Here is a 54,537-nt window from a genome sequence, read left to right as displayed (position 1 = left end):
CGCCGCGTGGGTGATGCCGTGGGCCTGTCCGGTGCGGTGGTGCCAGGCGGCCACGAGACCGTTCAGCTCGCGGCGCAGGGTCGCGAGGTGCTCGTGGGTGGACACCTCGGCGACCGAGTCGCCGGCACGGTCGTGGTCGGGGGCGGCCGCCTTCTGCTTGCGGGCGCGCTCGCTCTGCCGGGTCTGGAGCAGCTCGCGGACCTGGTGCGGCTCGAGCAGGCCGGGGATGCCGAGGAAGTCCATCTCCTCCTCCGACCCGACGTGCACCTCGCCGGAGTGCCCGAACTCACCGCCGTCGTACAGCACCCGGTCGAAGCGGGCCTCCGAGCCGAGCGCCTCCCAGGACGCCTCGAGCTCGGCCGACGCCGCCTCCCCCGCGTTCGCCTGGGCGAGCAGGTCGTTCTCGGCCGCGAAGATGTCGGCCTCGTCGGTGATCCGGCGGCCCAGCACATGGTCGCGCTCGACCTCCAGCTCGGAGGCGAAGCCCAGCAGGCTCGGCACGGACGGCAGGAACACCGAGGCGGTCTCGCCCCGGGTCCGGGCCCGGACGAAGCGCCCGACGGCCTGGGCGAAGAACAGCGGCGTCGACGTGGTCGTCGCGTAGACCCCCACCGCCAGACGGGGCACGTCGACGCCCTCGGACACCATCCGGACCGCGACCATCCAGCGCCGGTCGCTGTCGGTGAACTCGGAGATCCTCTTGGAGGCCAGCTTCTCGTCGGAGAGCACCACGGTCGCGGGCTCACCGCTGATCTGCTTGAGGGCCTTCGCGTAGGCGCGGGCCGAGTCCTGGTCGGTGGCGATCACCAGCCCGCCGGCGTCGGGTACGTGGCGGCGCACCTCGGAGAGCCGCATGTCGGCCGCCGCCAGCACGGACGGGATCCAGGACCCGCCCGGGTCGAGCGCGGTGCGCAGCGCCTGGGCGGTGAGGTCCTTGGTCAGCGGCTCACCGAGCCGGGCGGCGATCTCGTCGCCGGCACGGGTGCGCCACTGCATCTCCCCGGAGTAGGCCAGGAAGAGCACCGGGCGCACCACGTGGTCGGCGAGCGCGTGGGCATAGCCGTAGGTGAAGTCCGCGACCGAGCGCGGGACGCCGTCCGGGCCGGGCGCGTAGGTGACGAACGGGATCGGGTTCACGTCGGAGCGGAACGGCGTACCGGTCAGCGCGAGCCGCCGGGTGGCCGGTTCGAACGCCTCGCGGATGCCCTCGCCCCAGCTCAGCGCGTCGCCCGCGTGGTGGACCTCGTCGAGGATCACCAGCGTCTTGAAGCGCTCCGTGCGGATCCGCATGGCGAGCGGGTTCACGGCGACGCCGGCGTAGGTGACGACGATGCCCACGTAGTCGCGGGACGTCTTGCCCTTGCCGGCGGCGTACGTCGGGTCGATCGGGATGCCCGCCCGCGCGGCCGCCTCGGCCCACTGGAGCTTGAGGTGCTCGGTCGGCGCGACGATCGTGACCCGGTCGACGAGCCGGCGGCCGAGCAGCTCGGCCGCGACCGACAGCGCGAACGTGGTCTTGCCGGCACCCGGCGTCGCGACCGCGAGGAAGTCGCGCGGCAGCTCCTCGACGTACTGCCGCATCGCCGCCGACTGCCACGCGCGCAGCGACGGCGCCGTCCCCCAGGCAGCGCGCTCCGGCCAGGCCGGTGTCAGCGCGGTGGGTCGGGGGTCGGCCTCCGGCCGACCCGTCACTCGCCGCTACCCGACTTGCCGGCGCCCGACTCGTCCCGCAGGGACTCCCAGACCTCCTTGCACTCCGGGCACACCGGGAACTGCTCGGGCGCCCGGCTGGGCACCCACACCTTGCCGCACAGGGCGACGACGGGGGTCCCCATCACCATCGCCTCGGTCAGCTTGTCCTTGTCCACGTAGTGCGAGAACCGCTCGTGGTCTCCCTCATCGGTCGGGACGGTACGCCGGTCCTCGCGGACGTCGGTGTCTGTCGAAAAGCCGATGGTCGTCACGGCCCCCACTGTAATCGAGCCATCCGCCACCGGGACGAGTCGGCGCATCATGCCCACCCCCTCCACAAGCGAGCGGGCAAGACGCGCCGACTCGCGCCCTCTCAGCGGGCAAGACGCGCCGACTCGCGCTTCCTCAGCGGGCAAGACGCGCCGACTCAGCTCAGTTCAGGCCGGGGTCGAAGGGGCGGGTGGAGTGCCAGGCGAGCTCGCCGGGCTGGCGGCGCAGCACGTCGCGCCACAGGTCGGAGGCGTCGGAGCCGAACACGTCGCCGGCCTCGCCGGGGACGACGTACCAGCTGCCCTCCTCGATCTCGCCACGCAGCTGGTCCGCCCCCCAGCCGGCGTAGCCGGCGAAGACCCGCAGCCCCTCGAGCCCGCCGCGGACCAGCTCGAGCGGGGTGTCCAGGTCGACCAGACCGAGCCGGCCGTCGACGACCCGGAAGCCGACCGGCACGTCGTCGGGGCGCGCCAGCAGGGCGACCGCGAGGGCGCCCTGGAGGCCCACCGGGCCGCCCTGGTAGAGCACCTCGGGCTCGGCCGCGACCTCGCCCCATCCGTCGAGCACGTCGTCGACGGGGATGGCCGAGGGCCGGTTGAGGACCACGCCGAGGGCGCCCTGCTCGTCGACGTCGAGCAGCAGCACGACGGTGTCGGCGAAGTTGGGGTCCAGGAGCGCAGGGGTCGCCACGAGCAGCATCCCGGCCCGCGCCTCGGTCATGCCCCCATCATCGCCCACGGCTCCAGGCGCCGGGGGTGGGATGACGACAGCCCCGCCCGACGCACCGGGGTTCGCGGGCGGGAGGTCCGCTGGGAGGGAGGGCGTCGGGTCGGGGCTGTCGGGTCGGGTTGCCGGCCTCGCAGGCTAGGCCGCGAGGGCGGCCTTGAGGCGGGCCAGGAGCCGCGGGTGGGCGGCACGCCGCGAGGTCGGCGCCGGCCGGACCGGGCGGTACGTCGCTCGCGCGCGCGCCTCGATCGCGGCACCGACGCGGACCGCGGCCCGGTCGGGGGCACTGACCCGGCCGGCCATCATGGCCAGCAGGACGTGCTCCTTGTCGCCCGACTTGGCCATCGCCTCGGCCATGGCGTCGTCGAGCGGCTCGGTCCGGTAGTGATCGACGATCGCGAGCACGCCGGGCAGCTCGTCGGCGGTGGCGTGCCAGGCGGCGACGACCGACCCCTCGAGATCCATCGGCTGGCGCATCAGCTCGCGCTCGATCCGGCCGGCCAGGCGGGTGTGCCAGCGCAGTTGGAGCGCGCCGAGCAGGGTCAGCTGGTCGCCGAAGGTCTCGGCGACGCCGTCGACGTCCATCGGGAGGATGCCGTCGCGGCGGGTGTTGGCGGTGGTGATGACGTCGCGGAGGATCTCACCGCGAGAGTGGAAGGACTTCCAGGTCATGGTCTGCTCCTTCGACGGGGCACGGCCTACATACCGTAAGTACGTACCCACGGTACGCAGCCGTACCGACGGTATGCAATCCGGTCCGCGGTGATGGTGGTCACCCATACCGACCGTCGGTATTAGGCTGCCGGGACTATGAGCAAGTCCTCGGTCTCCAAGCTCGTGCCGCGGGTGCCCGGCGTCCCGGTCCCCGGCGCCAGCCGTCGGCAGCAGTACTCCGCCTCCACGAAGCGGGCGCTGGTCGACGTCGCGGAGGAGCTGTTCACCGAGAACGGGTACGCCGCGACCTCGCTGGACGCGATCGTGGCCGGCGCCCGAGTCACCAAGGGAGCGCTCTACCACCACTACAGCGGCAAGCAGGCACTCTTCGAGGCCGCCTTCGAGCGGGTCGAGCAGGACGCCGCCCGCGCGATCCAGAAGGCCCTCAAGGGCCACCGCGACCCGTGGGAGAAGGCGCAGGCCGGGCTGCGCGCCTTCCTGGCCGTGGTGCAGGAGGCGCGCTACCGCCGGATCGTGATCCAGGAGGGCCCCTCGGTCCTCGGCTACGAGCGCTACCGCGAGCAGGAGGAGCGCTCCACGTTCGCGAACGTCCTCGAGATCGTCCAGTCCGTGCTGGCCGCGGGCAGGTGGGACCTCGACGACGCGCTGCAGCAGACGTTCGCGCGGATCTTCTTCGGCGCGATGTCCTCGGCCGGGGAGTCCGTGTCGAGCGCACCCGACCCGATCCAGGCGGCCGCGAACGTCGAGACCGCCATCGGCTTCATCCTGGCCGGCTTCCAGGCCCTCGCCGAGAACGGCGTCGAGCTGCCGTCCGGCGAGGTCGTCGACACCATCCCTGAGCCCTGAGCCCTGAGCCCTGAGTCCTGAGCCCTGGGCCCTGGGCCCTGGCCTACTTGGCGAAGGTGACGTTCCCGTTGGCCGCGGGGACCAGCTCGATCCAGGTGTGGCCGGCCGGGACGTCGAGCCTGCCGGCCTTGGTCGAGAGGGTGATCGAGGCGTCCAGCCCGGTCTTCTTCCAGGTGCCGCGCACCAGCCGGCCCCCGTGGAAGATCATCGCCTCGCCCTTGCCCTCGAGCTTGGTCTCGGGCACCGGGTTGCCGGCGGGGTCGAGGTAGCCGGCGTCGCCCACGGTGACCCGGAGCACCAGGACCGTGTCGGCCGGGAACTCGTCGCCGTCCGCGGCGTAGGTGTTCTCGTTGACGTAGCCGTTGCCGTCGTAGGTCCAGTTGGTCGTGTGCCCGCCGCCGAACACCGCGGCGATCCGCTTGGCCGGCTGGCCCTTCGGGAAGTCGTCCTCGGAGCCCCACGGCAGGTAGTCGTCGGGCCGCGTCGCGTCGATCGCGGACTCCGCCGAGACGTCGGCGAGGTTCGCGAAGAGGTTGTACGGCGCGCTGCGCGAGCTGTCCCGCGCGAAGCCCTTGGAGCCCTCGGCGAAGAACGGGATCCCGGCGCCCCGGATCCGCGCGATCGTCTGCCCCGCGGCGCCGCTGGTGACCATGGTGCCGTCGACCGGCGAGACGATGCCGATGTCGCTGGCCCGCATCGACCGGACCGGGCCGACCAGGTCGGGGATCTCGGAGTAGTAGAACGCCGCGAGACGGGTCAGGCCACCCTCGACCAGCTCCTCGACCACGAGGTCCGCCGAGCCCAGACCGACCTGCGGGGCGCTGGCGTAGGTGTTGTCCATCTTCGTCACGAGGACGGGGTGCTCCTGCGCGACCTCGTCGTCGCCGCTGACCGGGAGCCCGGTCAGCGGCCAGGTCGCCGCGACCGGCTCGGCGCCCGCGACCTTCTGCGAGGCGGGCGCCTCGTCGTCGCTGGGTTCCGAGCCGCCCCCGCAGCCGGCGAGCACCAGGCTCGCGACGACGGCGAGAGCCGCCAGGGTCGAGGTGGAGGTGAGGCGGGCACGGCGCACGGGATCGCTCCGATTCATCAAACTCGTGTGTTCTGGTCGACTTCAAGTGTGCAGCGGCGCGCGTCCGAGGTGGGGAGGCGCGCCCGTGTGATTCGGCCCTCAGCCGAGCTTGGCGCCGCCGTCGACGTACAGCGTCTGGCCGGTGATGTACGACGCCTCGTCGCTGCACAGGAAGGCCGCGGCGGCCGCGATGTCCTCGGGGTAGCCGACCCGCCGCACCGGGTTGGCCTCGGCGTTGAGCCTGCGGAACTCCTCCACGTCCATCTTGAGCCGCGCGGCCGTGGCGTCGGTCATCTCGGTGGCGATGAAGCCCGGCGCGATCGCGTTGGCGTTGATGCCGAACGGGCCGAGCTCGATGCCGAGGGTGCGGGTGAGGCCCTGGATGCCCATCTTGGCCGCGGAGTAGTTCGCCTGGCCGCGGTTGCCGAGGGCGGAGACGCTGGAGAGGTTGAGGATCTTGCCGTACTTCTGCGCGACGAAGTGCTTCTGAGCCGCCCGGGTCATGAGGAACGCACCGCGCAGGTGCACGTTGACGACCAGGTCCCAGTCGTCGTCGGTCATCTTGAACAGCAGGTTGTCGCGGGTGATGCCGGCGTTGTTGACCAGCACGTGGATGCCGCCCAGCTCGGTGACGACCCGCTCGACGGCGGCCTCCGCGGCGGCGCTGTCGCTGACGTCGCAGCCGATGCCGACGGCCTTGGCTCCGCCGCTGACGGGCAGCTTCCCGGCGGCCTCGGCGGCCGAGGCCTCGTCCAGGTCGAGGACGGCGACCGAGGCGCCCTCCTCGGCGAAGCGGGTGGCGGTCCCGAACCCGATGCCGCGTGCGGCTCCGGTGACGACGACGACGCGTCCGTCAAAACGGCCCATGGGTGCTGCTCCTTCAGTGGTCGAGTTCAGTGGTCGAGTTCAGCGGTCGAGCTGGCGTGGTGGAAGACCGGCCCCACACTAGGACAGGTCCGGGAGCCCAACTACCCGCGGGTAGCGAGCGCGGCGCGCAGCCGGTCCGCGTACTGCGCGGCCTCGCCGTCGGCGTACGTCGTCCGGGGCCAGAAGAACCCGCGCAGGCCGTCGCCCCTGGTGCGCGGGACGACGTGGAGGTGCAGGTGGGCGACGGACTGGCTGACGACGTTGTTCATCGCGACGAAGCTGCCCTGGGCGCCGAGCCCCTCGACCATGGCGGTCGCGAGCCGCTGCGAGGCGGCGAGGAACGGGTCGCGCAGGCGGGCCGGCAGGTCCGGCAGGGTGACCACGTGCTCGCGCGGCACCAGCAGCGTGTGGCCCTTGAAGAGCGGCCGGCGGTCGAGGAACGCGACGGTCTCGGCGTCCTCGAGCACCAGCTCGGCCGGGACCTCGCCCGCGACGATCCCGCAGAACACGCAGCCGTCGGTCACGGCCGCGTGCGTCCCACGCCGCCCTCGAGCAGGCCGAGGAGCACGAACGACAGCAGGCAGGCGGCGGTGAAGCTCCAGGCGCCGAGGCTCGCGAGCGGGTCGCCGAGCACGGCGTTCATCCCGGCCCCGCCGACGACCGCCCCCACGACTCCGAGGACGAGGGTGATCGGCACACCGGGGTCGTCCGGGTCGTGGTGCAGCACCCGGGCGAGCACCCCGAGGATCACGCCGGCGACGAGGAAGGCGACCATGCCGGCACGATAGTGGGGGCCGGCCCGCGATCTCCCGGGTGCTAGTCGCAGTACCGGTCGCACGCCCGCGGCCGGATCGCCGCGCGAGCCCTGTTACCGACGTGGTCGAAGTGTTGGGTGTCGCCGGTCGTCAGCGTGCGGGCCTTCTTCCAGGGACCGCCGGCCAGCGAGCGGTAGAGCTCGACGGTGGCCGCGACCGGCATGTCGTCGGCAGCGGTCCACCGGACCCGCACCACGACCGAGCGCCCGTCGACGACCTTCCCCGGGCCGCCGACGACGACCCGGCTGCCGCGCCGCTTCAGCTCGACGCGGGTCTGCCGGGTGGCGGGCTCGTGCGCCTCGTCGCCCGCGAAGGTCGCCCGGAACACGTTGTCGCCGGCGGCCCGGCCGAGGGTGACCACCTGGCCGGCCCGCCCGTTGGCGTCGGTCGTCACGGTGCCGATCGGTGCCCAGGCCTGCGACGTACGGCGCTCCAGCGTGACCTGAGCGCCCGCGAGGGGCTGCCCACCGTCACTGGTGAGCTGGATGCGCAGCGTGGTGTCGTTGTCGGCGTAGGCGGGGTCGGCCCCGAGCGAGAGCTCCGTGGTGGCGGCCCGAGCCGCGACCGCGGCATCGGCTGCGGGGACGACACCCAGGGCGACGAGGAGCGGGAGCAGGGCGGCGGCCGCCGCGTGTCCGAGACGCATGCGCGCCAGCATGCCCAGGCTCGCGGCTGCTAGTCCCCCGCCTCGAGGCGCTCCCGGACCGCGGCTACGGCACCTACTACGGCACCTCGACCAGGCTGCTGAGCGTGCTGGTGTTGCCGCCGAAGTCGTAGAGCGTGAGGTCCGCCTGGATGACGGTGCCCCGGTCGAGGGGCACGAACTCGTACGTCAGGTTCGCGACGTCCGCGTACAGCCCGACGTCGGTGGTGGGCTCCCAGGTCTGCTCGCCGTCCGCGCCGATGGTCAGCACGTCGGGCACGATGATGCCCTCGGGGTCGGGCGCGAGCTCGCCGTACCCGCCCGACTGCTCGTCGTAGAGGTAGATGGTCTCGCTGACGAAGGCGCCGGACTCGATGTCGAGCACCAGTGAGAGCAGGGCGTCCTGCGGGTCGGTGCCCTCCGGGTCGGTCGAGGCGTAGTAGGTCAGCGGTACGTCGAAGAAGGCGGTGCCGAGGTCGTCGCTGAGATCGAGCTCGACGTAGGCGTACGCGGAGTCCTCGCCGTCGTCGAGCTGCAGCACGGTGAGGTCGTAGTTGCCGGATGCCTCGGGGGTGGACCCGCTGTCGTCGAAGTCGGCGATCTCCTCACCGAGGTAGGTGATCGAGTCGTCGTCGTTGACCAGGGCGTAGCTGATGGTGGCCTCGGTGATGTTGTCCAGCGCGGCGGGGTCGAAGGTGCCGGTGAGCGTGATGCTGCCGTCGTGGTCGAAGCTGACGTCGGGGCCGTCGGCGGGATCGGTGAACTCGGGCTGCTCGGCCGCCGGGATCGCGGCGCCGGCGCTGTAGTAGGCGTCCAGGAAGTCCGCCCAGTCCGCGGAGCTCGCGACGTCGAGGTACGCCGGATCCGCGAGGTCGGCCACCGGCGGCAGGTAGATCGACAGCCCGGTGGCGCCGGCGGTACCGACCCCGTCGACGGTCTCGAGCACGGCCTCGTCGAGCGCGGTGACCACGGCGTCCGCCTGGTCGGCCACCTCCGGTGCGGCCTCGCCGATCGCGGCCGCGAGCTGGCCGAGGTCGCTCAGGTGCTTGTCCTGGGTCTCGTCGGGGCTCTTGCCGAAGGCCAGCGTGCTCGCCTCGGACTGGCCCACGGCGGGCGCGACATCGGTCGACTCCTCGGTGAGGGCGGCGGCGAACCCGGCGACCGCCTCGTCGACGGCCGCCATCCGGGTCAGGTCGATGAGCGCGAGGGTGATCTGGTCCGCAGTGCCCTCCGCAGCGGCCTGGTCGGCGAACCCGGCGAGGATCTCCTCACCCAGGTCGTCCGCGGTGGCGTCGGGGTCCTCGGCGAGCAGCTGGAGGGCGCCGTAGTCCCAGCCGTGGCCGGGCTCCAGCTCCTGGGAGGCGACCAGCCGGTCGGCGAGTGGCGCGACGGCGCTGGCGACCTCGAAGTTGGCCATCAGGCAGGCGTCGAACCCGAGCAGGTCGAGCTTGTCGACTCCAGCCCGCTCCAGGCCGGTCGCGATCGCGTCGGTGATCTCGGCGAGGTCGAGCACGTCCCAGTCACTGCCCTCGTCGGGGCCGATGCCGGGCCAGGAGGAGCCGTGGTCGGAGATCACCAGCGCGTAGTGGCCGGCCCGGTGCGCCTCGATCCCGTCGGCGATGAAGGTCGCGAGCACCTCCGGGTCGGCCGAGTCCACGTCGCCGAGGTCCTCGACGACCTCGGTGCTGCCGTCCGCGCCGAGGTCGAGCACCCGCGCGCCCACCCAGCTGCCCTGGTCGAGCAGCTCGTCCTCGCCGTACCCCGCGGAGCGGTCCATGAACTCGCGGACCTGGAGGTTGTCGTTGGAGCCGACGGCGCCGAGCTCGTTCACGTCGGTCACCATGAACGGCTCGAGGTTGGTGTCGGCCATCGAGTAGTGCAGGACGGTCCAGCCGTCGCCCTCGCGTCCGGTGTGGTCGGCGCTCGCGGCCGGCTCGTCGTCGCCTCCGCCGGAGCCGCCGGTGCAGGCGGCGGTCCCGAGGGCCGTCAGCAGGAGCATGGCGAGGGCAGCGGCGAGCGAGCGCGGCGACCGCGCGGTCAGAGGGGGCACGACCGTGAGAGTAGGTTCCCCGCCGCTCGCCGTCCGCCGAACGCCGATCTCGACCGGTGCCATCTAGACGCACCATGTCTCGGGCCGGACGGTCCTCTGGGCCCGGGACCTTGGTCCCTGTTGCCTACGTCACATCCGCCCGGACACTCGAGGCCTGACCCTGCACCGGGGGGTGACATGGACCAGGCGCAGCTCCAGGGGGACGGCCTCCTGGCGAGGATCGCGCGCGGCGTGCCGACGGGAGACCCGGAGGCCGACGCGGCGTACCGCGCCCTGCTCGGGATCGGGATGACCCCGGCCGCGATCGTGGCCGTGCTGCGCGAGCTGGCCGGCGCCCGGCGGCTGGCCCGCACCGCCTGACGCGCTGACCTCACTGGAGGTGCGAGCGCAGCGAGCCTCGACGGCGCGCGGATGCACGTAGGCTCCGCGCATGTCTCGGAGCCGAGGGTGGGCAGCCGGCGCGCTCGCGGTCGCCGCGGCGGCGGCACTCGTCGTCGCCGGCGCGCTCGGCGGGTGGCCGTGGTCCGGCGACGACGCCTACGGCCACTCGCTGGTGCGGTACGGCGACGAGCACGGCGAGCCGAACCGCTACGTGAACCTCGAGGACGGTGCCGCGCAGCTCTCCGTCGGGTCGCCGGACGGGCACCGGATCGTGGTGCAGTGGCGCGACCCCGACGGGCACGGTTGGACCGAGCCGTTGACCGTATGGACCGACGATCGGAACCTCGCGATCGATAACACCGTGCGGTACGGCGGTGGCACGGTCGCGATCCAGCAGGTGTACACGACCGACGTCCACAGCGAGGACGACACCGACACGGTCACGGCGGCGATCGTGTGCCGCGACCGGACCTGCACGGCGGTCGGCTCTCCCGGGTACGGCAGCGAGGCCCAGGTGACACCGGACGGGCAGACGGTGCTGCTCGACCAGGACCGCCGGGGCGTGCACCTCTGGACCCCCGGCGACGGCTTCCGCCGCGCGCGCTGGTCGGGGCACCCCGGCTTCGAGTACGGCGAGGTCTCGCCGTCCCGGCCGGTGCTGGCGCCCGACGGGTCGCTGCGCGTGGTCAGCTCCCGCCCATCCCGCGGCAGCTGCACGTTCGAGCTGCTGGTCTCCGAGCCGGGGGCGGCCGACCTGTCCACGGTGGCGCGGAGCACCCAGCCGCTGCGCGGGCGCGCCCTGTCGGACTGCGCGTCCTACCTGGACACCCACAGCGCCGACTGGGTGACGGTGCACCCGTCCGACCACCGCGCCTCCGACTTCTGGTTCGTCCGTCGCGCGGACGGAGCGTGGAAGACGACGCGGGACGACCCGAGCGGTCTGGAGATCGTCGACGTCCGCCGGGGCTGCTGCGACACCGCGGTCGTCGGCTTCGTGCACTGGAACGACGTCGCCTACGGCTCACCGGACGGCCGCCGGATCCAGGTGCAGACGCACCTGCTCGGCGAGGAGACCTGGAGCGATCCGCTGCTCCTGCACGGCGCGCCCCGCGGCTTCGCCTGCACCTGGCTCGAGGGCTACGAGGTCGGCGACGGGTTCGCCGTGCTGATGACCTGCCACTCGGGCGCCGTGCGCGACGACTTCCGTGGCGACGCGTACGCCGTCGCCACCACCCCGGACCTGGCGCACTGGGAGTCGGCCTGGGTGACCGGCGTCGACTCCGAGCCGGTGGTCGAGGGCGACCGGGTGGTGGTCGGCGACCTGGTGTGGACGACGGACGGCGGCTTCGACCGGGGCTGATCCGCTGCCAGCCCCACACGGCAAGGCCTCGGCCAGCGCCGCTGCGTAAGGGCGCTCCCGAGGCCTGCCGACTACGTACTCCCCTTGAATACTCCGAACCCGGGAGAAATGGAACCCCTGCAGGCGTCGAGCGGACGAAATCTGGGCGTATGTCCCGCTACGCCATCACGCACGGGCTCGACGAGGCCTAGCCCGAACTCAGCCTTCGTCGCCGCAGGACCCGCCGGAGCTCGGCCGGGGGCCACTCCCGCTCGGCGCGGACCACCTCGTCCCACTCCCCTGCGGCGTACCGCCGGGCGACCCGGGTGGTGCCCGGCTTCCACAGCAGGAGGTCCTGGCTGCGGTCGAGGCGCTCGCGGACCCGGCGGAACGTGTGGACGTAGACCACGAGGTCGGCGCCGGTCTGCTGGCAGGAGTAGTCGACCCACCTCGTCTCGCCGGAGATCGCTCGCCACGTGTCGACCCGCGCGCCCGGCAGCCGCACCGTCACGCTCACGCCGCCACGCTAGCCAGGTGACCCGCAGCGCCTCCCTCGCGGCCGCCGGGACGAACCGCCATCATGGGCGCGTGAAGCCCGCGGTGGTCCTGCTCGTCCTGCTCCTCCTACTCCTTCCGGGCTGCTCCTCCGACACGACTGCGTCGCCCACGCCCACGCCCGCCCCCACGTCAGCACCCGCGCAGGCCCAGGACTCGTGGCTCGCGATGGCGCCCGAGGACGTCCGCGCGTTCGAGGGTCCCGGTGGGCAGCTGCTGCTGATCTTCGTCGACGAGACCTACGACATCGACGGCACCTACGCCTCGGCGCTCACCTGGCGGTTGGGCGACGACTACACCACCGACTACTTCGTCGAGGACGACTCCGGCGACCTGTGGTGGTACGGACGCCGGGGCTCCTGGCGCGCCGGCCGGCACGGCGAGCAGCCGCGGCTCGTGCTCGACGCCGCCACCGCGGACGAGCGCACCGTGGTCGAGTTCGGCGACCTGGCCGTGACCCTGGAGCGGGGCTCCGGGCCGGTCCGGGTGGAGACCCGGCAGGGCGCCTACGAGCCGGACGCGTCGGCGGGGACGTAGCACCTCAGGCGAGGTGCCGGCCCAGGATCTCGAGCAGGCCCCGGCTGCCCGCCTCGCGTTGCGGCGCGTCCGCGTCGAACCGGTCGAAGAACACGCCGTGCTCGACGTGGGTGAACCGGGTGCCCTCGTCGATCGCCTCGAACTCCAGTGACGCCACCGACGTCGACATGTGCACCCCGTCCAGCCACATGTCGTACGTCGTGACGATCCGGACCTGCTCGACGATGTCGGTGTACGTCGCGACGTACCGCGAGACCGGGCCGTCGTGGAACGCCCCCTCGGCGACGTCGCGCCCACCGACCCGGAAGTCGAAGGCCCACTCACCGGGCTCGAACGCGTCGCCGGCGCCGAACCAGGCGCGCTTCTGGTCCTCCTCGGCGAAGGCGGCCCAGACCCGATCGACGGGAACGGGGTAGTCGCGGGTCAGGGTGAAGCCGGCGTGGGCGAGGCGGCGCTCGATCGTCATGGCTCGGTGTCCTAGCGCGCGAAGGTGACGTGGACGGTGCCGCTCTCGGCGACCTCCGTCGTCACCTGGTGGGTGAGCTCGAGCCCACGCAGGTCGTCCCACAGCCGGGTCCCCCCGCCGAGCAGGATCGGCGCGATCGCGACGTGCAGTCGGTCGACCAGGCCGGCGCGCAGGAAGTCGCGTGCGGTGCCGACGCCTCCGCCGACGCGCACGTCCGAGCCGCCGGCGGCCTCGACCGCCTCGGCGAGCACGTCCTGGATCGGGGCGCTGCGGAAGTGGAACGTCGTTCCGCCCTCCATCGGGAGCGACGGACGCGGCGCCGTACGGGTGAGGACGTAGACCGGGCACCCGAACGGTGGCCGGTCGCCCCACCAGCCCGTCCAGTCCGGGTCGTCGGGGAACGAGTGCAGGCCGAACATGGCGGCGCCGATGATCTCGGCGCCGACGCCCTCGAAGTACGCCGCGGCGTAGGCGTCGTCGACGCCGGTCGTGCCACCGCCGCTGGTGTCGCCGAGGACGCGCTCGCGGAACGTGCGGGTCGCGGCGTAGGCGCCGGTGAGGCGCTCCCAGTCTCCACCCATCGGGTTCTCCGGGGTCTGCTCGCCGGCGGCGTAGCCGTCCAGCGAGATGTTCAGGTCGATGCGGACGCGGGTCATGTCAGGGGTCCCTTCGCGGGGGTGCGGGGTCAGGTGGCTCTGTTCAGGTGGCTCTGTTCAGGTGGATGGCCAGCCGGTCGGCCTGGCGCTCGGCCGGGGTGCGCTGCTCGCCGAGCCACAGGTGCAGGACGTCGAGCGCGCTCGGTCGCAGGCTCACGGTGCGGACCCGGCCGTGCTTCTCCGACGTGACCAGACCCGCGTCCTCGAGGACGCGCAGGTGCTGCAGGAGGGACGGCAGCGCCATCGAGAACGGCGCCGCGAGCTCGGACACGACGGCCGGCGACTTCGCCAACCGCTCCACGACGGCGCGACGCGTCGGGTCCGCGAGGGCGCGGAGCACGGCGTCGAGCTCGTCGTGATAGTTAGGCACGTACCTAACTATTGGGCACTGGATGGGTGCCGTCAACCGCTTTGCGGCCGGGCGGCACAGCGACCGGAGCCTCCCCGGCGGGCGGCGCCCGACGTACGACGTGGTCACCCGCCGTCGGCGGCGATCGCCGAGTTGGCGCTTCGGCACCTCCTCCGCTTCGCTCCCCCGGTGCAGAACCGCCGACTCGGCTCGGTCCACACGCGACGACGCCCCCGGCGACAGCGCGGAGCGCTGTCGCCGGGGGCGGTCTTCACGTGTGGAGCTGGCGGGAATCGAACCCGCGTCCTCGAGCGTCGAACCAGGTCTTCTCCGGGTGCAGTCCGTGCTGTCGCCTTTCTCGGCCCCGGGGCTCGCACGGACACGTCCCCGACAGGCTCAGTCACGGAATAGTCCCGCTCACCCTCCATGACGCGGAGTGAGCAGCAAGTCTCCTAGCTGACGCCAGGACCCGGGACGGAGACAGGTGCCCGGACTGACGCTTCGATCACTGCTCAGGCAGCGAGAGCGAAGGAACTGCGATTGGTGTTGGCAGTTATAGGTTTCCAGCGATCGTTTACGAGATGACGCTGGCTTCTCGACCCGCTTCCCCTGGAACTAACGTCCCAAGTCGAAACCGATCAGCCCCTCTTGAGTTGTGCTTCCAGTCTACGTGCAGAACGCACGCCGGTCCTCATCGATTCCCGGGCGGACCCGCTCCGAAGAGCTGCGCGCCGTTGCTCCAGCACACCGCGCGCAGCCAGTCGTCGCCGAGGTCGAGCCGGGCCAGCCCCTCGAGCTGATGGGCGTAGGGGTACGGGATCGTCGGGAAGTCGCTGCCCAGCAGCACCCGGTGGCCCAGGTCGCGCAGGCGGGGCACCAGCTCGGGCGGGTAGGGCGGGAAGAAGTCGGTGAACACCATCGTGGTGTCGAGGAACACCCGCTCGTGGGCCTCGGCGACCTCGAGGAACTCCGCGCACTCCGGCGCACCCATGTGCGCCAGGACCAGGGTGAGCCGCGGGAAGCGCCGCAGCAGCCGCTCGGTCGAGGCCGGGCCGGTGAACTCGTTGCCGACCGGGCCGGAGCCCGCGTGCACGACCACCGGCGTCCCCGCGTCCTCGAGCAGGCCCCACACCTCGTCGAGCAGCGGGTCGTCGAGGTGGAACTCCCCCACCTGGAGGTGCACCTTGAACACCTCGACTCCCGCGGCCAGCGCGGAGGCGACGTACGACGCCGCCCCGACCTCGGGGTAGAACGTGGCCGACCACAGCGACTCCGGCACGTCCCGCGCGAAGCCCGCCGCCCAGTCGTTGAGGTAGGTGGCGACGCCGGGCTTGTGGGCGTAGGGCAGCGTGGGGAACCGCCGCACGCCCATCGCGCGCAGCAGCTCGACGCGCTCCTCGTGCGACTGGCGGTAGCGGATCGGCCACTCGCGACCGATCTTCGGGCCGGCGCTGTCGAAGACTGCGTAGACGGCGCGCTGGATGTTCGGCGGCAGGAAGTGCGCGTGCACGTCGAAGAGCCCCGGCAGGCCGAGCGGCGCCCAGAACGCGCGGACGGCCGCGACGTCCGGGTGCTCAGTCATGCATGCCCTTCAGCCGGCGGCCGACCGCCTGCTCGGTCTCCCGGTTGGCCTGGCGCTCGGCGAGCGCGGCCCGCTTGTCCCACGACTTCTTGCCCTTGGCGAGCGCGATCTCGACCTTGGCCCGGCCGTCCTTGAAGTAGAGCGCGAGGGGTACGACCGTGAGGCCCTTCTCGTTGACCCGGCGCTCGATCTTGTCGATCTCGTCGCGGTTGAGGAGCAGCTTGCGCTTGCGGCGGGCGGCGTGGTTGGTCCAGGTGCCCTGGGAGTACTCCGGGATGTGCACGCCGTGCAGCCAGGCCTCGTGCTCGTCGATGTCCACGAAGCCGTCGACCAGCGAGGCACGCCCCTGCCGCAGCGACTTCACCTCGGTGCCCTGGAGGACCAGGCCGGCCTCGTAGGTGTCCTCGATGTGGTAGTCGTGCCGCGCCTTCTTGTTCTGCGCGATCAGCTTGCGCCCCTGCTCCTTGGCCATCCGCCCATTCTCCCAGGACCGGCAACCGGAATGCCGAGTCGGCGCCAGGTTCCGGCACCTGGCGCCGACTCGACGTGGATCAGACGCGGCGGATCGGTCGACGCCGATCAGTTGAGGAAGGAGCTGACCCAGTCCTGGGTGACCGCGATGTCCACGCGCTGGTAGCCGCCGAGGTAGCGGCAGTTCGAGGTGTAGCCGTAGCTGGTCACCGCGACGATCTCGCCCTGGTAGAACACCGGACCGCCGGAGTCGCCGAAGCAGGTGCCGCCGGTGCCGAAGGGGTCGTTCTCGTTGCCGTTGGTCTGCAGGATCTGCGGGGTGAGCTTCTGGCCGGGCATGTCGACGTAGCGACGCTCGATCGGGAAGCTCTCCGGAGTCGGGTTCTGCGGACCGCTGTCGGCCTGGCGCACCTCGGTGCCGTAGCCGACGGCCCGGAACAGGGTGCTGCGCAGGTTCTCCGTCCCGATCTGGTCGAGCACCCCGAGGCCGGCCAGCTGGGCCGGCTTGATCTTCACGGCCTTGTCGAGGACGACCACGCCGACGTCGTTCCAGTTGTCCATGTCGGTGAAGTCGGAGTACTGCGGGTGGGTGTGTGCCGTGCCGGAGACGAAGCCCATCGCCGCGATCTCCTTGGCGGTGTAGCCCGCCGACGGCTTCGCGGCCGGCGCGTACCCGCTCGTGGGCCCGTCGGAGACGAAGTTCCGGAAGTCGACGAGCACCTTGCCGACGTCACCGTCCGTGCAGTGCGCCGCGGTGACCAGCACCGTCGGGCTGATCAGGGTCGCGCTGCAGCGATAGCGGCCGGTCGCGTCGTAGAACAGGATCAGGCCGACGTTCGAGTACTGGTTGGCCGCGTCGAACGTGCCGCCCGTGCTGGCCTGAGCGGGCCGGGCGAGGAACAGCACCGGCAGCATCGCGGCCGCGAGCGCCGCGCAGAACAACTTCTTCATGTATCGCTCCCTCTCGTCATTCCCCCGAGGAGAGGGAGTCCATCACAGAAGATCGTCCAGCGGGAGACCCCTGGGCCGAGAAGTTCTGGCGGGTCAGGGCAGCCAGTTCATCGGGTCCACGGCGGCGCCGTTCACCAGGATCGTGAAGTGCAGGTGGCAGCCGGTCGACCAGCCGGTGGAGCCGACGTACCCGACGACCTCGCCCTGGCTGACGCGGTCGCCGACCCCGACCCGGTAGCCGGTGGCGTGGTTGTAGACCGCGGTGACGTTCTTGCCGTTGATGTTGCCGAGGCTGAGGTAGAGGCGGTTGCCGTAGACCGCGGAGTAGTACTTGGCGATCACGGTGCCGCCGGCGACGGCGCGCATCGCCTCGCCGCAGGAGACGCCGAAGTCGGTGCCGTCGTGCAGGCCCCAGTAGTGGTAGATCGGGTGGATCCGGTAGCCGAACGGCGAGGTGACCACGCCCGGGACCGGGCGGATCATCAGGCCGTTGGTGGGGCCGTTGTAGCCGCCCCTGGCGCGCCGGGCGGCGGCCAGGATCTGCTGCTTGATGCGGTTCTCGCGGCGCTTGGCCTCCCGCAGCTCCGCGCGGTCCTGCTGGCGGGCCCGCATCGCGCCGGCCCGCGCGTCGCGTCGGGTGACGACCAGGGTCAGCACCCGGTCACGGGCGGTGCGCGCCTCTTGGTGCAGCGTCTCCATGGTGACGAGATGGTCGGCGGCAGCCCGGCGCTGCACCTCGACGTCGTCGCGGGCGGCCTGCACCTGGTTCTCGCGGACCTGGAGCAGCACCTCGGCGGCGTGGAGGTCGTCGTACGCCCGCGCCTCGCGACCGACGATCACGTCGTTGAGCGCGGACTGGCGGGTCAGGTCAGCGGTGCTGCGCGACTCCAGCAGCGTGGCGAAGGCGAGCAGCTGCGGGTCACCCTGCTCGTAGATGTCGGTGACCGTGTCGGTCAGCTTCAGTCGCTGGTCGTCGAGGGCGGCCTGGCCGTCGTCGAGGTCGGCCTGCGCGTCGTCGAGGCGCTGCTCGGCGGCCTCGAGGCGGACCTGCATCTCGTGGTCGCGGATCTCGGCGGCCTGGAGCCGGGCGCTGGCGGCCTGCAGCTCCCCGCGGGCGGTCGCGAGCTCGTGGATCGCCCGGTCCACCGCGGCCTGGGCATTGCGCAGCCGGGAGCTGGACTCATCGAGGTCGTGCTGGGCGCTCTTGACCTGCTGCTGGGCCTGCTGCTGCTTGTGCTTGAGGTCCTTCGGCTCGGCATTCGCGAGGGGAACGGTCAGCGCACCGATCGCCAGGGTGCAGGCCACGGTGGCTGCCGCCAGGCGATGGCGTGCGGTACGGGGGAAGAGACGCACCGGTCTGCCTTCACGTGTTCGGGGAAGAGAACTCCTCGACGGTAACGTGCCCGGATCAGACTTTGAGGTATTTGCGCGTCAGCACGAGTGTCGGAAGCAGCGTCAGGATCGGGCCGAGCACCGCGACCCAGATCGCGGCGACGGTGAACTCTCCGGCCCCGATCCACGGGATGAACCCCACCAGGTCCTCCAGCCGCCCGTGCACGGCGAACCACATGAAGGCGCCGAGGGTGCCGATGGACACGCCGACGGCGATCGCCGCGGTCACCAGTGACTCCATGATGAACGGCAGCGCGATGTAGAGCGTCGACGCGCCGACCAGGCGCATGATGCCGATCTCGCGGCGCCGCGCGAAGGCCGCGAGCCGGATCGTGTTCGCCACCAGGAGCAGCGCCGCCAGCACCAGGAACGCGGCGATCCAGAACGCGCCCCACTGCATCACGCGCAGGCCCTGCAGGACCGGGCCGACGATCTGGCGCTGGTCGCGGACGTTCGAGACGCCGTCGAGGCCGACGATCGCGCTCTCGATGCCGGCGTACTCGTCGGGGTCCTTGAGCGTGATCCAGACCGACTCCGGCATGTCGTCGGCGGTCGCGGCCGGGTTCGGCCCCTCGAACTTCTCGGTGCCGAGGAGGTCCTTGATCTTCGCGAACGCCTCCGCCTTCGTCTCGAAGCGGTAGCCATCGACCTCCGGGTTCTCCTCGATGACCTTGGTGATCCGGTCCTTCTGCGCGTCGGTGACCTCGCTGGCGCAGGCCGGGTTGTCGTCGCGCGCCTTGCACAGGAACGCCGTGATCTGCAGCTCCGAGCCCCACTGGTCGGCGGCCTTGGTGGCCTGCTGGTTGAGCAGCACCCCCAGCCCCACGAGCGTGAGGGACACGAACAGGGTCAGGATCACCGCCAGGTGCATCGACAGGTTGCGGCGCAGGCCCTGGCCGAGCTCGGAGAAGACGTAGCGAAGCTGCATGTGGGAGTGGAGGTCCTCGTTCGGTGGTCGGTGCTCGGGAAGGTGATCGGGGTCAGTGCTGGAAGCCGTAGATGCCCTGCGCCTGGTCGCGCACGACCCGGCCGTCGTCGAGCTCGATGACGCGCTTGCGCATCTGGTCGACGATCCCGGCGTCGTGGGTGGCCATCAGGACGGTGGTGCCGGTGCGGTTGATCCGGTCCAGCAGCTTCATGATGCCGACCGAGGTGGTCGGGTCGAGGTTGCCGGTCGGCTCGTCGGCGATCAGGATCATCGGCCGGTTCACGAACGCCCGGGCGATCGCGACCCGCTGCTGCTCGCCGCCCGAGAGCTCGTCCGGCATCCGGTCGCCCTTGCCGTCGAGGCCGACCAGCTCCAGGGTCTCGGGCACGAGCCGGCTGATCTCCGAGCGCGAGCGGCCGATCACCTGGAGCGCGAACGCGACGTTCTCGGCGACGGTCTTGTTGGGCAGCAGCCGGAAGTCCTGGAAGACGGTGCCGATCTGGCGGCGCATCCGCGGCACCTTCCAGCTGGCGAGCCGGTTGATCTCCTTGCCGGCGACGTAGATCCGGCCCGAGGTGGCGCGGTACTCGCGCAGCACCAGCCGCAGGAAGGTCGACTTGCCGGAGCCCGAGGTGCCGACCAGGAAGACGAACTCGCCCTTGTCGACGTCGACCGAGACCTGGTCGAGCGCGGGGCTCGCCTGGCCTGGGTAGGTCTTGACCACCTTCTCGAACCGGATCACGGGAGTCGAGCGTAGACCCTGGACCTAACGAGTCCCGGGACGCGTGTCCCAGGGTCGTAGGTTGTCCCCGTGCCTCATCTGCGCGCTCAGACGCCGGTCCCGCTCGCGGGGCCGCTGCCGGTCCGGCTGCCGGTCCGACTGCCGGGCCTGCTGGCCGGCCTGCTCGCCGGCCTCCTGGCGCTCACGACCGCCTGCGAGGGCGAAGCGCCGAAGCCCGCCCCGGCGCCGGCCTCCAGCACCCCGTTGGGGGAGGTGGCGACCGACACGGTCACGGTGGCCCGCGACGACTTCTGCGCCCGGGTGGCTCCGGCCGCGGTCGAGGAGGCGCTCGGCGCGACTCCCGGCGATGCCACCGCGTGGGCCAACGGCGAGCGCGCCGCGCTCACCCCCGACCTGACCGACGTCGCCCACGAGTACGGCTGCCGGTGGGCCGCGGACGGTACGGCGCTCCGCGCCTGGGTGTTCGCCCCGCCGGTGCCCGCCGGCCAGGCCGAGGACCTGCGGCGCGCGGCCACGCGGGCCGAGGGCTGCGAGCCGATCGCCGACGCGCCCCGCTTCGGGTCCCTCGGGGTGGCGGTGCGGTGCGCGGGCGGCACCGGCGGCTCGGGGGTGGTCACGGCGTTCCACGGGCTGTTCGGCGACGCCTGGCTCTCCTGCTCGGTGGAGACGTCCGGGTCCGTGCCGGTGCCACCCGCCGAGGCGCTGGACCGCGCCGGCCGCTGGTGCGCGACGGTCCTGCAGGCGGCGGCCGCCTGAGCCCTCGTCGTACCGACCCGGGCCGGCTCAGGTCGTGGACGTGGCCCGCTCGTGGCGGACCGGGCAGCCCGCGACGCCGGGCACCGGGAAGGTGCCGAGCTCCTCGATCCGGTAGCCGTCGGGGTAGCTGCGGATCCAGGAGATGTCCTCGATCCGCTTCGGCGAGCGCCGGGCCGGGAAGGCGCGCAGCGCCAGGCCCCGGGCCCGCAGCGCGGCGCGGCTGGCGCGCTGGACGGCCACCGGCGGCGCGCCGTACCGGAACGCCTCGCGCAGCGGCTGGTCCATCAGCGCGCGGGCGAACAGCCGGGCCGGCCGGCGCACCGGTGGGGCGTAGAACGTCTGCATCAGCGCCAGCGTCGCGTCGGCGACCCGCCGGGCGCCCTCGTCGTACGCGAAGTGCTCGGCCTCGTAGGAGTCCATCAGCTCCTCGAACCCGGCGTAGGTCTCCGGCACGTCACGGATGTTCATGTGCCGCCCGAGCGTGCGGAAGTACCGCACCGACGCCTCGAGCTCGGTCGGCGTCAGCGGGCGCTTGCCGTAGTCGTCGAGCCAGCGCTTCGGGACGACCACGAACGTCGAGAGGACGTAGCGGAACTCGTGGTCGGGGATGTCGTAGGCACGATGCATGGTGTTGATCCGGCGGATCGCGGCCCGCGACTCCGGGTGCTCGAAGCCCAGCCGGGTCGGCGGCTCGAGCAGCAGCGCGGTGTCGTCGTACCGCTTCTGCACCTGCTCGGTGAACGCCCCGGTCTCCTCGAGCAGCCGACCGATGCCGGGCACGGCGTAGGTGCGGAACAGCGCGAAGCTGAGCGCCTGGTTCATGTCCCAGGGGAACTCGTACATCACGACGTTGCGGTAGATCTCGACGAAGTCGGTCTCCGGGTCGAGCGAGTCGTTGCGCCTCTTCCAGTGGTCACGCCGCATGGGCCGACCCTAGAACAGGTTCTGACAATCCGGCAGCGGCCGCGCACCTGACATATCTGTCCCGGATCTGGCGATCTCGCGACAGATCCGTCAGGTGCGACGCGGACCTCAGTTGGCGGCGGCCTTCTCGGCGCCGCGGCGCCACCGGATGCCGGCCTCGATGAAGTCGTCCACGTCGCCGTCGAAGACCGACTGGGGGTTGCCGACCTCGTAGCCGGTGCGCAGGTCCTTGACCATCTGGTACGGGTTCAGCACGTAGTTGCGCATCTGGTCGCCCCAGGCCGCGGCGACGTCGCCCTTCAGGTCCTTCTTGAGCGCGGCCTCCTCGGCCTTCTTCTTGGCCAGCAGCTTGGCCTTGAGGACCACCATGGCCGAGGCCTTGTTCTGCAGCTGGGACTTCTCGTTCTGGCAGCTGACCACGATGCCGGTCGGGAGGTGGGTCAGGCGGACGGCGGAGTCGGTGGTGTTGACCGACTGGCCGCCGGGGCCGCCGGAGCGGAAGACGTCGGTGCGGACGTCGTTCTCGTCGATCTCGATCTCGTCGGTCTGCTCGAGCACCGGCACCACCTCGACGGCGGCGAACGACGTCTGGCGGCGGCCCTGGTTGTCGAACGGGCTGATCCGGACCAGGCGGTGGGTGCCCGCCTCGACGGACAGGGTGCCGTAGGCGTACGGCGCGTGGATCGCGAACTCGGCCGACTTGATGCCGGCCTCCTCGGCGTAGGAGACGTCGTAGACCTCGACGGGGTACTTGTGCTGCTCGGCCCAGCGCGTGTACATCCGCATCAGCATCTCGGCGAAGTCGGCCGCGTCGACGCCGCCGGCGCCCGAGCGGATCGACACGATCGCCTCGCGGGCGTCGTACTCGCCGGAGAGCAGGGTGCGCACCTCGAGGCCCTCGACGGACTTCTTCAGGCGGGCCAGCTCGGCGTCGACGTCGGCCAGCGCGTCGGCGTCGCCCTCCTCCTGGGCCATCTCCACCATGATCGCGAGGTCCTCGATCCGGTCGTGCAGGCCCGTGAAGCGGTCCAGCTCGCCCTGGAGCGCGGAGAGCCGGCCGGTCACCCGGGTCGCGTTGGCCTGGTCGTCCCAGAGGTCGGGTGCGGCGACCTGTTCGCCGAGGTCGGCGATCTCGACGCGCATCGCCCCCAGGTCGAGCACCTGCTCGATGGTGTGCATCGTCGCCTGGAGCTGCTTGATCTCTGTGTCGTAGTCCGGTCCTGCCACAAGGACCAAGGTTACGGTGCGGTGCGGTGCGGGCCTACTCGGCGACCGCGACGGACAGCGGGAGCTCGGCCCAGACCCGCTTCCCGGTGCCCGCGGCCTCCATCCCCCACGACGCCGCCAGGGCGCCGACCAGGTGCAGGCCGCGGCCGTGCTCCTCGGTCTCGGTGAGCGGCTGCGGCTCCGGCGTACCGACACCGGCGTCGGCGACCTCGATCCGCAGGGCCCGGTCGCTGACGGAGAGCCGGAGCCGGTAGGAGGAGCGGGCGTGGGTCAGCGCGTTGGCGGCCAGCTCGCTGGTCACCAGCAGCGCGTCGTCGACCGGGCCGTCGACCCCCCACTCGGCCAGCTTGTCGCGGACGAAGCGCCGGGCGACGCTGACGCTGCGCAGGTCGTCCGGGAGGTCGATCGTGGCCCGGGTGTCCGCGCTGCCGCCCACCGACTCCAGCAGGTCGATGAGGTAGCCGAGGTCCGCGTCCTTGAGGACGAACCCCTCGGTGTGGGCGCGGATCCAGGCACGGTCGGCGGTCTCCAGCCCGGAGAACACGACGACCTTGGATACCGGCGAGGCCTCGCGCACGCGGGTGAGGACCTCGCGCCCGGCGATGTCGGGCAGGCCGAGGTCGAGAACGACGACGTCGGGACGCAGCTGTCCGGCGAGCCGAACGGCCCCGATACCGTCCGCCGCCTCACCCACCACCTCGAAACCGCCCCGGAAACGGAGCGAGGTGCGGACCAGCCGGCGTACCTCAACGACATCGTCCACCAGGAGGACGCGGATGGGCACGGTGGAAGCGTAGGCGCTCGAGCCGCCCGTGGCACGCACCCGGGACCGGTCCGCGCCGCGCGTCGCCGGGTGCGTCGACCCCCGTTCAGCGGACCGCATCGGCGCCCGCCCGGGGCAGGGTGAGCACGAACGACCCCCCGGCGGACCCGCCTCCGCCGTCGGGACGGTACGCCGCGTCCCCGTCGTGGGAGCGGGCCAGCTGGCGCACGATGTAGAGCCCGAGCCCCGTCCCACCGCCGCTGCGGCCGGTCGCGAACCGGCCGAAGAGCCGCTCGCGCATCTCCTCGCTGACCCCCGGCCCGGCGTCGCGGACCTCGATCTCGACGGTGCCCGGGTCGGCCTCGGCGGCCCGGGCCGAGACCTGGACGGGCGGGCTCCCGTGGCGCAGCGCGTTGGCGACCAGGTTGTCGACCGCCTGCCCGAGCCGGTCGCGGTCGCCCTCGACCAGCAGCCCGGGCTCGGCGGTGGCCTCGACCTCCGCGCCGGGGTGGGCGCGGCGGGCGGCCGCGGCTGCGGCGGCGACGAGGGCGCCGACGTCGAGGGTCTCGACCTCGAGCTCGAGCGCACTGGCCTGCAGGCGGGAGGCGGTCAGCAGGTCGGCGAGCAGCCGCCGCAGCCGGGCGGCGCTCGAGCCCATGCCCGCGAGCAGCTCGCGCCGCTCCTCGGCGTCGAGCTCCGCCGCATGCTCGGCCAGCATCTCGGCGGTGCCGGCGAGGACGCCCACCGGGGTGCGCAGCTCGTGTGCGGTCACGGCCAGGAAGTGGGCCTGGTCCTCGGCCGCCTGCTGGAGCTGGGCGTTCGCCTCGGCGAGCGCCCCGGCGGCCGCCTCGGCGTTCTCGAGCATCACCCGCCGCTCGGTCGTGTCCCGGGTGATCTTCGCGAAGCCGATGTGTCGGCCGGCCTGGTCGTGGACGGCGGTGATCAGCACGTTGGCCCAGAACCGGCCACCGTCCTTGCGGACCCGCCACCCCTCCTCCTCGTAGTGGCCGTCGCGCAGCGCGAGCTCGAGCTCGTGCTCGGGGTGCCGGGATTCCTGCAGCTCGGGCGGGTAGAACGTGCGGAAGTGCCGGCCGACGATCTCGCTCTCGGTGTAGCCCTTGATCCGCTGGGCACCCGCGTTCCAGCTCTCCACGAGCCCCTCGGGCGAGAGCATGAAGATGGCGTAGTCCTCGACGTTCTCGACCAGCAGCCGGAACCGGGTCTCGCTGCGGCGCAGCTCCTCCTCGGCCTGGCGCTGCGCAGTGACGTCCTGCACCTGCCAGAACAGGTAGAGGGGCCGCTCGCCGCTGTCGAGCACCGGGGCGACCGTCGCCAGCACCCGGCGCGGCGGGGTCACGCCGGTGACGTCGTGCTCGATCTGCACGACCCGGCTGCGGCCGTCGAGGATCTCGGCGAGGGCGTCGTCCACGAGGTCGGCGCGACCTGCGGTGAGGTCGGCGTACGGCAGCCCGACCAGGCCGTCGGCGTCGCGGCCCAGGAGGGCGGCCAGTGCGCCGTTGGCGCGGACCACCTGACCGGCCAGGGTCACCGTGGCCATCCCGATGGCCGCGTCGTCGAAGACCTCGCGGAACCGCTCCTGGTGCTCGCGCAGGACGGTGCGGTCCTCCTCCCCGGGCGCCGGGGCCTCGGGGTCGGCGTCCAGCAGGGCCAGCAACCGGTCCACGAGGACGTCCAGCGGGGTGGACTTCTCCAGGAACGCGGCGGCCCCCAGCTCGATGGCCCGGTGGGCCAGGCCGTCCTCGGAGAACCCGCTGTACATCGCGACCCGGGTTCCCGGCGAGGCCTCGAGGACCTGGGGCAACGCGACCAGGCCGTCCATCTGCGGCATCGACACGTCGAGCAGCAGCAGGTCCGGCCGGTGCCGGCGTACCGCCTCGACCGCCTCGACGCCCGTCGCGCCCTCGCCGACGACGTCGAGTCGCCCGGAGACCCGCAGCCGGCTGCGCACCAGCGCGCGGACGTCGGCGGCGTCGTCGACGATCACGATCGTCGGACGCCGAGCCGATCCACCCGGATCCTGGCCCACCTCGTCCCCTACCACCCCGGACACCAGGGGAACCTAACCCAACGGGTGCCCCGGTGTCGCGGCCCGGCGGTCGGGTTCTGCGGGGTTCTGCAGGTTTGTGCAGCGCACGGAGATGAGGCACCGTTCCGGTCCGCGCCGGCTGCGGGGGTGGAACCGTGGCGCCCAGGCGCTGCTCGGGCGGCGCCACCCGTCTCTCTTCAAGTCCGCCGACCAGCTCTTCGGGGAGCCCACCATGATCATCGAGGTCCGTCCGACCCCCGCCCTGCGGCGCTACGGCGCGCGCATCGCGGGCGCGATCGCGGGCCTCGGGCTGCTGGCGGTCGTACTGGTGTCGGCCGCCGAGCTGGCCAGCACCACCGACCCGCCCCCGGGCAACGTCACGGTGAGCGACCCGGCCCAGCGCTGATCGGCCCCGCGCGGCCCCGCGCGGCACTGCCGGCGGGTCAGCGGGCCTTGCGGCCGAACACCTGCGCGACGTACCAGGTGCCGCCGGCCCGGCGCGCGCCGATGCCCATCAGCCGGTAGCCCCGCTTCAGGATGTTGGCGCGGTGGCCCGTGGACTTCATCCAGCCGTCGAGGACCACGGAGCGGCCGGTGGGGTAGCCGTAGGCGACATTCTCCCCCGCGAGCGAGAGGTGGCAGTCCTTGGCCACCCGGGCGAGGTCCTGGTGGAACATCCGCTCCTGGCGGGCCATCTTGCGCGCCTGGCGCACGGCCCACTTCTGCACGCAGGCGTGGTGCCGGAGCGGGACCCGCGCGTGCTGCAGCCGCTGGACGTTGGTCACGGTGAACGCCTCGGCCTGGTACTCCAGCGCCGCCAGCTGCGCGTGGGCGGGCGGGGCGAGGGTGACGGCCGCGGCGAGGGTGCCGGCGGTCATCGTCACGCTCGCGACGCAGGCCACCAGGGCGGTGCGGATCGAGCGGCGTCGGTCGGTCATGCATCACTCCCGGATCATGGGCTAGACCGTCTGGGCCAATCCCCACGGTAAACCCACCCGATGGGGTGATGTCGAATTACCGTCCGCGAATGCCCCCACGCCGCCGGCTCGCGCTCGCCCTCCCGCTCGTGCTCGCCCTGGTGGCCGCCCTCGGGCTCGGCGTCGCCGACGCGAGCGGTCCGGCGAACGACCCAGCGAGCGGTCCGGCGAACGACCCAGCGAGCGGTCCGGCGAACGGTCCCGCCACGGGCTCGGCGAGCGTGCCCGCAGGCCGGGCCGCGGTCGTGACGACCGACGACCTGCCGGCGGGTGCGATCGTGGCCGACGAGCGGATCGAGCAGCTGGTGCGCGCCGGTGACCGGGTCTACGCCCACGGCTGGTTCTCCACCGTCGGTCGGTACGCCGGGCCCGGCGCCGTGCTCGACGCCGCCACGGGATCCGGCGTCGCGAGCCCGGCGATCGCCGACGGCCAGGTCTCGGTCGCGCTCGCCGACGGGTCGGGCGGCTGGTACCTCGGCGGTGACTTCACCCGGATCGGCGGCCACCCGGCCGGCGGGCTGGCGCACGTGCTCGCGGACGGCAGCCTCGACACCGGCTTCCTCCCGGTCGCCGACGGCCTGGTCAGCGCGCTGGCGCTCGGCGGCGACACCCTCTACGTCGGCGGGTTGTTCGAGGCCGTCGAGGGGGTGGCCCGCCACCACCTGGCGGCCGTCGCCACCGACGACGGCGCCGTGTCCGACTTCGACGCGCCCCAGGACCGGCGGGTCACCGAGCTGGTGCTCGCCCCGGCGGCGGGCGACCGCTCGGCGCGGCTGTTCGTCGCCGCGGGGAGCGTCTCCGCGGTGGACCCGGTCACCGGCGGGCCGGTGGCCGGCTTCGACGCCGTCGCCGAGGAGCCGGTCCGGGCGATGACGCTGGGCGGCGACCGGCTCTACGTCGGCGGCGACGGCCTGGTCGCCCTCGACGCGTCCACCGGGGCGGCCGACCCGGGCTTCGACCCCGGACTCGGGGCGGGCCCGCCCTCGGACCGCCGGGTGCACGCGCTGCTCTACACCGGGGACACCCTCTACGTGGGCGGCGACCTGGCCGCGGGCCGCCTGGTCGCGCTGGACCCCGCCACGGGTGCCGCCGACCCCGGGTTCGCTCCGGCGATCCCGGCGCGACGCAACGCGGTCGGCGTGGCCGCGGGCGTCTACGACCTCGCGATCGACGGCGACCGGCTCTGGGCCGCGGGCAGCTTCACCTCGGTGGCCGGCGAGCCCGTGGGCGGCCTGGCCGTGCTGGACGCCGACACGGGCGCGCCGACCGGCCCCGCGGTGCCGTCGTACGACCTGCAGGTCAACGCGGTCGAGCTCTCCGGGGGCAAGGCGTACGTCGGCGGGCACTTCTACATGACCGACTTCGTGCGCACCGGGGGCATCGCCGCGCTCGACGCCGAGACGCTGGCGCCGGTACCGGGCTTCGCGGTCGGGCGGCGCGCGTACGGCGACCTGGTGCCGGGCGACGGAGTGCTGTTCGTCGCCAACACCCACTTCATGGGCTACGACCCCTCGCGCGCGGCGGCGGCGAGCCACCACTTCTACTCCCACTACACCTGGCCGGTGCGGGCTCTCGACGCCGAGACCGGGGCGGCGCTGCCCGGGAGGTCGCTGCGGGTGCGCGACCTCACCGGCGTCACCACGATCGGCGACCGGCTCTACGTCGCCCGCCGGTTGGAGAGCGACGTCCGGTTCCCGCGCAACCAGGTCGACGTGTACGGCCCGACGGGCAAGCGGGTCGCGTCGTACCGGCTGCCGCTGCGCGGCTACGTCACCGAGCTCGGCAGCGTGGGCGGGGACCTGGTCGCCGCCGGCAGCTTCAAGGCCGACCCGGCCCGCGACACCGCGATCCTCCGGGTGGACGCGACCACCGGCAAGCGCCGCGGCTGGTTCGACCCCAAGATCGACGGCCCGGTCTACGACATCGCGGGCGACGGCGACTCGCTGTACGCCGCCGGCCTCTTCACCCGGGTCTACCAGGGCTCGGACTTCGCCAGCCCGGGCCTGGCGCTGCTCGACGCCCGGTCGCGCCGCGACCCGGCCTTCGCCCCGGAGCCGTTCACCGGCAACCGGGTGCTGCTGCGGGTCACGCCGCTCGGCAGCCTGCTCCGGGTCGACGGCGCCTCGCACCGTTTCATCGACGCCACGACCGGTGCGGTCGCCCCCGACCCCACCGACGGCTGGGGCAGCCGCCTGTGGTCGATCACCGGGTCCGACACTCCCGGCGGGCTGGCGTTCACCTCGTGGATCGAGCCCAACCTCGGCGGCCGCGACCCCTACCGCCTGGGGTTCGTGGCCTCGGCCGGCTGAGGCGCCCCCGCGGCGTTCCCCCCTTCTCCACAGGCCACCCGGCGGGGCAGTTCGGAAGCGCTCCGGCGCGGCGACACGCCGCCGAGGGGCGGACTGCCCCCCGTTGTGGCCCCGGGCGGCTCACCGCTCCGCGACGACGACGGCCGACCCGGACGCACCGATGGTGGCGGTCTCGGGCGAGCCGGGCACGGTGAGCGGCAGGTCCAGCGGCGCGCGCACGTGCACCGTCACGCTCGAGGTGGCGCGGTCGACGTGGACGGCGAAGCTCAGCCCGGGATAGGACGCGTACGCGCCGGAGGAGACCAGGTAGTCGTGGACCGACGCCCGGACCGCGCCGGCCGTCAGCTCCAGCCGGTCGGCCGGCACTCCCCCGGCGTAGACCTCGCGCCCGGTCGCGCCCAGGTCGGCCCCGCGCAGCGCCGCACCGTCGGCGACGGTGTCCAGGCCCTGGCGCTGGAGGTACGCCGCGGACGCGTCGACGACCAGCGCGACGCCCATCGCCAGCACGAACGCGAAGCCGACGATCATCAGCGTGGCCTGGCCGGCCTCCGTGCGGTCACGGCGTCCGTCATGGCGCGGCACGGCCGACCTCCTGGAACTGCCCGATCGGCACCGCGTGCGTGGCGTCCAGCGCGAAGCTCGGCGCCCCGCCCCCGAAGAAGGCGGGCAGCAGGGGCAGATCCACCCGCGAGGACACCACCACCGTGATCACCGACGTGCCGGCGTGGCAGTCGTGCGGGTACGGCGAGCAGGTGATCCGCACGTCGAGCGGAACGCCGTGCACGCCCTGGTCGGCGAGGGCCTGCCGGGCCACCGCCCGGGCGCGGGCGTAGCCCTCCGCGTCGGTCGGCGCGAGCGCGTAGGCACGCCCCGCGGCGCGGGCGGCGCCGCTGACCGCGAAGGCACCGCGCTGCACCTCGAACACCGAGACGACGATCCACACCAGCGGCACCAGGAGCAGGATGCCGAGCCAGGTCAGCTCGACCAGGGCACTGCCGTCCTCGCCCCGGCGCCGGGCGAGCCGCCGGGTCACGGTCGTTGCTCCTCGACGGCGTGCCCGGTCACGGTCAGGGAGATGCCGGGCCCGCCGAGGCCCAGCGCCGGCACGGTGGCGTGGACGACCACCTCCACGCCCGGTGCGCCGTCGACGGTCGCGGGGTGGGCCGAGACGTCGCGCGCGAAGCGACCCGAGATCGCGCCGTCGATCTGCCGGCGGGTGCGGGCCACGCCGTCGGCCGGCCCCCGGTCCAGGGTGGCGGCGTACCGCGCCCCCTCGGACGCCGCCGAGGCCAGGGTGTTGCGCACCAGGAGCACCAGGGCCACCTGGAGGATGCCGAGGAAGATCGGGACCAGTACGACGAGCACGAGCACGAAGTCCACGACCGCGGAGCCGCGCCGGTCGCGACGAGGCACTACTTCACCTGGTTGAGCGCCGAGTCGAGCATCGACTTCAGCTGCGGCTGGGCGACGGCGGTGATCGCGACCACGAGGCCGGCGGTCATCACCGTGATCATCACCCAGCCGGGCACGTCGCCGCGCTCGTCGCGGACCCGAGGCGCTCCGAGCACCAGGCCGAGCGCCAGGGAGAGCCGAGTGATCGCGAGCGAGATGTGTTCCATGGTTCTTCCGTTCTCCGAAGGGCGTCGAGGGTCTGGGTGATCAGGGGGCGATCAGGGGGTGGTCAGGTGCAGCCCGACGACGCCGGGCCAGAAGGCGAAGAGCACGGTGATGGGCAGGACCAGGAACACGACCGGCACCATCATGAAGACCTCCTTGCGGGCGGCGGTCTCGATCAGCTCCCGGCGCCCGGCCTCGCGGACGTCGGCGGCCTGGGCGTGCAGCACGTCGGCGAGCGGCGTGCCCCGCTCCACCGCGACCGCGATGCCCTGGGCGAACCGGGCCACCAGCGGGAGGCCGGTCGCCGACGCCATCGCGTCGAACGCCGCCGCCACCGGCTCGCCGGTGCGGATCTCGGCCAGGACCCGGCCCAGGTCGGCGGAGAGCTCGCCGCCGCTGCGGCGTACGACGCGGTCCAGGGCGGCGACCGGCCCCTCTCCGGCGGCGACCGCGAGCGCGAGCAGCTCGGCCACGGTCGGGAACTCCGCCAGGATCCGGCGCTCGCGGTTGCGCACCTGGCTGGTCAGGTAGGTGTCCCGGGCCAGCACGCCGACGACGAACGCCACCCCGCAGGCCAGCAGCGACGACACCGCGGACCCGGGCTGGGTGAGCATCCGCAACACGCCCCACGCCGCGGCGATGGCGAAGCCGACGACGCCCCAGAGGACCTGCTCGATGCGGAGCTCGTGGACGGTCTTGTCGAGGGCGGCGCGCTGCAGCCGACGGCGTACGGACGTGGCACCACCGAGGACCCGCTCGACGGCGTCGGCGGCCGAGCGCAGCACCGGCCCGAACACACCGGCGGCCGCGGAGGTCGGCGAGGACGAGGCGACCCGCAGCTGCGGCGTGCGGCCGACCTGCGGGAGGTCGCGGACGTAGGGCAGCACCCGCACCGCGAGCTGGGGTCGACGGATCACCCGCACCCGCGCCGCCACGAGCAGCAGTCCGGCGCCGACCGTGGCGCCCAGCAGCGCACCCCACACCGCGGGTGTCATGACAGGATCCGCCGCTCGATGGGGAGCCGCCCGATGCGCATCATCAGGCGGTAGGCGACCACGCAGGCACCCGCGCCGACGGCGAGCACCAGGACGCCGCCGGGTGAGGCGTAGCGGTGGATCACCTCGGACTGGAAGGACATGAACAGCAGGACCAGCCACGGGGACGCCACGGCCAGGCGAGCGCCGTTGACCGTCCACGCCTGGCGCGCCTCCATCTCGGAGCGGGTGCGGGCGTCGTCGCGCAGGTACGACGAGAGGTCGCGCAGCAGCCGGCCGAGCTCGCCGCCACCGACTTCGCGGGCGACCCGCAGACCTTCCACGACCCGGTCGCCGACCGGGTCGGCGAGGCGCTCCTTGAGCCGGTCCAGGCACTCACCGAACCGGCCGGTCACCTGGTAGTCGAGGGCGAACTGGTCGAAGGCGTCGCGCAGCGGCTCGGGTCCACGGGTGCCGAGAGCGGTGAGCGCGTCGGGCAGCGACATCCCCGCGCGCACCGCGGAGGTGAGGTTGTCGACCGCCTCGGGCCACACCTCGGCGAGCTCTCGCTGGCGGCGCCGGGCGCGACCCGAGACGATCGCGACCGGCGCCCAGGCCCCCATCAGCCCGAACGTGACCGCGACCGGCGGGGTGCCGGAGACCGCCTGCAGGACGACCGCGGTGACCGCAGCGCACACGGCACAGAGCACGACGAAGCCGGTGACCGAGACCTGTCCGAGTCCGGCCCGGGCCAGCAGCTCGCCGGCCCGGCCGCCGCGCGCGGGCGTCGCGCGGGTGCCCCGCGGCAGTGCGAACGCGCTCCAGACGAGCATCAGCCCGACGCCGACCCCGAGCCCGACGAGCGCGCCCATCACGCCCCCTCGGCCAGCATCCGGTGGACGTCGATGCCGAGCCGTTCGTAGCGCTCGGGGTGCGGGGGCATCCCGCCGGTGCGCCGCAGGTCGGCCCCGCGGCGCTCGAAGACGGGCTCGACCTCGATCACGTCGCTCTCGACCCGGCCCGGCACGCCGACGATCTCGTTGACCCGGCGTACGCCGTGCTCGTCGACGCCGAGGTGGACGACCAGGTCGACGCTCGCCGCCACGGTCGGCACCACGAACCGCGCCGAGATGTTCTCCCCGGCGAGCAGCGGCAGCGTGCACATCTTCACCAGCGCCTCCCGGGCGCTGTTGGCGTGGATCGTGCACATGCCCGGGAGCCCGGCGTTGAGGGCGAGCAGCAGGTCCAGACACTCCTCGGCCCGGACCTCGCCGACGATGATCCGGCTCGGCCGCATCCGCAGGCTCTCCTTGACCAGGTCGCGCAGCCGGATCTCGCCGGTGCCCTCGAGACCCGACTGGCGGGTCTGCAGCGGCACCCAGTCGGGGTGCGGGAAGCGCAGCTCGAAGACCTCCTCCGCCGAGACCACCCGGTCACCGCCCGGGATCGCCGCCGCCAGGCAGTTGAGCATCGTGGTCTTGCCGGCCTGGGTGCCGCCGGCGACCAGCACGTTCAGGCCGGCCCGGACCGAGGCCTCGAGGAAGCCGGCCGCGGCCGGCGTGAGGCTGCCGAGCTCGACCAGGTCGCGCAGCCGCGCCGCGCGCAGCACGAACTTGCGGATGTTGACCGCCGAGAAGCCGCGGCTGATCCCCTCCAGGACCACGTGCAGCCGGTGCCCCTCCGGCAGCATCGCGTCCACGAACGGCTGGCTGATGTCGATCCGCCGGCCGCTGCTCTTCAGCATCCGCTCGACCAGCTCCTGCACCTGCGCGGAGGTGAGCACCAGCGTGGTGAGCTCGTGGCGACCGTTGCGGGCCACGAAGACCCGGCTCGGGTCGTTGATCCAGACCTCCTCGACCGTGGGGTCGTCGAGGAACGGCTGGAGCGGCCCGAAGCCGGAGACCCGGGCGACCAGCTCGCCGACCATCGAGTCGACGTCGGGCACCGGCGCGACCGCACCGGTGAGGCTGCGGTCGTCGTGCTCGCGGACCACCGACTCGGCGATCCGCCGGACCAGGTCGGCCTCACGCTGCGGGTCCACGGCCTCGCGGCGCACCACCTCCCGCACGTGCAGGTCGAGCTGCTCGACGAGCTCCTCGTGCGCGTTCGCCGTACGCCGGGCTGCCGGGTGTGTCGACAGGTGTGGCGCCGGGTGCGCCGACGGATGGGTCAGTGACATCGCGTTCCCCGAGATGGTTCCTTGGCGGTGAGTCTTCCTGATCGGCGCCCCCGCCAAACCCGCCGGCGCCGCTGCCTGTGGACAACGACCGGGCCGGGGCCGGGTCCCGCGGGGATGGGTGGTTGCGGTCGGCGGCCGGCCGGCCGGTGGGTCGCCGGACGTCGTACGGACAGAGCGACGGGTGACACCCTCCGCATGACGTCTCGCGCGACCGACGGCGGGTTCCGCGGCCGCTGGGGTCGGCGCGTGCGGACCTCGGGGTGGGCGGTGCTCGTCTCGGTGCCGCCCGCCCTGCTGACGGGCGGGCCGGCGTTCCCGGGTGCGAGGCGCGCCGCCGGCGGCCGTCGCTGCCATCCCTGTCCTGCCGTGCCGATCCCTGCCCGGGGCCTTCCTCCGAAACCCGGGCCCGCAAACCAGCGCGCGGTTGGGCCTCGGAGCCCTACGCTGCAGCCATGCACGCTCGGCTCGCCCGAGTCCTCGGGGTCGCTCTCACCGCTGCCTGCGCAGCCACCCTCCTCGGCGTCGCTCCGGCGGCCACGGCGGACCGCGACCGGGAGCCCGGCCACCGGGCCGGGATCCTGCCGCCCACGGCCGGTCCTCCGCAGCACCTGCACACGACCGTCGTCCCGGGCCGCAACGCGATCTCGGTGACGTGGGAGGCGCCCGCCGGGCTGCCCCCCGCCCTGGCCTACGAGATCCTGCTCGACGGCCGGCTGGTGGGCACCGTCCTGCCCGTGACCACGTCGTACACGATCACGACCGACGACGCCGACCTGGTGCTGGGCCACACCTACGAGATCGCGGTGCGAGCGGAGCTGGGCGAGGCGGCGTACACCGAGCAGACCCTCTACATCGCGCCGGTCACCACGGCGCAGACGGCGAACCCCTCGAACCCGCTCGCCGGCCGGGAGTGGGGGGTCTACACCGGGCTGCAGGACCAGGCCTACATCGGCTGGAGCAAGCTCGGCGCCGCGCAGCAGGACGAGCTGGCGCTGTTCGCGATGATCGAGAAGGCCACCTACTTCGGGCGCTGGATCGGCGACGACGAGGTCACCAGGAAGGTCGAGACCTACATCGCGAGTGCCCAGGCCGGCGACCCGGAGAGGCTCGCGCTGATGACGCTGTTCCGGATGTTCCCGTGGGAGGGCGAGGCGCGCATCGACCAGCGGCTGCCGACGCCGGCCGAGCAGGCGTCGTACCGCCGCTATGTCACCAACCTCGCGCAGGGCATCGGCTCCAGCCGGGTCGCGGTGATCGTCCAGCCGGACGGCTACTTCGTGAAGAAGGCGTTCGAGGCGTGGGTCGGGAAGGTCGGTCGCAAGAAGGCGCTGCTGCCGGCGCGGATGCTGGCCTGGACCGTGCAGACCCTGGCAGCCCAGCCGCGCGCGACCGTCTACCTGGACATGGGCTCGGAGGACTGGGCCCGCGGTGACGTCGCCGCGGTCGCGAAGTACCTCCGGCTCAGCGGTGTGCAGTACGCCCGCGGCTTCTCGCTCAACGTCTCGCACAAGAACTACCTCGAGCGCGAGATCGTCTTCGCGAAGAAGGTCTCCGAGGCGCTGGCCCGCATGGGGCTGAAGGACAAGCACGCCGTGCTGGAGACCAGCGACAACGGGCAGCCCTTCCACGGCAGCGAGATCAACCCGCAGGGCGGGCAGACGCCGAACTACACCCAGCCCGGCGAGGTCCCGCCGTGCCAGACCTTGGACCAGAAGACGCCGTGCACCGCCCTCGGCGTGCCGCCGACCACCGACGTGAACAACCGCGCCTGGGGGCTGGGTGCCACCGCCGGGCGGATCGCCGCGCGGTACGTCGACGCCTACCTGTGGATCAGCCGGCCCTGGCTGCCCGACCAGGGCGAGGGCGGCACCAAGTTCAGCCCGGAGTACGCCTCCTTGCTGAAGAAGACGTGGACGTTCTCGCCGTACTTCACCGGGACGCCGTAGCCAGTGACCGCGCGGCCCGCGACCGCGGACGGGCAATACCTGCACTGTTAGGCCGAAGTTTCGGCCGAACAGTACTGGTTTCCCCGGGTACCCGGGGAAACCAACCCCGGGTCGGCTCAGGCGAGCTCGACCAGCAGCTGGCCGCCGCTGACGGCGTCGCCGGGCTGGACCAGGATGCTGCCGACGGTGCCGGCCGCGGGCGCGGTGATCTCGGTCTCCATCTTCATCGCCTCGAGGACCACCAGCACGGCGCCGGCCTCGATCTCCTGGCCCTCCTCGACCGGGATCCGGGCCACGGTGCCGGCCAGCGGGGCGCGCACGCCCTCGCCGTCGGCCGCGGGCGCGGACCCGTTGACGGGCGCGGCGGTGGGCGCGGAGAAGGTCCCTCCGGCCATGAAGATGCCGATCGTGGGCGGCCGCTCCTCCTCGACCTCGACCTCGACCTCGTAGACCTGGCCGTTCACGGTCACCTTGAGCTGCATGTCCTCACCTTCGCCTTGACCGGCCCCGTCACCGGGCACCATGGATGATCCGGTGACCCTGCACCGCCACGCGGCCCTGCTGGGCCCATGCCTGACCGGTCCGGTAGTGCACCTGCTTGACCTTGGCGCGGTGGCCCAGGAACGAGGCCACCGCGGCGGAGATCGCGAGCACGACCTCCTCGGGGATCTCCTCCTCCTGCCGCGTCCGGACGGCGGCGACCTCGGCCTCGAGGGCCGCCACCCGCTCGGTGAGCTCGCGGACCGCCGCGAGCAGCTCCTGCTCCATGCCGCTCTCCAGGCCGCTGCCGCTCACGTCGGGCCCAGCCCGTGCTTCTTGGCCGGCCGCAGCTCACGCTTGCTGGCCAGCATCTCCAGGGCCCGTGAGATGTGCGCCCGGGTGCAGCACGGGTCGATGATGTCGTCGACCAGGCCGCGGCCGGCCGCGACGTACGGCGTGGAGAACGTCGAGCGGTACTCGTCGACCAGCTCCGCGCGCCGGGCCTCGGGGTCCTCGGCCTCGGCGATCTCGCGCCGGAACACGATCTCGGCCGCGCCCTCTGCCCCCATCACCGCGATCTCCGCGGTCGGCCAGGCGAACACCTTGTCGGCGCCCAGGTCCTTCGAGCACATCGCGACGTACGCACCGCCGTAGGCCTTGCGCAGCACCACGGTGATCTTCGGGACCGTCGCCGCGGAGTACGCGTAGAGCAGCTTGGCGCCGTGGCGGATGATGCCGCCGTGCTCCTGCGCGACACCGGGCAGGAAGCCCGGCACGTCGACCAGGGTCACCAGCGGGATGTTGAAGGCGTTGCAGAACCGGACGAACCACGAGCTCTTGTCGGAGGCGTTGATGTCGAGCACGCCGGAGATCACGCTGGGCTGGTTGGCGACGATGCCGACCGTGCGCCCGGTGATCCGGCCGAAGCCGATCACGATGTTCTGCGCGTAGCCCGCCTGCACCTCGAGGAAGTCCGCGCGGTCGACGATCCGCGCGATCACCTCGCGCACGTCGTACCCCTTCTTGTCCGAGACCGGCACCAGCTTCGGCAGCTCCAGGTCCGGCTCGATCGTGTCGTCGGGGTCGACGATCGGCGGGTCCTCGGTGTTGTTCTGCGGCAGGAAGCTGAGCAGCTTCTTGGTGATCAGCACCGCCTGCTCGTCGTCGTCGGCCACGAAGTGGACGACACCGGAGCGGCTCATGTGCGCGTCCGCGCCGCCGAGCGCGTCGGAGGAGACCTGCTCGCCGGTGACCTGCGCGATCACGTTCGGCCCGGTGATGAACATGTGGGCCTTGCGGGTCTGGATGATGAAGTCGGTCAGCGCCGGGGAGTACGCCGCCCCGCCCGCGCACGGCCCCGCGATGATCGCGATCTGCGGCACCACGCCGGAGAGCAGCACGTTGCTGTAGAACACCCGGCCGTAGCCGGCCAGCGAGCCGATGCCCTCCTGGACCCGGGCGCCGCCCGAGTCGTTGATGAACACGAACGGCGTGCCGGTCGTCAGGCTCGCCTTCATCATCGCGACGACCTTGTCGCTGTGGACCTCGCCCGCCGAGCCGCCGGCGACCGTGAAGTCCTGGCTGGCCACGTGGACCGGGCGGCCGAGCACGGCACCCTCGCCGGTGACGACGCCGTCGGCGGGGTAGTCGGCCTTGTCGAGCCCGAAGTACGTCGACTGGTGCCGGGCGAACATGCCCGTCTCCTGGAACGTGCCTGGGTCGATCAGCGCCTCGATCCGCTCACGCGCGGTCAGCTTGCCCTGGTCGTGCTGCTTCTGCAGGCGGGCCTCGCCGCCGCCGAGCGCTACCTTGTGCCGCCGCTCCTCGAGCTCGGAGGTGCGCTCGTCCATCGTGGCCTGGTGGTGCTTGTGCTTGCTCACCGGATTCCCTTCAGGCTCGCTCGACCGTGACGTCGTGCTTGCGGCCGTTCATCGAGACCGCGTAGTGGATGGGGCCCTTGACCGGGCCGGTGCCGGACGCGGACTCGGCGAGCTTCTCGGCCGCCTGCTGCGCGGGGTCCTTCCCGACGTTCTTGGGACCCTCGGGCCGCTCGAGGAAGAACTTCGGCGCGACGCCCGGGAACATCGCGTAGGTCAGCACGTCCTCGTCGGTGCCGTCGGCGCCCTCGAGCGCGTTGGCCTCGGCGCAGAGCTTCTCCCACTCGGGTTGGAGCAGGTCGGCGGGCCGGACCTCGATCGGCTCCTTCTTGGTCTGCAGCCGGGCGGCCTCGACGATCTCGGGGTCGCGGGGGCCGATCGCCTTGCCGTAGTAGCCGAGCATCAGGTCGGCGAACTCCGCGGTGAGCACCTGGTAGGGGCCCATCAGCACGTTGAACACGGCCTGGGTGCCGACGATCTGGCTGGACGGCGTCACCAGCGGCGGGTAGCCGGCGGCCTTGCGGACCCGCGGCACCTCCTCGAGGACCTCCTTGAGCCGGTCGCCGGCGCCCTGCTGGCGCAGCTGCGACTCCATGTTCGAGATCATCCCGCCGGGGATCTGGCTCTTGAAGATCTCGGTCTCCACGCCGGTGATCGCGGACATGAACTCGGTGTACTTGGGGCGGACGACCGCGAAGTGGTCCTTGATGCTGAGCAGCCGCTCGTCGTCGAGGCTCGTCTCGTACGGCGTGCCGTGCAGCATCTCGACCAGCGACTCGGTCGGGTTGTGGCCGGGGCCCATCGAGACCGAGGAGATCGCGGTGTCGACGGCGTCGGCGCCCGCCTCGATCGCCTTCATCAGGCTGACCAGCGTCACGCCGGTGGTCGCGTGGCAGTGCACGTGCACCCGGACGTCCTGGCCGAGGGACTCCTTGATCGCCCCGACGATGTCGAACGCCGGCTGCGGCCGCAGCAGCGCCGCCATGTCCTTGAGGCACAGCGAGTCGCAGCCGAGCTCCATCAGCTCGTGGGCCATGTCGACGTACCCCTGCACGGTGTGCAGCGGGCTCTCGGTGTAGCAGATGGTGCCCTGGGCGTGCTTGCCGACGCGGCGCACGGCCTTGATCGCCTCGCGCACGTTGCGCACGTCGTTGAGCGCGTCGAAGGTCCGGTAGACGTCCATGCCGTTCTCGGCGGACTTCTCCACGAACTTGTTGACGACCGTGTCCTCGTAGTGCCGGTAGCCGAGCAGGTTCTGCCCGCGCAGCAGCATCTGCAGCTTGCTGTTGGGCATCAACCGGCGGAACGTGCGCAGCCGCTCCCAGGGGTCCTCGTTGAGGAACCGGATGCAGGCGTCGTAGGTCGCACCGCCCCAGCACTCGACGGACCAGTAGCCCGCCGCGTCGATGTCGGCACAGGCGTCGACCATGTCCTCGAGCGCCATCCGCGTCGCCATCAGGCTCTGGTGGGCGTCGCGCAGGATCAGCTCGGTGACCCCGATCTCTCGTCGTGCGGCGGTCGCGCCGGTGGCGCCGACGCCCCCTGTCTCGGTGTCGCCGTAGGTCATGACTTCATGCTGGCAGCGGCGACGTGCGCTGCCCCGGGTCGTTGGTCCCGCGTCCGCGGGCGGTTGCGGGCCCGTCCCAGCCCCCCGCGGGAACGGAGTCCCGGGACGCGGTCCCGAGCCCCGTGCTGGGGCTCAGTCGAGGACGCCGGGAGCGGCTTCCTCGTCGTCGACCCGGTCCTCGGCCAGGGTGTCGAACGGGTCGTGCCGGCCGCGCTCGTCGTCCTTGCGGACGGTCGCCTTGCGGGCGGTCCGGTGCTTGGTCTCTCGTGCCGCGGTCGCGCCGTGCGCGTCGGGGACGGCGGGCGCCGTGGTCAGCAGCCCCACGACGAGGGCGGCGCTCGCGATCGCGCGCAGGATGAGCGTCATGTGCGTGGTTCCCTTCCCACGCCTGTGAGGTGAGCTGTCGGGTTCGGGCGTGGAAGGTGCCCGGCCACCGGCTGGTGGCTTCACCCCGAGCGGTCCGGCTCGGACCGCGAAGGTGGTTCCCCCACTCCTGCCCCGGATGTCGATGACCGGTCGCGGACGGGCAGGACTCGGCGTAGCCACGACCGGTGGTGCGTGATGCGAACGGTCGGGGACGGTAGCCACCGATCCGACCGGACCACGACTCGGCGGCCGGTGCGGGCCGTGGCGCACACCACACCGCCCGCGTGGATCCGCCGCCGGGTTGGACGAACGTCACACGACGACGCGGCCCTCGTCGAGGCGTACGACGCGGTCCGCGACCTCCCTGACCCGCCGACCGTGAGTGGCCACCAGCACCGCCGTGCCGGCCCGGGCGGCGGCAGCGGCGGGCACCCTCCGGCCCGGGCCGACCTCAGCCCGCGTCGGGGCCGGCCTCGACGAGCTCCAGGAGGTCGGCGACCGAGTCGACGACGCGCGTGGGCCGGTAGGGGAAGGTCGAGACCTGCTCGAGGCGGGTCGAGCCGGTGGTCACCAGGATCGTGCGCAGCCCGGCCTCGAGGCCGCTGATGATGTCGGTGTCCATCCGGTCCCCGACCATCACCGTGGTCTCGGAGTGCGCCTCGAGCCGGTTGAGCGCGCTGCGCATCATCAGCGGGTTCGGCTTGCCGATGAAGTACGGCTGCCGCCCGGTCGCGGTGCTGATCAGCGCCGCGACGGACCCGGTGGCCGGCAGCATCCCCTGCTGGCTGGGCCCGCTCGCATCGGGGTTGGTCGCGATGAACCGCGCGCCGCCGTCGACCAGGCGGATCGCCCGGGTGATCGCCTCGAAGGAGTACGTGCGGGTCTCCCCCAGCACGACGTAGTCAGGGTCGCGGTCGGTCATCACGTAGCCGATGTCGTGCAGCGCCGTGGTCAGGCCCGCCTCGCCGACGACGTACGCCGTGCCGCGTGGGCGCTGGTCGTCGAGGAACTGCGCGGTGGCCAGCGCCGAGGTCCAGATCGCCTCCTCGGGTACGTCGATGCCGCTGCCGAGCAGCCGGGCGCGCAGGTCCCGCGGGGTGAAGATCGAGTTGTTGGTCAGCACCAGGAACCGCCGCTGCGAGGCCTTGAGCGCCTCGATGAACTCCTGGGCGCCCGGGATCGGCACCTCCTCGTGCACGAGCACGCCGTCCATGTCGGTCAGCCAGGTCTCCACGGGGCGGGTCGTCATGGCCGCCATTCTCACCCAGACCGGAGATCAGCGCCGCGGCAGCAGCACCTCGATGCCGTCGGCGGGGTGCGAGCCGGTCACCCGCCCGCCCAGCGCCTCGACCACGGAGGTGACCTGCGCGACCCGGTCCAGCGGCTCGGCGCCGTGGTGGCTCTCCCGGCCGTGGCCCTCGCACTCGACGCGGATCCGCAGGTGGCCTCCCTCCTCGCCGTGGAAGACGATGCGCACCGAGCCGGTACCGCGGCGTACGACGTCGGCCAGGAGCAGGTCGGTGACGTGCTCGACCGGGCCCGGCGTGTAGGTCAGCGACAGGTCGCCCTCGGCGGCGGCGGTCAGCGAGCGGCTGCGGACGCCGAGCCGGTCGGCCCACCGCTGCGCCAGCTGGGTCGCGAGGTCGACCAGCGGCAGCTCGGAGCCCGCCACCAGGCTGCCGCGCCGGGTCAGCTCGACCAGCTCGCCGGCGACCGCGCCGACCTCCTCGACCGCGGCCAGGCTGCGCGCCGCCGACTCCTGCACGTCGGCCGGCACGTCGTCGCGCAGGGTGAGGTCCTCCAGCTCGAGCCGCAGCCCGGTCAGCGGGGTGCGCAGCACGTGCGAGGCGTGCTCGGCGAAGTCGCGCTCGCGGTGCACCCGGTCCTCGAGCTGGTGCGCGCTGGCGCGCAGCGCGTTCGAGATCGCCCGCGCCTCGGGGATCCGGGTACGCGGCAGCTCGAGGTCGAACCGGCCGCGGCCGAGAGCCGCGGCCGCGACGGCCAGCCGCTGGAACGGCGAGGAGAGCGCGGAGGCGATCAGGAAGCCGGCGATGCCGGCGACCACCGCGATCAGGACGAACAGCGCCGCGATCGACCCGGTGTCGCGCCCGACGATGTCACTGGCCACCTGCGGCGACTGGCTCACCGTGACCCGGGCTCCACTGACCGCGAGGACCGCGGCGAGGTCGTCCTGGGGGTCGTCGGTTCCGGCGTAGTCGGGGCCGCGGACCACGACCGTCGGGCCGCGGTCCGGGTCGTACTCGAGGCGGCGGTCCGTGCTGACCAGCGTCGTCAGGAACCGCTCGTCGATCGCCCCACCGGCCGCCTCCCGATCGTCGACGATCGCACCGATCAGCTCGACCTCCTGGCGCAGGTGGCCGGCCTCCTGCTCCTGGATCAGGTCGCGCAGCACGAACGTGCGCACCACGCCCGCGCCGAGCAGCAGCACGATGGCGAGGACGACGAACGCGAGGGTGAGGCGTTCACGCATCGGCGGTGCCGCCCTCGAGGCGGAACCCCACACCTCGAACGGCTACCACCCTGTCGGTCACGCCGACGCTCTCGAGCTTCTGGCGCAGCCGTCCGATGGTGACGTCGAGCGTCTTCGTCGAGCCGTACCAGTTCTCGTCCCACACGTCGGCCATCAGCCGGCCGCGGGAGACGACCTTGTCCCGGTTGGCGGCGAGGATGTTCAGGACCTCGAACTCCTTGCCGGTGAGCGGAACCTCCTCCTCGCCGGCGTAGACCCGCCGGGCGTCCACGTCGATGCGCAGCCCGTCGGACTTCGCATCCTCGGCCGCCGAGGCGGAGGAGGTACGGCGCAACAGGGCGCGCACGCGCGCCTGCAGCTCGGCCAGGCCGAACGGCTTGGCCAGGTAGTCGTCGGCCCCGTAGTCGAGCCCGACCACCCGGTCCAGCTCGCCGGCCCGGGCCGTGACGATCATGATCGCGCCCTCGAAGCCCGCCTCCCGCGCTCGGCGGCACACCTCGAGGCCGTCGATGTCCGGGAGCCCGAGGTCGAGGATCACGACCTCGGGTGAGGTCGCCATCGCGTCCAGGGCCTTCTGGCCGCTGTCCACCCACGAGACGTCATAACCTTCGCGCTCCAGCGTTCGGACGAGGGGGAACGCGATGTCCTCCTCGTCCTCCACCACCAGAACTCGTTGCGCCATGGGAGCGAGCATAGGGCCCGTGGCGCCCGGCCCGAGGACGGTACTCAACGTTCGCTCCCCTCGGTCTCGCGGAGGGTGCCTCCGCCGCTCGACGCGCCCGGCTGGCTGGGATCCTCGCCGGCGGCGATCGAGGCCGCCCGGCGACCGCGGATCTCACTGGTGATCAGCAGCACCAGCAGCACCGCGGAGCCGACCATCAGCAGGCGCGAGATCGGGTGGAAGATGACCAGGTAGCCGTAGCCGACCCACGGGAGCGTGTAGACGACCCGGGGCAGCGTCGCCTCCCGCGGGTGCAGCACCCACGGGTCGCGGACCGGCTCCGCGTCGCCCCGGGTGCGGATCCCCTCGGGTCCGACGCTCACGATCCGGTGCGTCACCAGGCCGTCGGCGCCGGAGCCGGCCGGTGGTCGGAACGTGATGACGTCGCCGACGCGCAGGTCACCCACCGGGACCGCGCGCTCGAAGACGACCGAGCCCTGCGAGATGCCGCCCGCCGTACCGGAGTCCATCGAGTCGCCGGACATCACGTAGCGGTCCAGGCCCAGCCCGATGGGCAGCAGGACCAGGATCGAGACGGGCGCGAGGATGACCACGAGCGCGAGCAGGCGCCCCCACGGCGTCGACGCCGGGCGGTGCGGGGAGGTCGTGATCTCCATGGGCGGATTTCTCCGAGATGCGGTCAGGGAGGGCTGTCCGCCCGGCGCTCCCCCCGTCAGCGCCGGACAGACGTTCCTCCGGGCGGCCGAGCCGTTCGGCGCTCCCCCCAGGCGCGCCGGACGACTCGTCCAGGTTCCGGGTCTGACGACGACCGTCCGCGCGCCCCCCAGGTGCGCGGGCGGCCGTCGTCGTTCCCGATGGCGATCAGCTCCGGTCGGTCCTCCTCAGCCGAAGGATCCTGACGATCCAGAGGTCGAGTTCACCCACGTGTACGACGCTGACGCCGGCTCGCCCTGGTTGGCGAACGGCGCGTCGTCCGGCAGCGACACCGTGAACGTGAACGTGCTGGACCCACGGGACTCGACGGTCCCGACGTCCTGCGCGATGTCGCTCATGGCGGCGAAGTCGCCGTCGTACAGCGTTCGGCCGTCCTGGTCGATGACCAGGTGCAGCTCCCCGTCCGCGAACGGCGCGGGGTCTCCCGTCTCCTGGAAGGAGAGTCTCGACGGCGTACCACCTGAGTTGCGGATGGTCACGCTGCGAGACACAGACTCCCCGGGCTCGATCCTGCTGATGGTCAGCGTCGCGCCCTGGTTGTCGTCAGCCAGCAACCGGATCCCGGAGGCTCCTTCGCCGGCACTCGTCCAGGGGACCCCCATCAGCATGGCCAGCAAGCCGGCGCCGACGACGCTGCCCACAGGAAGAATGAGCTTCCTGGCCGTGGCGGCAGCGGTCGTGGTGGTCATGTCATCCCCTGGTGCTCCAGTGCTACACCGCCAAGGTAGGCAGGGCCGGTCCACACCCGATGAACACGATCTCCACGGAGGATCCACCGTTCGGTAACAGAAGCGGCTTCCTCGAAAGACCGCCGCTGACCTGCGCAGATGCCTTTCCGGGCCTGCTCAGCGGGGGGCTGCGAACAGGTCGCCGTGCTCCTCGAGGCGCTCGAGGACCTCCTCGAGGCGGAGCTGGCGCAGCGCCATCGGGTCCTCCGCGCCAGCCTCGACCTCGGCCCAGGCCAGCGGCGTCGCGACGGTCGGCAGCTCCCGGCCCCGCAGCGAGTACGGCGACACGGTGGTCTTCGAGCCGGCATTCTGCGACCAGTCCAGGAACACCTTGCCCGCGCGCCGGGCCTTGGTCATCGTGGCGGTCACCAGCGCCGGGTGCTCCCCCTGGAGCTCCTCGGCGACCGCCTTGGCCAGCGCCGAGGAGTCCTCCGAGGGCAGCCGCTCCGGCAGGTCGGCGTACAGGTGCAGGCCCTTGCTGCCGCTGGTGACCGGCTTGGCCGCCAGGCCGCGCTCGGCCAGCCGCTCGCGCACCATCAGCGCGACCTGGCAGCACTCGTGCAGGCCGGCCGGCTCCCCCGGGTCGAGGTCGATCACCACCCGGTCCGCGCCGCGCGGGCGACCGGTGCGGTCGACCGTCCACTGGTGCACGTGCAGCTCGAGCGCGGCGAGGTTGACCAGCCAGGTGAGGGTGGCCAGGTCCTCGATGATCGGGAAGACCAGGGTGTCTACCCCCGGTCTGCCGGAGGTCGACCGGGCGCGGCTGCCGGTCGTGGGCACCTTCGCGGTCCGCACCCACGAGGGGGTGCCGGCGGGCACGTTCTTCTCGAAGAAGCTGCCCTCCTGCACGCCGTGCGGCCAGCGGATCCGGGTGACGCACCGGCCCGCGAGGTGCGGCAGCAGCGTCGGCGCGACCTGGGCGTAGTAGTTGAGCACCTCCCCCTTGGTGGTGCCGGTGCGGGGGTAGAGCACCTTGTGCAGGTTGCTGATCGTCAGGGTCCGGCCGTCGACCTCGACGCGGACCTCTTCGCGGTCGGGCTGCGGCACGTCAGCGGCCGATCGCGATCACGGGCTTCCGGTCCGGGTCGAGGCGGTTGATCAGCGACTTGATGAACCAGCGCGGCGCGCTCACGCAGCCGGCGGTCGCACCGGAGCCGTTGACGTGCAGGAAGATCCCCGAGCCGCGGTGGCGGACCTGGCGGCCGTTGAAGCCGGTGACGATCGACCACTCGTACTGGACGGGGTAGTCCGAGAGCCGCTCGGAGGAGTCCGGGTCGCTGGCCGGCAGTCGCCACCGGAAGCCGCCCTGGCGCATGTTCCGGTACCGGTTGTAGAAGTTGGAGGCGTTGTCCTGGACCCAGAAGTCGCCGGCCCGGATCCTGCGGTAGTCGATGTCCCAGGCCGGCCGGGCGCGGTGGGTGCCGAACGCCGAGGGCAGGTCGTAGCTGCCCAGCGGGGTGGTGCCGGTGCCCTGCCGGCGGTGCCGGCCGACCACCAGCCCGCCGTACCCGATCCGGCCGTCGGTGGCCCGCATCCGCTTCTGCCAGCCCTCGCCGGTCCGGACCCACCAGGTCACCCGCGCCCGGTAGCCGCGGGTGTGGTTGACCGTGACGACCTGGGTGGTGCCGGCGCGCAGGCGTACGTCGACGCCGTCGAGGCGGACGTGGTCGGATGCTGCCTGCGCGGGGGCCGGGGCGAGCAGCGCGGGGGCCGGAACGAGCAGCGCAGTGGCCAGGAGCGGCAGCAGGAGCGAGCGGGCTCGCGGACGGGTCATCAGGGTCGGCACAGGTCCTCCGGGGTCAGGTCGGAGCGAACCCCCTGGAACGAGGGCTGGCGCAGGCGCTGGTACCCGCGACCGTGGGTGTCGATGTCCACGACCAGGACCGGCTCCAGCCACCGGGTGCCCTGCGCGTCCACGCGCGGCACCTCGTCGGCGAAGGGGCTGTCGCCGCGGCCGAGCCCGGTGACCAGCCCGGCCAGTGCCCGTCCCTGCCTCGGCCCGATCCCGCTGCCCACCCGGCCACGGTAGAGCAGCCCGTCGGCGGTCGGCTCCCCCACGAGCAACGAGGCGAGCCGGTCGACGGTGCCCTCCTGGGGTCGCCAGCCGCCGACCACGTAGGAGACCCGGTGCCGGTGGGCGAACTTCTGCCAGTGCGACGAGCGCTCGCCGAACACGTAGGTGGAGCGGCGGCGCTTGCTGACGATGCCCTCGAAGCCCTGCTGCAGGGTCGCCTCGAAGAGCATCGCCCCGTCGTCGTAGGCGGCCGGCACCTGCCAGGTGCCGTCGAGGCCGAGCCCGGCGAGCAGCTCCCGGCGTACGTCGAGCGGCTCGCCGGTCAGGTCGCGGCCGTCGATCCGGAGCAGGTCGAAGACCATGTAGGTCGCGGGCACCGCCCGCGAGAGCCGGGCCGCGCTGGCCGCCTTGCGCACGTGCATCCGGTCCTGGAGGGTGCGGAAGTCCGGCAGCCCGCGCTCGTTGAGCGCGATGATCTCGCCGTCCACGAGCAGGTCGCGGTCGCCGAGCGGGCTGGTCGCGAGCTCGGGCCAGGCGATCGTGATCGCGTTCTCGTTGCGGCTGGTCATCCGGAGCACGCCGTCGCGCACCTCGGTCAGCGCGCGGACCCCGTCCCACTTCACCTCGTGCGCCCAGGCCTCGCCGGTCGGGACCTGCCGGCCGTGGGTGGCGAGCATCGGGCGCATGCGCCCCATCCTGCCCGACCGGTGCCGCCCGACCGATGACTGCAGGCATTCCCATGAGTCACACTGGGCACCACCCCTTGGAGGAGGATGCGGATGCGTGCGATCTGGAAGGGCGCAGTGTCGTTCGGGCTCGTCAGCGTGCCCGTGAAGCTGTACGCCGCCACGGAGTCCCACGACGTCTCGTTCCGCCAGGTCCACGCCAAGGACGGCGGGCGGATCAAGTACCAGCGGGTGTGCTCGCTGGACGGCGAGGAGGTCGCGTACGCCGACATCGCCAAGGGCTACGAGACCGAGGACGGCGAGATGGTGGTCCTCACCGACGACGACCTGGCCGAGCTGCCGTCGACGTCGTCGCGCGAGATCGCGGTCGAGAAGTTCGTGCCGTCCGAGCAGATCGACCCGATGCTGTTCGAGAAGTCGTACTACCTCGAGCCGGAGAAGTCCGGCGCCAAGCCCTACGCGCTGCTGCGCCAGGCGCTGCTGGACGCCGACCGGATGGCCGTGGTCACCGTCGCGCTGCGCCAGCGGACCACGGTCGGGGTGCTGCGGGTGAAGGACTCCGAGAACGGACAGGTGATCGTGCTGCAGACGATGATGTGGCCCGACGAGGTCCGCACCCCGGACTTCTCGGTGGACGCCGGCACGGTGAAGCCCGCCGAGGTCAAGATGGCGAACATGCTGGTCGAGACGCTCGCCGGCGACTTCGACCCCGCGGAGTTCGAGGACGACTACGCCGAGGCCGTCGAGGCGCTCGTGAAGACCAAGGTCGAGGGCGGCGAGGTCAAGCGGACGCCGACGTCGACCAAGTCCTCCGGCGAGGTCGTCGACCTGCTGGCCGCCCTGCAGCGCTCCGTCGACGCGGCCAAGTCCGCTCGCGGGGAGACCCCCGCAGCGGAGGGCGGGGCGGGCGAGGCCGACGAGGAGCAGGAGCCGGCGAGGAAGGCGGCCGCCAAGAAGCCCGCCAACAAGACCGCCAAGAAGGCGCCCGCGAAGAAGGCAGCGGCCAAGAAGCCCGCCAAGAGGACCGCGGCCCGCAAGGCGAGCTGACGGCCGGGTCGTCGGGAGTGGCGGATCCGGTGGCACCGGGCCGATGAGAACGGCGGCCTCGCCCGGTCGTATCCAGGACGGACCCCGACGCCCACGACCCTGAGGAGCCGACGATGAGCAACGTCCCCGGAGCGCCGACCTGGATCGAGCTGTTCACGACCGACACCGACACCGCCCGCTCGTTCTACGGCGAGCTGTTCGGCTGGACCGTGCAGGACAGCGGCCCGGAGTACGGCGGCTACGCGCAGTTCCTGCGCGACGGCGCGCCGGTCGCCGGGCTGATGCGCAACGAGATCGGCGCCCCCGACACCTGGTCGATCTACCTCCGCAGCGCCGATGCGGCGGCCACCGTCGCGGCCGCCCGGCAGCACGGCGGGCAGGTGCTCGTCGAGCCGATGCAGGTCGGCGACCTGGGCCACATGGCGGTGGTCGCCGACCCCGCCGGCGCCGCGGTCGGCGTCTGGCAGCCGCTGGAGTTCGAGGGCACCGCGGTACGCGCCGAGACCGGGGCGCCGTCGTGGTTCGAACTGCACACCACCGACTACCCGGCGGCCATCGCGTTCTACCGCGACGTGTTCGGCTGGTCGACCCACACGATGAGCGACACCCCGGAGTTCCGGTACACGACGCTGGGCAGGGACGAGGACGCGCTCGCCGGCATCATGGACGCGACCGGGCACTTCGACGGCCAGCCGTCGGCCTGGGTGTTCTACATCCAGGTCGAGGACGCGGACGCCACGCTGGCGCGTGCCCTCGAGCTCGGCGGCAGCCGGCTGCCGGACACCGGCCCGCACGACACGCCGTACGGCCGGCTCGCGGTGCTCGCCGACCCCGCCGGGGTGCAGCTCAGCATCGTCGGGTCCGAGCGGGCCTGAGCGGCCGCCTCCTCGCGGTAACACGGCGTTACAGCAGACGGGTCACTCGCCGCGGGCGGCCCTGGAGTCGGGGAACATCGCGTCGAAGCGGTGGAAGAGCCAGTCGCTGAGGCGGGGCGCCAGGATGTTCAGCAGCTCGCCGACGTCGCCGGCGGGGGTGTTCACCGTCACCGGCCGGTCCTCCAGCGCGCGCACCACCCGGGCGGCCGCCTGCTCGGGGCTGGCACCCCGGCCGGCGTACGCCTCGGTCGGCGCGGACATCGCCGTGCGCACCAGCGAGAAGCGGATGTTGGTGAAGGTGACGCCGTCGCCGTAGGTCTCGCGCCCGGCGATCCGGCTCCAGGTGTCGAGCGCCGTCTTGGAGGCGAGGTAGGCGCTGAACTTCGGCGCCTTCATCTGCACGCCCCAGCTGAGCACGTTGACGACGTGCCCGAAGCCCTGCTCGCGCATCGCCGGCAACAGCCCCATGGTCAGCCGCACCGGGCCGAAGTAGTTGATCGCCATGGTGCGCTCGAAGTCGTGGAAGCGGTCCTGGGTCAGGTCCAGGGACCGCCGGATCGAGCGGCCCGCGTTGTTGACCAGGTAGTCGACCGCGCCGTGCGCGGCCAGCACCTGCGCGACCAGCGTGTCGACGGCATCACCGTCGGTCAGGTCGCAGGGGTACGCCGCGGCGCGGCCACCGGTCTCCTCGATCTCCTGGCGGACCCGCTCGAGCTCCTCGGGCCGGCGCGCCACGAGCAGCACGGTGGCTCCGGCCCGGGCCACGGCCAGCGCGGTGGCCTCCCCGATCCCGGAGGACGCCCCGGTGACCAGCACGGTGCGCCCGGCGAGCGGGCTGCCCGGGTCGTGGACCAGCCGGCGCAGCGCCCGGGCGGCGCGGGCCCGCGGGGTGGCGAGGAGCAGTCCCATGGCAGGACGGTAGCGGAGCCCCGCCGCGCGAGCGCCGGGCCCTTGACGCATCCGAACGGTCGTGCTTTTCTTGGCCAATGACCAAGGGCACCGAGACCCGCACCGCGATCCTCGACGAGGCGGCGGACCTGGCCTCCCGGGTCGGTCTCGGTGGGCTGACGATCGGCACCCTCGCCACGCAGACCGGACTCTCCAAGAGCGGCCTGTTCGGCCACTTCGCCTCCAAGGAGGCGCTCCAGATCGGCGTGCTGGGCCGCGCCCGGGAGCGCTTCGTCGATCGGGTGCTGCGCCCGACCCTCGCGACGCCCCGCGGCGACCAGCGGGTCCGCGCGCTCTTCGAGCACTGGCTGGCCTGGCAGCAGGGCGGGTTCGCCGGCGGCTGCCTGTTCATCGACGCCGTCAGCGAGTTCGACGATCAGGAGGGGCCGGTCCGCGATGAGCTGCTCCGCTCGGAGCGCGACAAGGCCGAGACCGTGATGACGATCGTGGCGACGGCGGTCGCCGAGGGCGACCTCGCCGCCGACCTCGACCTCGAGCAGTTCGCCTTCGAGCTCCAGGGGATCATCCTCGCCCACCACTACAGCTGCCGGATGCTGCGCGCCCCCGACGCCACCGATCGCGCGCGCACCGCCTTCGAGCGGCTCGTCGCGTCGGCCCGCCCGCGCTGACCCCCGACACCCCCGACCCCGCACCCGCTCCCGAGAGGAACCCGTCATGGCATCGTCAGGCTCGTTGAAAAGCACGATCGTTCGTACTCTTACCCACGCCGGCTTCGGCGCACTCGACCGGATGGCGCCGGCGCTGGGCGCCCGGCTGGTGATGCGGCTCTGGTTCCGCATCCCCCGCGGGATGCCGCTGGTCGCGCCGACCGGCACCCCGTTCGAGGTGCGCTGGCAGGGGCGCACCCTGCGCGGCCAGGTCTGGGGCGAGGGGGCGCCGGTCTACCTGGTGCACGGCTGGGGCGGCAACGGCGACCAGATGCGGCACTTCGTCGAGCCGCTGGTCGCCGCCGGGCACCGGGTGGTGGCGTACGACGGGCCCTCCCACGGCCGCTCGGACGCCGGCCTGCACGGATCGGAGACGACCGACGCGGTCGAGCTCGGCCAGGCCCTGGACGCCGTCGTCGCCGAGTTCGGCCCGGCGCGGGCGGTCGTCGCCCACTCGCTGGGCACCCTGTCCCTGCTGCTCGCGCTGCGCGACGGCTGGTTCACCGCCGAGCGGGTGGTGCTGGTCGCGCCGGTCGACGGCGTGCCCGGGTTCACGGCGCACTTCCGCCGGCTCCTCGGCTTCGGGGACCGCATCCAGCGGCACACCGACCGGCTGGTCGAGAAGCGCACCGGCTACCGCCCCGACGAGCTCCGGACCCTGCTGCTCGCCCGGCGTCCGGGCCTGCCGGAGGCGCTGGTCGTGCAGGACCGCGACGACCGCAGCGTCGGCACCGGCCCGGCCCGCGAGCTGACCGCCCACTGGCCGGGCGCGGCGTACCTGGAGACCCGCGGGCTCGGGCACAACCGGGTACTGGCCGACCCCGGGGTCGTGGCGAGCGTGGTCGGGTTCGTGACCGACGGCACCGAGGCGGACGCGCGCGACGAGCTCGCCTCCTGAACCTGACCCCGGGCCGGGGCTCGGCCGGCGGCGGTTTCCCCGGGTACCCGGGGAAGTTGTCACTTATCGGCCGAAACTTCGGCCGATAAGTGCAGGCTTTCCGGGTAGCCCCGGCCGTTCGAGGAGCTCTCCGGCGAGGCTGCCCGGCCAGACCAGCTCGGCGAGGAGGGTCGTGGGCCCGGCGACCGGGCGGCGCAGCCCCTCGACCAGCTCCAGCAGCGTGGTCCTGCCCACGCCGTCGGGGCCGAGGACGCAGAGCTCCCCTCGCCGACGGTCAGGCCACGCCGTCGACCGCCCGCAGCTCGCCGTCCGTCATGGTGAGGTCGACGACCTCGATGGCCGGCATCAGGACGCGTCGCCCGCGACCAGCGGCCAGGGCCGGGCTGCCTCGAGCTGGGCGGAGAGGGAGAACAGGGTGGCCTCGTCGTCGGTGCGGCCGACCAGCTGGACCGCGACCGGGAGGCCGTCCGCGGCGAGGCCGCACGGCAGCGACGCGGCCGGGTTGCCGGCGACGTTCCACAGCGCGGCGTAGGCGATCGAGGGCATCGCCCGCAGCGAGGCGCGCACGGTGCCGACGCCGTCGAGGCGGCCGACCCGCGGCGGCCGGTGCGCGATGGCCGGGGTGAGCAGCACGTCGACGCCGTCCGGCCCGTCGAAGACCCGGTTCGCCTTCGCCGACACCTGCTCGCTCCGGCGCAGGGCGCCGTCGATGACCTTCTGGGTCACCCAGGAGCCGAGCCGGTAGGTCTCGCGGGTGCGCCGCTCGAGCCGCTCGAAGTGCTCGACCTGGTCGGCCTCGGCGCGGATGCCGGCGAAGAACTGCGGCACGAACGCGGCCGTGGGGTCGGGGTAGCGCGGGTCGATCTCGCGGACGTCGTGGCCCAGGTCGGCCAGCAGCCGCGCGGTGTCCTGGACGGCGCGCACGTGCACGGGGTCGGGGCGCACGCCCAGGCTGACCGGCTTGACCGACCAGCCGATCCGCAGCCGGCCGGGCTCGCGGCCGGCCGCCGCGACGAACGGCTCGTCGCCGCCGGCGGTGTAGAGGTCACCGTCGACATTGCCGCGGATCGCGTCGTAGACCAGCGCGCTGTCGAGCACGCTGCGCGTCAGCGGCCCGGCCGTCCCCAGCGCCCACCACAGGTGCGGGTGCGGCGCGGTGGTCACCCGGCCACGCTGGGGCTTGAGCCCGAACAGCCCGCAGCTGGCGCTCGGGATCCGGATCGAGCCGCCGCCGTCGCCGCCCATCCCGGCCGGCACCATGCCGGCCGACACCGCCACAGCGGTCCCGCCGCTGGAGCCTCCCGGGGTACGGCCCCGGTCCCAGGGGTTGCGGGTCACCCCGCGCGAGGCGGACTCGGTGAACGGGAACGCGCCGAACTCCGGCATGGTGGTCTTCGCGACGATCACCGCACCGGCCACGCGGAGTCGGCGTACCACCTCGGCGTCGGCGGCCGCCGGCGTGGAGTTGGCCTCGCCGCCGAACGTGGTCACCGTGCCGGCGACGTCGATCTCCTCCTTGATCACGAGCGGTACGCCGTGCAGCGGCCCGACCGGACCGCCGGCGGCCAGCGCCTCGTCGCGCGCCTGGGCCTCGGCGATCGCGGCGTCGACCATCAGCTGCGAGATGGCGTTCAGGCCGCGGTCGCGCTCCGCGATGCGGGCCAGGGCGAGCTCGACCGCGCCGCGCGCCGAGACCTCACCTCCCGCCACCAGTCGTGCGGTCTCGGCCACTCCGGCATGCGCAAGGTCCGTCATGCGCGACAGGCTAGCGGTGCCGGGAGGTCATCCGGCTGGAGCCGCAGGTGACACCGACCGGATGACGTCCCGGGCCGAGCCGGCGCCGGCCAGCGCTCAGGCCAGCGAGTCGAGCCAGGCGCGGTGCAGGTCGGAGAAGCGGCCCGAGCCCGCGGCGACCAGCTCCTCGGGGGACCCGTCCTCGACGATCCGGCCGTGCTCCATGACGACCACCCGGTCGGCGATCTCCACGGTGGAGAGCCGGTGGGCGATGATCACCGCGGTGCGCCCGGCCAGCACGGTGCGCAGCGCCCGCTGGACCAGGCGCTCGCTCGGGACGTCCAGCGACGAGGTCGCCTCGTCGAGGATCAGCACCGCGGGATCGGCGAGGAAGGCGCGGGCGAACGCGACCAGCTGGCGCTGGCCGGCGCTGAGCCGGCCGCCGCGGTTGCTGACGTCGGTGTCGTAGCCGTCGGGCAGGGCCCGGATGAAGTCGTCGGCACCCAGCGCACCGGCCGCGGCGACGACCTCCTCCAGCGTGGCCGTCGGGCGACCGAAGCGGATGTTGTCGGCCACGGTCCCGGAGAAGAGGTAGTTCTCCTGGGTGACCATCACGACCCGGTCACGCAGGGTGTCCGAGGCCAGCTCGCGCAGGTCGACGCCGTCGAGCAGCACCCGCCCGGAGGTCGGGTCGTAGAAGCGCGTGGCGAGCTTGGCGAGGGTGGTCTTGCCGGCGCCGGTGGTGCCGACCAGCGCGAGGGTCTGGCCGGCGGGCACCGTGAGGTGCAGGTCGGGCAGCACCGGGCGGCCCTCGACGTACGCGAAGCCGACATGCTCGAAGCGCACCTCGCCGCGGGCCTGCGGAAGGTCGCGCGGACGCTCGGGCTCGGGGACACCGGGCTCCTGGTCCAGCACGCCGGCGAGCTTGTCGAGCGCGGCCGACGCGGACTGGAAGGTGTTGTAGAACTGCGAGATCTCCATCATCGGCTCGAAGAACTGGCGCAGGTAGAGCAGGAACGCGGCGAGCACGCCGATCGTGAC

60 protein-coding genes, 1 other RNA gene and 1 riboswitch (2 of these 62 cut by a window edge) are annotated in these 54,537 nt (G+C 72.8%); of the genes, 12 read left to right on the top strand and 49 right to left on the bottom strand.

Features of this window, described 5'->3' with window-relative positions; translation table 11 throughout:
* The 4 genes from QMC84_RS13590 to QMC84_RS13575 form a co-directional block, all read right to left on the bottom strand.
* Nucleotides 1-1,692 carry the 5' portion of a DEAD/DEAH box helicase gene (locus tag QMC84_RS13590; RefSeq protein WP_300375349.1) on the bottom strand. 105 nt of this gene lie to the left of the window's left edge, so only the first 1,692 of its 1,797 coding nucleotides appear in the window; its start codon is at nt 1,690-1,692; the stop codon falls past the left edge of the window.
* A complete protein-coding gene (locus tag QMC84_RS13585) occupies nt 1,689-1,955 on the bottom strand; it encodes a DUF3039 domain-containing protein (RefSeq protein WP_300375358.1) in 267 nt (88 codons plus the stop codon). Before QMC84_RS13585 ends, QMC84_RS13590 begins: the two co-directional genes overlap by 4 nt.
* Before the next feature lie 169 nt (nt 1,956-2,124).
* On the bottom strand, nt 2,125-2,682 hold the full coding sequence (locus tag QMC84_RS13580; RefSeq protein ID WP_300375348.1) for a YqgE/AlgH family protein: 558 nt from the start codon (nt 2,680-2,682) through the stop codon (nt 2,125-2,127).
* A 144-nt stretch (nt 2,683-2,826) separates the two neighbouring features.
* A complete protein-coding gene (locus QMC84_RS13575) occupies nt 2,827-3,360 on the bottom strand; it encodes a hypothetical protein (protein WP_300375347.1) in 534 nt (177 codons plus the stop codon).
* Nucleotides 3,361-3,498: 138 nt separating this feature from the next.
* Here QMC84_RS13575 and QMC84_RS13570 point away from each other — a divergent pair, with 138 nt between their 5' ends.
* Nucleotides 3,499-4,209: a TetR/AcrR family transcriptional regulator gene (locus QMC84_RS13570; RefSeq protein WP_300375346.1), complete on the top strand. Its 711-nt coding sequence runs from the start codon at nt 3,499-3,501 to the stop codon at nt 4,207-4,209.
* A 43-nt stretch (nt 4,210-4,252) separates the two neighbouring features.
* On the opposite strand, the gene QMC84_RS13565 is transcribed toward QMC84_RS13570, so the two are convergent.
* The 6 genes from QMC84_RS13565 to QMC84_RS13540 form a co-directional block, all read right to left on the bottom strand.
* A complete protein-coding gene (locus tag QMC84_RS13565; protein WP_300375345.1) occupies nt 4,253-5,278 on the bottom strand; it encodes a DUF3048 domain-containing protein in 1,026 nt (341 codons plus the stop codon).
* Nucleotides 5,279-5,377: 99 nt separating this feature from the next.
* Nucleotides 5,378-6,145 carry a 3-oxoacyl-ACP reductase FabG gene (gene fabG, locus QMC84_RS13560; protein WP_300375344.1) on the bottom strand — a complete coding sequence of 256 codons (768 nt, stop codon included), beginning with the start codon at nt 6,143-6,145 and terminating at the stop codon, nt 5,378-5,380.
* 101 nt (nt 6,146-6,246) lie between these two features.
* Nucleotides 6,247-6,669 (bottom strand): HIT family protein, encoded by a 423-nt coding sequence (locus tag QMC84_RS13555; RefSeq protein WP_300375343.1) that lies wholly within the window; start codon nt 6,667-6,669, stop codon nt 6,247-6,249.
* Complete coding sequence (locus QMC84_RS13550) at nt 6,666-6,920, bottom strand: hypothetical protein (protein ID WP_300375342.1); 255 nt, start codon at nt 6,918-6,920, stop codon at nt 6,666-6,668. The genes QMC84_RS13555 and QMC84_RS13550 overlap by 4 nt, the downstream gene beginning before the upstream one ends.
* A 41-nt stretch (nt 6,921-6,961) precedes the next feature.
* On the bottom strand, nt 6,962-7,606 hold the full coding sequence (locus QMC84_RS13545) for a hypothetical protein (protein ID WP_300375341.1): 645 nt from the start codon (nt 7,604-7,606) through the stop codon (nt 6,962-6,964).
* 76 nt (nt 7,607-7,682) lie between these two features.
* Nucleotides 7,683-9,653 (bottom strand): clostripain-related cysteine peptidase, encoded by a 1,971-nt coding sequence (locus tag QMC84_RS13540; RefSeq protein WP_300375340.1) that lies wholly within the window; start codon nt 9,651-9,653, stop codon nt 7,683-7,685.
* A gap of 177 nt (nt 9,654-9,830) precedes the next feature.
* Here QMC84_RS13540 and QMC84_RS13535 point away from each other — a divergent pair, with 177 nt between their 5' ends.
* Both QMC84_RS13535 and QMC84_RS13530 read left to right on the top strand, forming a co-directional pair.
* Nucleotides 9,831-10,013: a hypothetical protein gene (locus QMC84_RS13535; RefSeq protein WP_300375339.1), complete on the top strand. Its 183-nt coding sequence runs from the start codon at nt 9,831-9,833 to the stop codon at nt 10,011-10,013.
* Between the two features lie 70 nt (nt 10,014-10,083).
* Nucleotides 10,084-11,394, top strand: a complete 1,311-nt coding sequence (locus QMC84_RS13530) for a hypothetical protein (RefSeq protein ID WP_300375338.1) — start codon at nt 10,084-10,086, stop codon at nt 11,392-11,394.
* A 187-nt stretch (nt 11,395-11,581) separates the two neighbouring features.
* Here QMC84_RS13530 and QMC84_RS13525 read toward each other — a convergent pair whose 3' ends face one another.
* Nucleotides 11,582-11,890, bottom strand: coding sequence for a hypothetical protein (locus QMC84_RS13525; protein WP_300375337.1), 309 nt, complete (start codon nt 11,888-11,890; stop codon nt 11,582-11,584).
* A 71-nt stretch (nt 11,891-11,961) separates the two neighbouring features.
* Between QMC84_RS13525 and QMC84_RS13520 the strand changes: the two genes are divergently transcribed.
* The gene (locus QMC84_RS13520; protein ID WP_300375336.1) at nt 11,962-12,465 is read left to right on the top strand and encodes a hypothetical protein; all 504 of its coding nucleotides are present in this window, start codon (nt 11,962-11,964) and stop codon (nt 12,463-12,465) included.
* 4 nt (nt 12,466-12,469) lie between these two features.
* On the opposite strand, the gene QMC84_RS13515 is transcribed toward QMC84_RS13520, so the two are convergent.
* The 10 genes from QMC84_RS13515 to ftsE all read right to left on the bottom strand — a co-directional run bounded on the left by QMC84_RS13515 (nt 12,470) and on the right by ftsE (nt 20,002).
* Nucleotides 12,470-12,931 (bottom strand): SRPBCC domain-containing protein, encoded by a 462-nt coding sequence (locus QMC84_RS13515; RefSeq protein ID WP_300375335.1) that lies wholly within the window; start codon nt 12,929-12,931, stop codon nt 12,470-12,472.
* Between the two features lie 11 nt (nt 12,932-12,942).
* Nucleotides 12,943-13,587, bottom strand: coding sequence for a dihydrofolate reductase family protein (locus QMC84_RS13510; protein ID WP_300375334.1), 645 nt, complete (start codon nt 13,585-13,587; stop codon nt 12,943-12,945).
* A 43-nt stretch (nt 13,588-13,630) separates the two neighbouring features.
* Nucleotides 13,631-13,957 carry a metalloregulator ArsR/SmtB family transcription factor gene (locus QMC84_RS13505; protein WP_300375333.1) on the bottom strand — a complete coding sequence of 109 codons (327 nt, stop codon included), beginning with the start codon at nt 13,955-13,957 and terminating at the stop codon, nt 13,631-13,633.
* Nucleotides 13,958-14,211: 254 nt separating this feature from the next.
* Nucleotides 14,212-14,582: a transfer-messenger RNA gene (ssrA, locus tag QMC84_RS13500) on the bottom strand.
* Between the two features lie 45 nt (nt 14,583-14,627).
* Entirely contained in the window at nt 14,628-15,518 is an 891-nt protein-coding gene (locus QMC84_RS13495; protein WP_300375332.1) for an amidohydrolase family protein, read from the bottom strand.
* Nucleotides 15,511-15,990, bottom strand: a complete 480-nt coding sequence (gene smpB, locus QMC84_RS13490; protein ID WP_300375331.1) for an SsrA-binding protein SmpB — start codon at nt 15,988-15,990, stop codon at nt 15,511-15,513. The genes QMC84_RS13495 and smpB overlap by 8 nt, the downstream gene beginning before the upstream one ends.
* A 107-nt stretch (nt 15,991-16,097) precedes the next feature.
* The gene (locus QMC84_RS13485; RefSeq protein ID WP_300375330.1) at nt 16,098-16,940 is read right to left on the bottom strand and encodes a trypsin-like serine protease; all 843 of its coding nucleotides are present in this window, start codon (nt 16,938-16,940) and stop codon (nt 16,098-16,100) included.
* 93 nt (nt 16,941-17,033) lie between these two features.
* Nucleotides 17,034-18,293: a M23 family metallopeptidase gene (locus QMC84_RS13480; RefSeq protein ID WP_300375329.1), complete on the bottom strand. Its 1,260-nt coding sequence runs from the start codon at nt 18,291-18,293 to the stop codon at nt 17,034-17,036.
* A 55-nt stretch (nt 18,294-18,348) separates the two neighbouring features.
* Nucleotides 18,349-19,260: a permease-like cell division protein FtsX gene (ftsX, locus tag QMC84_RS13475; protein WP_300375328.1), complete on the bottom strand. Its 912-nt coding sequence runs from the start codon at nt 19,258-19,260 to the stop codon at nt 18,349-18,351.
* A 52-nt stretch (nt 19,261-19,312) separates the two neighbouring features.
* Entirely contained in the window at nt 19,313-20,002 is a 690-nt protein-coding gene (ftsE, locus tag QMC84_RS13470) for a cell division ATP-binding protein FtsE (RefSeq protein WP_300375327.1), read from the bottom strand.
* Nucleotides 20,003-20,071: 69 nt separating this feature from the next.
* On the opposite strand from ftsE, the gene QMC84_RS13465 reads away from it, so the two are divergent.
* A complete protein-coding gene (locus tag QMC84_RS13465) occupies nt 20,072-20,758 on the top strand; it encodes a hypothetical protein (protein ID WP_300375326.1) in 687 nt (228 codons plus the stop codon).
* Nucleotides 20,759-20,785: 27 nt separating this feature from the next.
* Here the strand turns inward: QMC84_RS13465 and QMC84_RS13460 are convergent, their stop codons facing one another.
* The 4 genes from QMC84_RS13460 to QMC84_RS13445 form a co-directional block, all read right to left on the bottom strand.
* Nucleotides 20,786-21,682 carry an oxygenase MpaB family protein gene (locus tag QMC84_RS13460; protein WP_300375325.1) on the bottom strand — a complete coding sequence of 299 codons (897 nt, stop codon included), beginning with the start codon at nt 21,680-21,682 and terminating at the stop codon, nt 20,786-20,788.
* Nucleotides 21,683-21,790: 108 nt separating this feature from the next.
* Nucleotides 21,791-22,909: a peptide chain release factor 2 gene (prfB, locus tag QMC84_RS13455; protein ID WP_300375324.1), complete on the bottom strand. Its 1,119-nt coding sequence runs from the start codon at nt 22,907-22,909 to the stop codon at nt 21,791-21,793.
* Nucleotides 22,910-22,943: 34 nt separating this feature from the next.
* Entirely contained in the window at nt 22,944-23,693 is a 750-nt protein-coding gene (locus QMC84_RS13450; protein WP_300375323.1) for a response regulator, read from the bottom strand.
* A gap of 85 nt (nt 23,694-23,778) precedes the next feature.
* Nucleotides 23,779-25,743: a PAS domain S-box protein gene (locus QMC84_RS13445; RefSeq protein ID WP_300375322.1), complete on the bottom strand. Its 1,965-nt coding sequence runs from the start codon at nt 25,741-25,743 to the stop codon at nt 23,779-23,781.
* Between the two features lie 88 nt (nt 25,744-25,831).
* On the opposite strand from QMC84_RS13445, the gene QMC84_RS13440 reads away from it, so the two are divergent.
* Nucleotides 25,832-26,125, top strand: a complete 294-nt coding sequence (locus tag QMC84_RS13440) for a hypothetical protein (RefSeq protein ID WP_300375321.1) — start codon at nt 25,832-25,834, stop codon at nt 26,123-26,125.
* A gap of 37 nt (nt 26,126-26,162) precedes the next feature.
* Here the strand turns inward: QMC84_RS13440 and QMC84_RS13435 are convergent, their stop codons facing one another.
* Nucleotides 26,163-26,657 (bottom strand): CAP domain-containing protein, encoded by a 495-nt coding sequence (locus QMC84_RS13435; protein ID WP_300375320.1) that lies wholly within the window; start codon nt 26,655-26,657, stop codon nt 26,163-26,165.
* Between the two features lie 89 nt (nt 26,658-26,746).
* On the opposite strand from QMC84_RS13435, the gene QMC84_RS13430 reads away from it, so the two are divergent.
* Complete coding sequence (locus tag QMC84_RS13430; protein WP_300375319.1) at nt 26,747-29,005, top strand: hypothetical protein; 2,259 nt, start codon at nt 26,747-26,749, stop codon at nt 29,003-29,005.
* A 120-nt stretch (nt 29,006-29,125) separates the two neighbouring features.
* Here the strand turns inward: QMC84_RS13430 and QMC84_RS13425 are convergent, their stop codons facing one another.
* The 7 genes from QMC84_RS13425 to QMC84_RS13395 are packed head-to-tail and all read right to left on the bottom strand — an operon-like array spanning nt 29,126 to nt 33,775.
* Nucleotides 29,126-29,587, bottom strand: coding sequence for a pilus assembly protein TadG-related protein (locus tag QMC84_RS13425; RefSeq protein ID WP_300375318.1), 462 nt, complete (start codon nt 29,585-29,587; stop codon nt 29,126-29,128).
* Nucleotides 29,574-30,038: a hypothetical protein gene (locus QMC84_RS13420; protein WP_300375317.1), complete on the bottom strand. Its 465-nt coding sequence runs from the start codon at nt 30,036-30,038 to the stop codon at nt 29,574-29,576. The genes QMC84_RS13425 and QMC84_RS13420 overlap by 14 nt, the downstream gene beginning before the upstream one ends.
* Nucleotides 30,035-30,418: a TadE family protein gene (locus QMC84_RS13415; RefSeq protein ID WP_300375316.1), complete on the bottom strand. Its 384-nt coding sequence runs from the start codon at nt 30,416-30,418 to the stop codon at nt 30,035-30,037. Before QMC84_RS13415 ends, QMC84_RS13420 begins: the two co-directional genes overlap by 4 nt.
* Complete coding sequence (locus QMC84_RS13410; RefSeq protein ID WP_300375315.1) at nt 30,418-30,624, bottom strand: hypothetical protein; 207 nt, start codon at nt 30,622-30,624, stop codon at nt 30,418-30,420. Before QMC84_RS13410 ends, QMC84_RS13415 begins: the two co-directional genes overlap by 1 nt.
* A 51-nt stretch (nt 30,625-30,675) precedes the next feature.
* The gene (locus tag QMC84_RS13405) at nt 30,676-31,617 is read right to left on the bottom strand and encodes a type II secretion system F family protein (RefSeq protein WP_300375314.1); all 942 of its coding nucleotides are present in this window, start codon (nt 31,615-31,617) and stop codon (nt 30,676-30,678) included.
* Nucleotides 31,614-32,468, bottom strand: a complete 855-nt coding sequence (locus tag QMC84_RS13400) for a type II secretion system F family protein (RefSeq protein WP_300375313.1) — start codon at nt 32,466-32,468, stop codon at nt 31,614-31,616. Before QMC84_RS13400 ends, QMC84_RS13405 begins: the two co-directional genes overlap by 4 nt.
* Nucleotides 32,468-33,775, bottom strand: coding sequence for an ATPase, T2SS/T4P/T4SS family (locus QMC84_RS13395; protein ID WP_300375312.1), 1,308 nt, complete (start codon nt 33,773-33,775; stop codon nt 32,468-32,470). The genes QMC84_RS13400 and QMC84_RS13395 overlap by 1 nt, the downstream gene beginning before the upstream one ends.
* Nucleotides 33,776-34,227: 452 nt before the next feature.
* On the opposite strand from QMC84_RS13395, the gene QMC84_RS13390 reads away from it, so the two are divergent.
* Entirely contained in the window at nt 34,228-35,721 is a 1,494-nt protein-coding gene (locus tag QMC84_RS13390) for a glycoside hydrolase family 6 protein (RefSeq protein WP_300375311.1), read from the top strand.
* Between the two features lie 116 nt (nt 35,722-35,837).
* Here QMC84_RS13390 and QMC84_RS13385 read toward each other — a convergent pair whose 3' ends face one another.
* The 13 genes from QMC84_RS13385 to QMC84_RS13325 form a co-directional block, all read right to left on the bottom strand.
* Nucleotides 35,838-36,203 (bottom strand): biotin/lipoyl-containing protein, encoded by a 366-nt coding sequence (locus tag QMC84_RS13385; RefSeq protein WP_300375310.1) that lies wholly within the window; start codon nt 36,201-36,203, stop codon nt 35,838-35,840.
* Nucleotides 36,204-36,231: 28 nt separating this feature from the next.
* Nucleotides 36,232-36,516, bottom strand: coding sequence for a hypothetical protein (locus QMC84_RS13380; protein ID WP_300375309.1), 285 nt, complete (start codon nt 36,514-36,516; stop codon nt 36,232-36,234).
* Nucleotides 36,513-38,051 carry an acyl-CoA carboxylase subunit beta gene (locus QMC84_RS13375; protein WP_300375357.1) on the bottom strand — a complete coding sequence of 513 codons (1,539 nt, stop codon included), beginning with the start codon at nt 38,049-38,051 and terminating at the stop codon, nt 36,513-36,515. Before QMC84_RS13375 ends, QMC84_RS13380 begins: the two co-directional genes overlap by 4 nt.
* A 40-nt stretch (nt 38,052-38,091) precedes the next feature.
* Nucleotides 38,092-39,645, bottom strand: a complete 1,554-nt coding sequence (locus QMC84_RS13370; RefSeq protein WP_300375308.1) for a methylmalonyl-CoA carboxytransferase subunit 5S — start codon at nt 39,643-39,645, stop codon at nt 38,092-38,094.
* Nucleotides 39,646-39,777: 132 nt separating this feature from the next.
* Entirely contained in the window at nt 39,778-40,011 is a 234-nt protein-coding gene (locus tag QMC84_RS13365) for a hypothetical protein (protein ID WP_300375307.1), read from the bottom strand.
* A 5-nt stretch (nt 40,012-40,016) separates the two neighbouring features.
* Nucleotides 40,017-40,194, bottom strand: a riboswitch (cyclic di-AMP (ydaO/yuaA leader).
* Nucleotides 40,195-40,462: 268 nt separating this feature from the next.
* Nucleotides 40,463-41,269, bottom strand: a complete 807-nt coding sequence (locus tag QMC84_RS13360; protein WP_300375306.1) for an HAD-IIA family hydrolase — start codon at nt 41,267-41,269, stop codon at nt 40,463-40,465.
* An 18-nt stretch (nt 41,270-41,287) separates the two neighbouring features.
* Entirely contained in the window at nt 41,288-42,502 is a 1,215-nt protein-coding gene (locus QMC84_RS13355; protein WP_300375305.1) for a hypothetical protein, read from the bottom strand.
* Entirely contained in the window at nt 42,495-43,184 is a 690-nt protein-coding gene (locus QMC84_RS13350) for a response regulator transcription factor (protein WP_300375304.1), read from the bottom strand. The genes QMC84_RS13355 and QMC84_RS13350 overlap by 8 nt, the downstream gene beginning before the upstream one ends.
* 44 nt (nt 43,185-43,228) lie before the next feature.
* Complete coding sequence (locus tag QMC84_RS13345) at nt 43,229-43,840, bottom strand: hypothetical protein (RefSeq protein WP_300375303.1); 612 nt, start codon at nt 43,838-43,840, stop codon at nt 43,229-43,231.
* 225 nt (nt 43,841-44,065) lie between these two features.
* Complete coding sequence (locus tag QMC84_RS13340) at nt 44,066-44,587, bottom strand: hypothetical protein (RefSeq protein WP_300375302.1); 522 nt, start codon at nt 44,585-44,587, stop codon at nt 44,066-44,068.
* A 156-nt stretch (nt 44,588-44,743) separates the two neighbouring features.
* Entirely contained in the window at nt 44,744-45,673 is a 930-nt protein-coding gene (ligD, locus tag QMC84_RS13335; protein ID WP_300375301.1) for a non-homologous end-joining DNA ligase, read from the bottom strand.
* 1 nt (nt 45,674) lies between these two features.
* Entirely contained in the window at nt 45,675-46,400 is a 726-nt protein-coding gene (locus tag QMC84_RS13330; RefSeq protein ID WP_300375300.1) for a L,D-transpeptidase family protein, read from the bottom strand.
* Nucleotides 46,400-47,326: a DNA ligase gene (locus tag QMC84_RS13325; protein WP_300375299.1), complete on the bottom strand. Its 927-nt coding sequence runs from the start codon at nt 47,324-47,326 to the stop codon at nt 46,400-46,402. Before QMC84_RS13325 ends, QMC84_RS13330 begins: the two co-directional genes overlap by 1 nt.
* A gap of 93 nt (nt 47,327-47,419) precedes the next feature.
* Here QMC84_RS13325 and QMC84_RS13320 point away from each other — a divergent pair, with 93 nt between their 5' ends.
* Nucleotides 47,420-48,373, top strand: a complete 954-nt coding sequence (locus QMC84_RS13320) for a Ku protein (protein WP_300375298.1) — start codon at nt 47,420-47,422, stop codon at nt 48,371-48,373.
* A 113-nt stretch (nt 48,374-48,486) separates the two neighbouring features.
* Nucleotides 48,487-49,248, top strand: coding sequence for a VOC family protein (locus QMC84_RS13315; RefSeq protein WP_300375297.1), 762 nt, complete (start codon nt 48,487-48,489; stop codon nt 49,246-49,248).
* A gap of 42 nt (nt 49,249-49,290) precedes the next feature.
* On the opposite strand, the gene QMC84_RS13310 is transcribed toward QMC84_RS13315, so the two are convergent.
* A complete protein-coding gene (locus tag QMC84_RS13310) occupies nt 49,291-50,157 on the bottom strand; it encodes an SDR family NAD(P)-dependent oxidoreductase (protein ID WP_300375296.1) in 867 nt (288 codons plus the stop codon).
* Nucleotides 50,158-50,234: 77 nt separating this feature from the next.
* Here QMC84_RS13310 and QMC84_RS13305 point away from each other — a divergent pair, with 77 nt between their 5' ends.
* Both QMC84_RS13305 and QMC84_RS13300 read left to right on the top strand, forming a co-directional pair.
* Entirely contained in the window at nt 50,235-50,825 is a 591-nt protein-coding gene (locus QMC84_RS13305; protein ID WP_300375295.1) for a TetR/AcrR family transcriptional regulator, read from the top strand.
* Nucleotides 50,826-50,871: 46 nt separating this feature from the next.
* Nucleotides 50,872-51,762 carry an alpha/beta hydrolase gene (locus tag QMC84_RS13300; protein WP_300375294.1) on the top strand — a complete coding sequence of 297 codons (891 nt, stop codon included), beginning with the start codon at nt 50,872-50,874 and terminating at the stop codon, nt 51,760-51,762.
* A 345-nt stretch (nt 51,763-52,107) separates the two neighbouring features.
* On the opposite strand, the gene QMC84_RS13295 is transcribed toward QMC84_RS13300, so the two are convergent.
* Nucleotides 52,108-53,517, bottom strand: coding sequence for an amidase (locus QMC84_RS13295; protein WP_300375293.1), 1,410 nt, complete (start codon nt 53,515-53,517; stop codon nt 52,108-52,110).
* A gap of 96 nt (nt 53,518-53,613) precedes the next feature.
* Nucleotides 53,614-54,537: the end of an ABC transporter ATP-binding protein gene (locus QMC84_RS13290; protein ID WP_300375292.1), read on the bottom strand. 945 nt of this gene lie beyond the right edge of the window; 924 of the gene's 1,869 nt are visible here — the last part of the coding sequence; its start codon lies off the right edge, out of view; it ends in the stop codon at nt 53,614-53,616.

It is taken from the genome of Nocardioides sp. (assembly GCF_030019515.1).
In the GTDB taxonomy this organism is placed as follows: domain Bacteria; phylum Actinomycetota; class Actinomycetes; order Propionibacteriales; family Nocardioidaceae; genus Nocardioides.
The sequence above is the reverse complement of the archived record's forward strand: the minus strand, read 5'-3'. Positions and strand labels throughout refer to the sequence as shown.

Bases quoted from the DNA above. Each gene is read 5' to 3' on its own strand.
- QMC84_RS13580 (WP_300375348.1), bottom strand. From the start codon at position 2,682: ATGACCGAGGCGCGGGCCGGGATGCTGCTCGTGGCGACCCCTGCGCTC.
- QMC84_RS13575 (WP_300375347.1), bottom strand. From the start codon at position 3,360: ATGACCTGGAAGTCCTTCCACTCTCGCGGTGAGATCCTCCGCGACGTC.
- QMC84_RS13570 (WP_300375346.1), top strand. From the start codon at position 3,499: ATGAGCAAGTCCTCGGTCTCCAAGCTCGTGCCGCGGGTGCCCGGCGTC.
- fabG (WP_300375344.1), bottom strand. From the start codon at position 6,145: ATGGGCCGTTTTGACGGACGCGTCGTCGTCGTCACCGGAGCCGCACGC.
- QMC84_RS13550 (WP_300375342.1), bottom strand. From the start codon at position 6,920: ATGGTCGCCTTCCTCGTCGCCGGCGTGATCCTCGGGGTGCTCGCCCGG.
- QMC84_RS13545 (WP_300375341.1), bottom strand. From the start codon at position 7,606: ATGCGTCTCGGACACGCGGCGGCCGCCGCCCTGCTCCCGCTCCTCGTC.
- QMC84_RS13535 (WP_300375339.1), top strand. From the start codon at position 9,831: ATGGACCAGGCGCAGCTCCAGGGGGACGGCCTCCTGGCGAGGATCGCG.
- QMC84_RS13530 (WP_300375338.1), top strand. From the start codon at position 10,084: ATGTCTCGGAGCCGAGGGTGGGCAGCCGGCGCGCTCGCGGTCGCCGCG.
- QMC84_RS13515 (WP_300375335.1), bottom strand. From the start codon at position 12,931: ATGACGATCGAGCGCCGCCTCGCCCACGCCGGCTTCACCCTGACCCGC.
- QMC84_RS13510 (WP_300375334.1), bottom strand. From the start codon at position 13,587: ATGACCCGCGTCCGCATCGACCTGAACATCTCGCTGGACGGCTACGCC.
- QMC84_RS13495 (WP_300375332.1), bottom strand. From the start codon at position 15,518: ATGACTGAGCACCCGGACGTCGCGGCCGTCCGCGCGTTCTGGGCGCCG.
- smpB (WP_300375331.1), bottom strand. From the start codon at position 15,990: ATGGCCAAGGAGCAGGGGCGCAAGCTGATCGCGCAGAACAAGAAGGCG.
- QMC84_RS13485 (WP_300375330.1), bottom strand. From the start codon at position 16,940: ATGAAGAAGTTGTTCTGCGCGGCGCTCGCGGCCGCGATGCTGCCGGTG.
- ftsX (WP_300375328.1), bottom strand. From the start codon at position 19,260: ATGCAGCTTCGCTACGTCTTCTCCGAGCTCGGCCAGGGCCTGCGCCGC.
- QMC84_RS13460 (WP_300375325.1), bottom strand. From the start codon at position 21,682: ATGCGGCGTGACCACTGGAAGAGGCGCAACGACTCGCTCGACCCGGAG.
- QMC84_RS13440 (WP_300375321.1), top strand. From the start codon at position 25,832: ATGAGGCACCGTTCCGGTCCGCGCCGGCTGCGGGGGTGGAACCGTGGC.
- QMC84_RS13435 (WP_300375320.1), bottom strand. From the start codon at position 26,657: ATGACCGACCGACGCCGCTCGATCCGCACCGCCCTGGTGGCCTGCGTC.
- QMC84_RS13430 (WP_300375319.1), top strand. From the start codon at position 26,747: ATGCCCCCACGCCGCCGGCTCGCGCTCGCCCTCCCGCTCGTGCTCGCC.
- QMC84_RS13410 (WP_300375315.1), bottom strand. From the start codon at position 30,624: ATGGAACACATCTCGCTCGCGATCACTCGGCTCTCCCTGGCGCTCGGC.
- QMC84_RS13405 (WP_300375314.1), bottom strand. From the start codon at position 31,617: ATGACACCCGCGGTGTGGGGTGCGCTGCTGGGCGCCACGGTCGGCGCC.
- QMC84_RS13400 (WP_300375313.1), bottom strand. From the start codon at position 32,468: ATGGGCGCGCTCGTCGGGCTCGGGGTCGGCGTCGGGCTGATGCTCGTC.
- QMC84_RS13395 (WP_300375312.1), bottom strand. From the start codon at position 33,775: ATGTCACTGACCCATCCGTCGGCGCACCCGGCGCCACACCTGTCGACA.
- QMC84_RS13390 (WP_300375311.1), top strand. From the start codon at position 34,228: ATGCACGCTCGGCTCGCCCGAGTCCTCGGGGTCGCTCTCACCGCTGCC.
- QMC84_RS13385 (WP_300375310.1), bottom strand. From the start codon at position 36,203: ATGCAGCTCAAGGTGACCGTGAACGGCCAGGTCTACGAGGTCGAGGTC.
- QMC84_RS13375 (WP_300375357.1), bottom strand. From the start codon at position 38,051: ATGGACGAGCGCACCTCCGAGCTCGAGGAGCGGCGGCACAAGGTAGCG.
- QMC84_RS13370 (WP_300375308.1), bottom strand. From the start codon at position 39,645: ATGACCTACGGCGACACCGAGACAGGGGGCGTCGGCGCCACCGGCGCG.
- QMC84_RS13365 (WP_300375307.1), bottom strand. From the start codon at position 40,011: ATGACGCTCATCCTGCGCGCGATCGCGAGCGCCGCCCTCGTCGTGGGG.
- QMC84_RS13360 (WP_300375306.1), bottom strand. From the start codon at position 41,269: ATGGCGGCCATGACGACCCGCCCCGTGGAGACCTGGCTGACCGACATG.
- QMC84_RS13355 (WP_300375305.1), bottom strand. From the start codon at position 42,502: ATGCGTGAACGCCTCACCCTCGCGTTCGTCGTCCTCGCCATCGTGCTG.
- QMC84_RS13350 (WP_300375304.1), bottom strand. From the start codon at position 43,184: ATGGCGCAACGAGTTCTGGTGGTGGAGGACGAGGAGGACATCGCGTTC.
- QMC84_RS13345 (WP_300375303.1), bottom strand. From the start codon at position 43,840: ATGGAGATCACGACCTCCCCGCACCGCCCGGCGTCGACGCCGTGGGGG.
- QMC84_RS13340 (WP_300375302.1), bottom strand. From the start codon at position 44,587: ATGACCACCACGACCGCTGCCGCCACGGCCAGGAAGCTCATTCTTCCT.
- QMC84_RS13330 (WP_300375300.1), bottom strand. From the start codon at position 46,400: ATGACCCGTCCGCGAGCCCGCTCGCTCCTGCTGCCGCTCCTGGCCACT.
- QMC84_RS13325 (WP_300375299.1), bottom strand. From the start codon at position 47,326: ATGCGCCCGATGCTCGCCACCCACGGCCGGCAGGTCCCGACCGGCGAG.
- QMC84_RS13320 (WP_300375298.1), top strand. From the start codon at position 47,420: ATGCGTGCGATCTGGAAGGGCGCAGTGTCGTTCGGGCTCGTCAGCGTG.
- QMC84_RS13315 (WP_300375297.1), top strand. From the start codon at position 48,487: ATGAGCAACGTCCCCGGAGCGCCGACCTGGATCGAGCTGTTCACGACC.
- QMC84_RS13310 (WP_300375296.1), bottom strand. From the start codon at position 50,157: ATGGGACTGCTCCTCGCCACCCCGCGGGCCCGCGCCGCCCGGGCGCTG.
- QMC84_RS13305 (WP_300375295.1), top strand. From the start codon at position 50,235: ATGACCAAGGGCACCGAGACCCGCACCGCGATCCTCGACGAGGCGGCG.
- QMC84_RS13300 (WP_300375294.1), top strand. From the start codon at position 50,872: ATGGCATCGTCAGGCTCGTTGAAAAGCACGATCGTTCGTACTCTTACC.
- QMC84_RS13295 (WP_300375293.1), bottom strand. From the start codon at position 53,517: ATGACGGACCTTGCGCATGCCGGAGTGGCCGAGACCGCACGACTGGTG.